56 protein-coding genes (2 of these 56 only partly in view) are annotated in these 55,183 nt (G+C 65.6%); 16 read left to right on the forward strand and 40 right to left on the reverse strand.

Annotated features, from left to right (window positions below; translation table 11 throughout):
* Positions 1 to 468: the start of a YecA family protein gene (locus WOB96_RS05420; RefSeq protein ID WP_341370266.1), read on the reverse strand. The gene continues 1,824 nt to the left of window position 1, outside the view; 468 of the gene's 2,292 nt are visible here — the first part of the coding sequence; its start codon is at positions 466 to 468; its stop codon lies beyond the left edge, outside the window.
* A 286-nt stretch (positions 469 to 754) separates the two neighbouring features.
* The gene (locus tag WOB96_RS05425) at positions 755 to 1,264 is read right to left on the reverse strand and encodes a hypothetical protein (protein WP_341370267.1); all 510 of its coding nucleotides are present in this window, start codon (positions 1,262 to 1,264) and stop codon (positions 755 to 757) included.
* A 214-nt stretch (positions 1,265 to 1,478) separates the two neighbouring features.
* Between WOB96_RS05425 and WOB96_RS05430 the strand changes: the two genes are divergently transcribed.
* Genes WOB96_RS05430 through brxL form a run of 12 tightly spaced genes read left to right on the forward strand, consistent with a single transcriptional unit; the run spans position 1,479 to position 21,114 of the window.
* Positions 1,479 to 2,402 (forward strand): WYL domain-containing protein, encoded by a 924-nt coding sequence (locus WOB96_RS05430; RefSeq protein WP_341370268.1) that lies wholly within the window; start codon positions 1,479 to 1,481, stop codon positions 2,400 to 2,402.
* A 21-nt stretch (positions 2,403 to 2,423) separates the two neighbouring features.
* Complete coding sequence (locus WOB96_RS05435) at positions 2,424 to 2,936, forward strand: BrxE family protein (protein WP_341370269.1); 513 nt, start codon at positions 2,424 to 2,426, stop codon at positions 2,934 to 2,936.
* 2 nt (positions 2,937 to 2,938) lie between these two features.
* The gene (locus WOB96_RS05440) at positions 2,939 to 3,727 is read left to right on the forward strand and encodes a DUF1819 family protein (protein ID WP_341370270.1); all 789 of its coding nucleotides are present in this window, start codon (positions 2,939 to 2,941) and stop codon (positions 3,725 to 3,727) included.
* A complete protein-coding gene (locus WOB96_RS05445; RefSeq protein WP_341370271.1) occupies positions 3,708 to 4,283 on the forward strand; it encodes a BREX protein BrxB domain-containing protein in 576 nt (191 codons plus the stop codon). Before WOB96_RS05440 ends, WOB96_RS05445 begins: the two co-directional genes overlap by 20 nt.
* A gap of 27 nt (positions 4,284 to 4,310) precedes the next feature.
* The gene (brxC, locus tag WOB96_RS05450; protein WP_341370272.1) at positions 4,311 to 7,952 is read left to right on the forward strand and encodes a BREX system P-loop protein BrxC; all 3,642 of its coding nucleotides are present in this window, start codon (positions 4,311 to 4,313) and stop codon (positions 7,950 to 7,952) included.
* Positions 7,953 to 7,954: 2 nt separating this feature from the next.
* The gene (locus tag WOB96_RS05455) at positions 7,955 to 10,660 is read left to right on the forward strand and encodes an ATP-binding domain-containing protein (RefSeq protein ID WP_341370273.1); all 2,706 of its coding nucleotides are present in this window, start codon (positions 7,955 to 7,957) and stop codon (positions 10,658 to 10,660) included.
* An 18-nt stretch (positions 10,661 to 10,678) separates the two neighbouring features.
* The gene (pglX, locus tag WOB96_RS05460) at positions 10,679 to 14,722 is read left to right on the forward strand and encodes a BREX-1 system adenine-specific DNA-methyltransferase PglX (RefSeq protein WP_341370274.1); all 4,044 of its coding nucleotides are present in this window, start codon (positions 10,679 to 10,681) and stop codon (positions 14,720 to 14,722) included.
* A gap of 1 nt (position 14,723) precedes the next feature.
* Positions 14,724 to 15,437 carry a dual OB domain-containing protein gene (locus tag WOB96_RS05465; protein ID WP_341370275.1) on the forward strand — a complete coding sequence of 238 codons (714 nt, stop codon included), beginning with the start codon at positions 14,724 to 14,726 and terminating at the stop codon, positions 15,435 to 15,437.
* Positions 15,434 to 16,051, forward strand: a complete 618-nt coding sequence (locus tag WOB96_RS05470) for a DUF488 domain-containing protein (protein ID WP_341370276.1) — start codon at positions 15,434 to 15,436, stop codon at positions 16,049 to 16,051. Before WOB96_RS05465 ends, WOB96_RS05470 begins: the two co-directional genes overlap by 4 nt.
* A complete protein-coding gene (locus tag WOB96_RS05475) occupies positions 16,048 to 16,482 on the forward strand; it encodes a DUF488 domain-containing protein (RefSeq protein WP_341370277.1) in 435 nt (144 codons plus the stop codon). Before WOB96_RS05470 ends, WOB96_RS05475 begins: the two co-directional genes overlap by 4 nt.
* A 25-nt stretch (positions 16,483 to 16,507) precedes the next feature.
* The gene (locus WOB96_RS05480) at positions 16,508 to 19,036 is read left to right on the forward strand and encodes a PglZ domain-containing protein (RefSeq protein ID WP_341370278.1); all 2,529 of its coding nucleotides are present in this window, start codon (positions 16,508 to 16,510) and stop codon (positions 19,034 to 19,036) included.
* A complete protein-coding gene (brxL, locus tag WOB96_RS05485) occupies positions 19,033 to 21,114 on the forward strand; it encodes a BREX system Lon protease-like protein BrxL (RefSeq protein ID WP_341370279.1) in 2,082 nt (693 codons plus the stop codon). Before WOB96_RS05480 ends, brxL begins: the two co-directional genes overlap by 4 nt.
* A gap of 14 nt (positions 21,115 to 21,128) precedes the next feature.
* Here the strand turns inward: brxL and WOB96_RS05490 are convergent, their stop codons facing one another.
* The 27 genes from WOB96_RS05490 to WOB96_RS05620 all read right to left on the reverse strand — a co-directional run bounded on the left by WOB96_RS05490 (position 21,129) and on the right by WOB96_RS05620 (position 43,360).
* Positions 21,129 to 21,587 (reverse strand): lysozyme, encoded by a 459-nt coding sequence (locus tag WOB96_RS05490; protein WP_341370280.1) that lies wholly within the window; start codon positions 21,585 to 21,587, stop codon positions 21,129 to 21,131.
* Entirely contained in the window at positions 21,584 to 22,060 is a 477-nt protein-coding gene (locus tag WOB96_RS05495) for a hypothetical protein (RefSeq protein WP_341370281.1), read from the reverse strand. The genes WOB96_RS05490 and WOB96_RS05495 overlap by 4 nt, the downstream gene beginning before the upstream one ends.
* A complete protein-coding gene (locus WOB96_RS05500) occupies positions 22,057 to 22,347 on the reverse strand; it encodes a DUF6127 family protein (RefSeq protein ID WP_024892233.1) in 291 nt (96 codons plus the stop codon). The genes WOB96_RS05495 and WOB96_RS05500 overlap by 4 nt, the downstream gene beginning before the upstream one ends.
* Before the next feature lie 66 nt (positions 22,348 to 22,413).
* Entirely contained in the window at positions 22,414 to 22,764 is a 351-nt protein-coding gene (locus WOB96_RS05505; protein WP_341370282.1) for a DUF2793 domain-containing protein, read from the reverse strand.
* Positions 22,764 to 24,965: a phage tail protein gene (locus WOB96_RS05510; RefSeq protein WP_341370283.1), complete on the reverse strand. Its 2,202-nt coding sequence runs from the start codon at positions 24,963 to 24,965 to the stop codon at positions 22,764 to 22,766. The genes WOB96_RS05505 and WOB96_RS05510 overlap by 1 nt, the downstream gene beginning before the upstream one ends.
* Positions 24,962 to 25,231 (reverse strand): hypothetical protein, encoded by a 270-nt coding sequence (locus WOB96_RS05515; protein WP_341370284.1) that lies wholly within the window; start codon positions 25,229 to 25,231, stop codon positions 24,962 to 24,964. Before WOB96_RS05515 ends, WOB96_RS05510 begins: the two co-directional genes overlap by 4 nt.
* Positions 25,228 to 25,467, reverse strand: a complete 240-nt coding sequence (locus WOB96_RS05520) for a hypothetical protein (protein WP_017365809.1) — start codon at positions 25,465 to 25,467, stop codon at positions 25,228 to 25,230. The genes WOB96_RS05515 and WOB96_RS05520 overlap by 4 nt, the downstream gene beginning before the upstream one ends.
* Positions 25,468 to 25,476: 9 nt before the next feature.
* Positions 25,477 to 26,274 carry a phage BR0599 family protein gene (locus tag WOB96_RS05525; RefSeq protein ID WP_341370285.1) on the reverse strand — a complete coding sequence of 266 codons (798 nt, stop codon included), beginning with the start codon at positions 26,272 to 26,274 and terminating at the stop codon, positions 25,477 to 25,479.
* Positions 26,275 to 26,283: 9 nt separating this feature from the next.
* Entirely contained in the window at positions 26,284 to 27,975 is a 1,692-nt protein-coding gene (locus tag WOB96_RS05530) for a hypothetical protein (RefSeq protein WP_341370286.1), read from the reverse strand.
* 14 nt (positions 27,976 to 27,989) lie between these two features.
* Entirely contained in the window at positions 27,990 to 28,982 is a 993-nt protein-coding gene (locus WOB96_RS05535) for a hypothetical protein (protein WP_341370287.1), read from the reverse strand.
* A 6-nt stretch (positions 28,983 to 28,988) separates the two neighbouring features.
* Positions 28,989 to 29,921, reverse strand: coding sequence for a hypothetical protein (locus tag WOB96_RS05540; RefSeq protein ID WP_341370288.1), 933 nt, complete (start codon positions 29,919 to 29,921; stop codon positions 28,989 to 28,991).
* Complete coding sequence (locus tag WOB96_RS05545) at positions 29,922 to 33,113, reverse strand: tape measure protein (RefSeq protein ID WP_341370398.1); 3,192 nt, start codon at positions 33,111 to 33,113, stop codon at positions 29,922 to 29,924.
* 2 nt (positions 33,114 to 33,115) lie between these two features.
* Positions 33,116 to 33,763, reverse strand: a complete 648-nt coding sequence (locus WOB96_RS05550) for a DUF6441 family protein (protein WP_341370289.1) — start codon at positions 33,761 to 33,763, stop codon at positions 33,116 to 33,118.
* Complete coding sequence (locus tag WOB96_RS05555; protein ID WP_341370290.1) at positions 33,741 to 33,911, reverse strand: hypothetical protein; 171 nt, start codon at positions 33,909 to 33,911, stop codon at positions 33,741 to 33,743. The genes WOB96_RS05550 and WOB96_RS05555 overlap by 23 nt, the downstream gene beginning before the upstream one ends.
* A 41-nt stretch (positions 33,912 to 33,952) precedes the next feature.
* Complete coding sequence (locus WOB96_RS05560; RefSeq protein ID WP_341370291.1) at positions 33,953 to 34,342, reverse strand: DUF6631 family protein; 390 nt, start codon at positions 34,340 to 34,342, stop codon at positions 33,953 to 33,955.
* A gap of 11 nt (positions 34,343 to 34,353) precedes the next feature.
* Positions 34,354 to 35,106 carry a phage tail tube protein gene (locus WOB96_RS05565; protein WP_341370292.1) on the reverse strand — a complete coding sequence of 251 codons (753 nt, stop codon included), beginning with the start codon at positions 35,104 to 35,106 and terminating at the stop codon, positions 34,354 to 34,356.
* 2 nt (positions 35,107 to 35,108) lie between these two features.
* The gene (locus tag WOB96_RS05570; RefSeq protein WP_341370293.1) at positions 35,109 to 35,276 is read right to left on the reverse strand and encodes a DUF7210 family protein; all 168 of its coding nucleotides are present in this window, start codon (positions 35,274 to 35,276) and stop codon (positions 35,109 to 35,111) included.
* A 6-nt stretch (positions 35,277 to 35,282) separates the two neighbouring features.
* Complete coding sequence (locus WOB96_RS05575; RefSeq protein WP_341370294.1) at positions 35,283 to 35,711, reverse strand: hypothetical protein; 429 nt, start codon at positions 35,709 to 35,711, stop codon at positions 35,283 to 35,285.
* On the reverse strand, positions 35,708 to 35,989 hold the full coding sequence (locus WOB96_RS05580) for a head-tail joining protein (protein ID WP_341370295.1): 282 nt from the start codon (positions 35,987 to 35,989) through the stop codon (positions 35,708 to 35,710). Before WOB96_RS05580 ends, WOB96_RS05575 begins: the two co-directional genes overlap by 4 nt.
* Positions 35,989 to 36,993 (reverse strand): major capsid protein, encoded by a 1,005-nt coding sequence (locus WOB96_RS05585; RefSeq protein WP_341370296.1) that lies wholly within the window; start codon positions 36,991 to 36,993, stop codon positions 35,989 to 35,991. Before WOB96_RS05585 ends, WOB96_RS05580 begins: the two co-directional genes overlap by 1 nt.
* Positions 36,994 to 36,995: 2 nt before the next feature.
* Complete coding sequence (locus WOB96_RS05590) at positions 36,996 to 37,370, reverse strand: head decoration protein (protein ID WP_341370297.1); 375 nt, start codon at positions 37,368 to 37,370, stop codon at positions 36,996 to 36,998.
* A 3-nt stretch (positions 37,371 to 37,373) separates the two neighbouring features.
* Positions 37,374 to 38,615 carry a S49 family peptidase gene (locus WOB96_RS05595; protein WP_341370298.1) on the reverse strand — a complete coding sequence of 414 codons (1,242 nt, stop codon included), beginning with the start codon at positions 38,613 to 38,615 and terminating at the stop codon, positions 37,374 to 37,376.
* Position 38,616: 1 nt separating this feature from the next.
* Positions 38,617 to 40,107 (reverse strand): phage portal protein, encoded by a 1,491-nt coding sequence (locus WOB96_RS05600; RefSeq protein WP_341370299.1) that lies wholly within the window; start codon positions 40,105 to 40,107, stop codon positions 38,617 to 38,619.
* A gap of 73 nt (positions 40,108 to 40,180) precedes the next feature.
* Positions 40,181 to 40,387 (reverse strand): phage head-tail joining protein, encoded by a 207-nt coding sequence (locus tag WOB96_RS05605; RefSeq protein ID WP_341370300.1) that lies wholly within the window; start codon positions 40,385 to 40,387, stop codon positions 40,181 to 40,183.
* 2 nt (positions 40,388 to 40,389) lie between these two features.
* Positions 40,390 to 40,863: a hypothetical protein gene (locus WOB96_RS05610; protein WP_341370301.1), complete on the reverse strand. Its 474-nt coding sequence runs from the start codon at positions 40,861 to 40,863 to the stop codon at positions 40,390 to 40,392.
* A 2-nt stretch (positions 40,864 to 40,865) separates the two neighbouring features.
* Positions 40,866 to 42,830 (reverse strand): phage terminase large subunit family protein, encoded by a 1,965-nt coding sequence (locus tag WOB96_RS05615; RefSeq protein WP_341370302.1) that lies wholly within the window; start codon positions 42,828 to 42,830, stop codon positions 40,866 to 40,868.
* Positions 42,830 to 43,360, reverse strand: a complete 531-nt coding sequence (locus tag WOB96_RS05620) for an elements of external origin (protein WP_341370303.1) — start codon at positions 43,358 to 43,360, stop codon at positions 42,830 to 42,832. The genes WOB96_RS05615 and WOB96_RS05620 overlap by 1 nt, the downstream gene beginning before the upstream one ends.
* Positions 43,361 to 43,465: 105 nt before the next feature.
* Between WOB96_RS05620 and WOB96_RS05625 the strand changes: the two genes are divergently transcribed.
* The 4 genes from WOB96_RS05625 (at position 43,466) to WOB96_RS05640 (ending at position 45,008) form a co-directional block, all read left to right on the forward strand.
* Positions 43,466 to 43,654, forward strand: coding sequence for a DUF6900 domain-containing protein (locus WOB96_RS05625; protein WP_017364484.1), 189 nt, complete (start codon positions 43,466 to 43,468; stop codon positions 43,652 to 43,654).
* Positions 43,655 to 43,720: 66 nt separating this feature from the next.
* Positions 43,721 to 44,257, forward strand: coding sequence for a DUF3489 domain-containing protein (locus tag WOB96_RS05630; RefSeq protein WP_341370304.1), 537 nt, complete (start codon positions 43,721 to 43,723; stop codon positions 44,255 to 44,257).
* 98 nt (positions 44,258 to 44,355) lie between these two features.
* Positions 44,356 to 44,568: a hypothetical protein gene (locus WOB96_RS05635; RefSeq protein ID WP_341370305.1), complete on the forward strand. Its 213-nt coding sequence runs from the start codon at positions 44,356 to 44,358 to the stop codon at positions 44,566 to 44,568.
* A gap of 71 nt (positions 44,569 to 44,639) precedes the next feature.
* Positions 44,640 to 45,008, forward strand: coding sequence for a hypothetical protein (locus WOB96_RS05640; protein WP_341370306.1), 369 nt, complete (start codon positions 44,640 to 44,642; stop codon positions 45,006 to 45,008).
* Here the strand turns inward: WOB96_RS05640 and WOB96_RS05645 are convergent.
* The 11 genes from WOB96_RS05645 to WOB96_RS05695 form a co-directional block, all read right to left on the reverse strand.
* Positions 44,972 to 46,237: a site-specific DNA-methyltransferase gene (locus WOB96_RS05645; RefSeq protein WP_341370307.1), complete on the reverse strand. Its 1,266-nt coding sequence runs from the start codon at positions 46,235 to 46,237 to the stop codon at positions 44,972 to 44,974. The two genes, WOB96_RS05640 and WOB96_RS05645, sit on opposite strands and share 37 nt — an antisense overlap.
* Entirely contained in the window at positions 46,234 to 47,868 is a 1,635-nt protein-coding gene (locus WOB96_RS05650) for a site-specific DNA-methyltransferase (RefSeq protein WP_341370308.1), read from the reverse strand. Before WOB96_RS05650 ends, WOB96_RS05645 begins: the two co-directional genes overlap by 4 nt.
* Before the next feature lie 161 nt (positions 47,869 to 48,029).
* Complete coding sequence (locus WOB96_RS05655) at positions 48,030 to 48,425, reverse strand: DUF6362 family protein (protein ID WP_341370309.1); 396 nt, start codon at positions 48,423 to 48,425, stop codon at positions 48,030 to 48,032.
* Positions 48,412 to 48,627 (reverse strand): hypothetical protein, encoded by a 216-nt coding sequence (locus WOB96_RS05660; protein ID WP_028989111.1) that lies wholly within the window; start codon positions 48,625 to 48,627, stop codon positions 48,412 to 48,414. Before WOB96_RS05660 ends, WOB96_RS05655 begins: the two co-directional genes overlap by 14 nt.
* Positions 48,624 to 49,403: a crossover junction endodeoxyribonuclease RuvC gene (locus WOB96_RS05665; protein WP_341370310.1), complete on the reverse strand. Its 780-nt coding sequence runs from the start codon at positions 49,401 to 49,403 to the stop codon at positions 48,624 to 48,626. The genes WOB96_RS05660 and WOB96_RS05665 overlap by 4 nt, the downstream gene beginning before the upstream one ends.
* Positions 49,400 to 51,583, reverse strand: coding sequence for an AAA family ATPase (locus WOB96_RS05670; RefSeq protein ID WP_341370311.1), 2,184 nt, complete (start codon positions 51,581 to 51,583; stop codon positions 49,400 to 49,402). The genes WOB96_RS05665 and WOB96_RS05670 overlap by 4 nt, the downstream gene beginning before the upstream one ends.
* Positions 51,583 to 52,350 (reverse strand): hypothetical protein, encoded by a 768-nt coding sequence (locus WOB96_RS05675; protein ID WP_341370312.1) that lies wholly within the window; start codon positions 52,348 to 52,350, stop codon positions 51,583 to 51,585. Before WOB96_RS05675 ends, WOB96_RS05670 begins: the two co-directional genes overlap by 1 nt.
* 11 nt (positions 52,351 to 52,361) lie before the next feature.
* Positions 52,362 to 52,718 (reverse strand): DUF6511 domain-containing protein, encoded by a 357-nt coding sequence (locus WOB96_RS05680; RefSeq protein ID WP_341370313.1) that lies wholly within the window; start codon positions 52,716 to 52,718, stop codon positions 52,362 to 52,364.
* Positions 52,715 to 54,391, reverse strand: coding sequence for a DEAD/DEAH box helicase (locus WOB96_RS05685; protein WP_341370314.1), 1,677 nt, complete (start codon positions 54,389 to 54,391; stop codon positions 52,715 to 52,717). Before WOB96_RS05685 ends, WOB96_RS05680 begins: the two co-directional genes overlap by 4 nt.
* A 14-nt stretch (positions 54,392 to 54,405) precedes the next feature.
* Complete coding sequence (locus tag WOB96_RS05690; protein WP_341370315.1) at positions 54,406 to 55,002, reverse strand: hypothetical protein; 597 nt, start codon at positions 55,000 to 55,002, stop codon at positions 54,406 to 54,408.
* 12 nt (positions 55,003 to 55,014) lie between these two features.
* Positions 55,015 to 55,183, reverse strand: the end of a protein-coding gene (locus WOB96_RS05695; protein ID WP_341370316.1) for an ATP-binding protein. 689 nt of this gene lie beyond the right edge of the window; the window shows 169 of its 858 coding nt (coding positions 690–858); its start codon lies beyond the right edge, outside the window; the stop codon is at positions 55,015 to 55,017.

Below are 55,183 nucleotides of genomic sequence, written 5' to 3' on the forward strand. Positions count from 1 at the left end.
GATGAGTGGATCTCCGGGATACGAACATTCAGGCGATGTCGGAGGCAGCGCAGCGTTGTAGACGGTCACGGGATGGTCAGTCACTATGAACTTGACGTCCGATTCTTCCGCGGAAACGATCTCCCGTACCCCTTCCGTCCACATCGTGCAGTGCATGAGGCGCAGGCCCTGCATCTCTCGCATGAGTTGCAGTTGGTTCAGCGCCGGGTAGCGCGACTTGATCCAGTCCAAGCCCTTGGGAGTTCGCAGCTTCTGAGCGTCCAGGTACTCGAAGAAGTCCTGGAACGAGTCGTGCATCGCGCACGGGTCTCCGTTAGCAAAGGCGCGAACTGCCTTGGCTCCCCTTACGTCAATGGAGCCAAAGAGGTACTTCTCGACCTCATCGTTCACGATCGTGCCGAAGTGCGTGGAGTAGAGGTCGTACTCGTAGAAGCAGTTCTTCGGCCCCCATTTGTGCAGGGCGTTCATGGTCACTGTTCGGCCATCCGCCAGCACCTTTTGCTCTGGCGAGGTATCTAGGTAGTGCAACTGTGACTGGCCGAGCCCAAGGAAGCCACGCTGGTACCACACGGGTACGTAGTGGTTATTCCTGGTAACTTGGTTAGGCATAGCCCGCTTCCTTTTCCATCGCCGACGTAGTCGTCGTGGTCAACCGGAGGAGGCTGGCGGCGCTTTGGCTGATGCCGCCGGACCTCCCACTCGGACTGTCGCCGGTTTTACGGATAACAGTGACGACACGGACCGACTCCCTGGCTCAATCGCTCGCCCATAACCTGTCGTCGTCCTGAGTGGCTGCCCAGAAATCGTCGAACAGTGCCAGTTTCGCCTCCTCTGCGGTCGGATAGGTCTTCGGCCCAAACCGGTCGCCAATCTTGTAGCCCCAACGGCGTGTTTTTGTCGGGTACACCACAAGGTTGTAACCTTCGAGATTGAGGAAGCTGTTGCCCTTCGCGGAGATCCGCCATTTACGGTGCAGCCACCGAGAGCGACGGGCCGCGCGGTTCCTGAGTCGGGCCTCACGCCGTCGGGGCCCTTCGTAATCGTCGCTCATTTTTTCGGCGCAGACACACCCGACCTCGAAGTGTTCGTCCAGGTCCGGGTGCTCCATGATGTGGACGTAGCGAATCTTCTCGTTGCCGCACATCTGGCAGGTCGCGTAATCGGCTTCGTCGGCAGGCTCCCCATCGGCCCGCAGGTCGACAACATCCACGCAGTGCCAGCCTTTATGAGGTATGCCCGGCTGGTCCCAGCGGCCACTACTCATAGTTGATCTCTCCCATATGGATCTGCCTTCAAGCAGGTTGTAGCCACCCTCCGGGCGTGCCGAACGGCCCTGAGCAGGTTCCGTTGGGTGCGGCAATAGTAATCAAAATGCAACGTACACAGTTAACACCACAATTCTATGGACACATTCTAGGGCAGACCATATACTTACCGCAATAATTCCCACAAGCCTTCGCCAACCCGAAGGAGCCAGGATGCCGAACGAACAGCTTGCCGATCTGACCCAGCCGCAGCGCGATCGCCTCGCGTTCGTTGAGCTGCGTGTGCTCTTCATCGGGGAGATCCGCCGCCAGGACCTGGTTTCGCGGTTCGGTATCCAGTCTGCCGCCGCCACAAGGGACTTAGCGCTTTACAAGGAGTTGGCTCCGGGGAACATCGACTACGACCCCAAGGGCAAGTCCTATGTCCTGGGTCCGGATTTCAAGCCGGTCTTCGATTTTCCGCCCGAGCGTGTGCTGTCGTGGCTGACGCAGGGGTTTGGGGATGGGGAACCCACGCGACTCAAGGCATGGGTAGCCAGCGAGATTCCATCACGGCTCACTTATCCGAATCTCGACATACTGGCCTGTGTTACGCGAGCCATTCACCAGGAATGCCTGCTCAGAATTGAGTACCACTCGATCTCCAGCGGCCGCACGGAGCGGGAAATCGCCCCCTTCGCGCTGATCGACAACGGTCTGCGCTGGCACGTCCGTGCTTTCGACCGCAAGACCCAGGATTTTCGCGACTTCGTCATCACGCGCATCAAGAGACCGAAGGTGCTCAAGGATGCGGGGGTCGAAGGACATGAACGGCCTGATCAGGACATCCAGTGGACCCGGATCGTCGAGCTGGAGCTCGTACCCCATCCGGACCAGCCGCGGCCGGAGATCACCGAGATGGACTACGGCATGCAGGGTGGCGCGTTACGCATGAAGCTGCGCGCGGCGACAGCCGGCTACATCCTCCGCAAGTGGAGCGTGGACTGCTCGCCCGATCACAGCCTGCGTGGGCACGAATATCGGTTGTGGCTCAAGGATCACTTGGCGCTTTATGGGGTGAAGAACGCCATCCTGGCTCCGGGATACCGCATCCCAGAGGCAGCGCCGAGCGGCCGCGCCGGAGCAGCGACCAATTAACAAGAAGAGTACGAACCGACCATGACTAATAAGACGAGCGAAGCATATCTCCCAACGATACTCAGTTTGAGATTGCTTATTGGGTTCCTGGGGGAGCGGTCTCAGTTCGCCTGGTGGAACACCTCATTCTTTGGCGACTACAGCCTGCGCTCGCTCGAATTCGTGGTGCCGAAAACAGCCCCACTTGCCCAGTACCACGGCGTGGTTGAGGCGGCGAGACGGCTTCACGACGAGCAGGTCAACGTAGGCAGTTTCCATCTGTTCAGGCTGCCTGAGGAGGTGGAGCAAGACCTGCACGCGCTGATGGGCACAGATGAGGGGATACGGATTCTTCAAAGCGCGGTGCAAGGCAAAGACGTAGCACTTGCGGCGCTCTCCCAGATGGCTGATAGCAAGGAGAGCGCGATGGAGGGCCCGGCCTCTGTTGGTGGAATCGATCAGTTTGGAACGCACGAAGTTTCGAGCGCAATCGCCGCAGGCTATTTCTTTGCCTTCGCCAACCAGACCCGCGCTTATCCGTATCTCATGGGGTGAACGTGGCAGAGACAAGACCCTACACCACCCAATTGCAAGCTGGTCTCGGCCTTGTAGACGAGACGAAAACGCTGCTCGACCTGTGGACGCCAGGAATGTCCACAACCGAGCTATTCCAAAAGGCGCTGGAATCGGGTCGATTCCCGACCATCACGGCGCGACGCCTTCGGAACATCATCGTCGAGAGCTTTGCCCCTAGGTACCTCGTGCGAGAAGGAGCACCGGCTCACCATCTGAAGAGGCTTCTGCAGCGCCTGTCGGCCAGTGAGATCAGCCAGCTCATGCTGTTGTTCACCTGCCGAGCCAACCCGATTCTTGGCGATTTTGTTCGGCAGGTGTACTGGAGTCGCTACGAAGGCGGATACACGGAAATTTCGAATGAAGATGCGCGTGCATTCGTAGAGCGCGGCATCGATGACGGCAAGACCGCGAGGCGCTGGTCCGAAACGACCATTCGCCGTGTCTCCGGCTACTTGACAGGCTGCTGCGCCGACTACGGTTTGCTCGAACGCGGAATACGAAAGAGCCGCCGCATTGTCCCGTTCCGGATTTCGCCGAGTGTCGCTGCCTACCTCGCTTACGAACTGCATTTCGCGGGCGTGGGAGACAACGCGCTGTTGTCGCATGAGGACTGGCAGGTGTTTGGTTTGGCGCGCGACGACGTATTGGAGGAGATCAAGCGACTATCACTGCAGGGGCTGCTGATCGTCCAAGCAGCATCCGATGTCGTGCGTATTAGTTGGAAACACCCTCACATGGAGGCGCTCTGCGATGTCCTCGCTCAAAGCTGACTTTGATGAACTGCGGGAGCGCATCCGGCATGGGCGCGAGCTCGGCCATGCGAGCTTCGAGCCGATCTACTACCTCGTGTTCGATCCGAAGTTGATTCTCGAGGTCAAGCGTCAAACGCCGGCCTGGATTGCCAAGCTTCATCAGGAAGGTTGGGAGGTACATATATTCTCAATCGCCGAGCAAATCTGGCAGCTGCTGAAAGACGACCCCTTCTGGTCGCTCTGCGTCATGGAGGACAAATCCGCACCTCTGGACTGGTCCCGGACCAACAAGGCACTTGCCGACATTCTGATGGCCGACAACGCGCTCCTCAAGCGCCTGGAGGCGACCCTGGAGCCACTGGAGGGAAAGCGAAACGCCCTGCTGCTGGTCACCGACCTGGAGGCACTTCATCCCTTCCTACGCATCGGTGCCATCGAAAGCCAGCTCCAGGGCAAGTTTCATGTGCCGACCGTGTTTCTGTACCCAGGCGTGCGCACTGGGACAACTCGCCTGAAGTTCCTGGGCTTCTACCCGGAGGACGGCAACTATCGGTCCGTCCACGTAGGCGGCTAACCGATTTGAGATTGCAAGGACAAGACCATGACGATCCGTTCTCTCTTCGATCCCAGTAAAGACATCTCCAGGACCATCGAGAAGGTCATCGCCTACGGCGTCTCGCAGGAGAACCGACTCAAGGCGGAAATCTCGGAGTATGTCGTCACCGAGCACATCGAGAAGCAGTTCTACGACCTGCTCTCCAAGATGCAGTTGGCGATGGAATCCGGGGGCGAGAACGAGGTCGGTGTCTGGGTCTCCGGCTTCTATGGCTCTGGTAAGAGCTCCTTCACCAAGTACCTCGGTCTGGCGTTCGACGATCGTAGTGTCATCGACGGGACGCCGTTCCTGAAACACCTCCAGAATCGCCTGCATCAGCCCCAGACAAAGGCGCTGCTTTCTACGGTGGCGCAGCGATTCCCGGCCGCGGTCGTCATGTTGGACCTCGCGAGTGAAATGCTCGCGGGCGCAACGATGGAAGACGTCTCCACGGTTCTGTACTTCAAAGTGCTCCAGTGGGCGGGATATTCACGAAACCTCAAGGTGGCTGCTTTCGAGCGGATGGTCGAAAAGGATGGCCGCACCGCGGAGCTGCACGACAAGATCGCCAAAGCGCTGCCCGGAGCCACCTGGGCGCGCGTTCAGAACAACCCGCTCGCCATCGACGGTCTGATCCCCAAGATCGCCCACGAGATGTACCCCGCGCTCTTCCCTGAGGCCAAGTCGTTTTCTTCCAGTACCGAGGGCTTCTTCCAGTTCGAGGACCAGCGCGTACAGGAAATGATCGACATCGTGCGCGAGAAGAGCGGCAAGCAGCACATCATCTTCGTCATCGACGAGGTCGGGCAGTACGTGGCATCGCGCGACAACCTCATTCTCAACCTGGATGGGCTCGCCAAGAACCTCAAGCGGCTCGGCGACGGCAAGGTCTGGATCATTTCCACCGCGCAGCAAACCCTGACCGAAGACGACCCGCGCGCCAGCATCAACTCGCCGCAGCTCTTTAAGCTCAAGGATCGCTTCCCAATCCAGATTGACCTCGAGTCCAGCGACATCAAGGAAATCTGCTACCGCCGTCTGTTGGGCAAGTCGCCTGCCGGCGAGGCTGAGCTTGGCAAGCTGTTTGATGCGCATGGCCAGGCTCTGCGGCACAACACCAAGCTGCAGGACGCCAAGTACTACGACGCGGATTTCAGCCGAGAGAGCTTCATCAATCTGTATCCCTTCCTGCCGGCGCACTTCGACATCCTGCTCCACCTCCTGGGCGCACTGGCGAAGTCGACCGGTGGCATCGGGCTGCGTTCGGCAATCAAGGTCATACAGGACGTTCTGCGTGGCGAAGGTGGCTCGAAAGCCATGGCTGACCAGCCGGTCGGCTGGCTTGCCACTACCGTCACGCTATACGACGAGCTTGAAAAGGACATCCGTCGCGCCTTTCCCTCGATTCATCAGGCAGTGGGCAAGGTCCAGATTCGGTATCCAGACTCTCCGCTCCATCAAGACATCGGCAAGACCATCGCCGTTCTGCAGGTCCTGGGTAACTTACCGGTCACGGTGCAGAACGTCGCAAACCTCATGCACCCGTCGATCACGGCGGCATCACAGGCAGATGCCGTCCGTAAGGCGGTGGACGAGATGTTGGGCGATGTACTCGTTCCTCTCGGGGAGAAGGATGGGAATCTGGTCTTCCTGAGCGAAAAGCTGCGGGACATCGAGCAGGAGCGCGGTGGCATTCCACTGCGCTCTGTCGACGTAAAGCGCATCTTCAACGACGCATTGCGCGAGGCATTCAATCCTCTCCCACGGGTCAGTCTGCACGGGACCATGGCAGTTGCCAGCGGCTTGAAGATCCAGGCGGGCAGCTCTCTTACGAGCCTTGCTGGCGAGCAGAACACGATCCAAACCGTGGCCGAGTTCGTGCCGGCCTCCGACTACGAGGCCGCCAAGAACCGAATGCTGGACGACTCCCGCAGTCGATCTGGCCGGAACCTGGTCGGGCTCTTGGCGAGGACGAATCCAGAGCTGGACGACCTGGCCGGGGAAATCTATCGCTGCCAGCGCATTGCGGAGCTTCATCGCAACGAACCCGACCAGGAGATCAAGGACTACTGTTCGGGTCAGTTGGATCGTGCCGCGAAACTCAGCACCCAGCTTCAGAGCAAGATCAAACAGACCCTGCAAGCCGGGTCGTTCGTGTTCCGCGGCCAGGTCACGGCCGTCACGGCACTGGATGCAGACCTGCTCGAGGCGGCCAAGAAACTGCTTGTCGACGTTGCCGAGCAAGTATTCGATCGCTATGCCGAAGCCCCGGTGCGTGCTGCAACCGACACGGCCGAAAAGTTCCTGAAGACGTCCAATCCCTCCGCCATTGGAAGCAGCCTCGACCCGTTGGGGTTCGTGCAGACCGTCGCCGGACGCGCGCAGTTCAAGACCGATCACAAGGCGATGATCAGCATCCGGGACTACATCGAACGCAGCGGCACCGTAGAGGGCAAACGGCTGCTCGATCACTTTTCCGACGCACCCTTCGGATGGTCGGCCGATACTACGCGCTATATTCTCGCCGCCATGGTGATGGCTGGCGAGATCAAGCTCAAGGTCTCGGGCCGCGAGGTGACGGCGGCAGGGCAGCAGGCGATCGACGCGCTCAAGACCAACAATGCGTTCAAGCAGATCGGCGTCTCCCTACGCGACGAACGCCCGTCCATTGATACGTTGGGTCGAGCCGCGGAACGGCTCACCGAGCTCGCAGGGGAAATGATCATTCCGCTCGAGCAGGAGATCAGCAAGGCGGCCGTGAAGCACTTCCCGCGCTTCCAGCACGAGTACGGCCCCCTGGCCGAGAAGCTGGATGGCTTGGGCATCCACGGCGGCGAACGTATGCGCCGGCTCACCCAGGATATCGCCGACGTACTCTTCACCGATGCGTCCGACGCCCCGCAGCGCCTGGGGGCGGAAAGCTCTGCCCTCTATGACGACCTCAAGTGGGCACAGGAGATTCGCCGCGCCTTCGACAACGGCCTCCAGGCAACCATCCGCGACTTGCAGAACCATCGCCGAGAAATCGAGGCCCTGCCAGACACGGGCGTGCCAGGCGATCTTCGCCGACAAGTGGCTGAAGAGCTCGGGCTGCTTGCAGAGCGCCTGGCGCAGGAGGAGTTCTACAAGCACGTTGCCGATTTCAACTCGCTGCTGACACACCTGCAGAGTCGGGTGCGGGAAGCGGTGATCACCCTGGTTGATCAGCAGAAGGCACGGATCAAAGAAGGTGCCGAAGACCTCCAGCGCATCGCGGAATGGGACGAGCTGACCCAAGAGGAACGCGGCAATGCGGTCAGTCGTCTCGATGGCTTGGCTCTGGAGGCCGATCAGGATCTGGCCGGTCTCAAGAAACTGCTGGCGCGCGACTACGACATCAACAGCACCCTTGAAGATCTCAAGCGATCCATCCAGCGCCAGGGCCAGGAACGCATACGCAAGCGCCTGGAGGATGAGCGCGCCAAGACAGGTGAGAAAGGCCCAAGCAAGCTCGCCAGGTCCATCACCGTGCCGGTGAGGATGACTTCCGCCGCCGATATCGAAGCGCTCATACAGCAACTGCACGAGATCAAGGCTCAGATTGGCCTTTATGCCGAGATTGAGGTGTCGTTTGTGGTCGGCGGCCAACCAGGAACGGGTGGAGAGTGACGATGGCGCTGACTGCGGATTCCAAGCAACACGTCGAGGACGTCGCCGAAGACGTCCTTGCCCAGTTCGAGCGCACTGCCTCGGCCGCCAAGGCAAAACTCGGCGAGGCGGCCAGTTTGACGACGGATGTGCTCGCCGGCGTCAACACGCTGACCTCGGGCTCAACGATTCAAAGGCTCAGGGAGATCGACAGCCAGAACCGCGCAAGCTACGAGCTGCTTTCAAGAGAGCCGGCAATTGCGCGCGTCGTGGTCGAGGACGAGGAAGGCGAGCGCCAGACCTACTATTTTTGCCGCGGCGACCAGGGGATGGCCAACCTCGGCGTGATCAGTTACCGGGCGCCGATCGGGCGCCTGGCGTCCCTGCCGATCGGGGAGGAGTTCCGGCGACCCGATGGCCGCGAACTCCACGTGCTTGAACGCACCCAACTGCGGCCCGCGGCGCTACCCGAGGGCTGGGATTCGCGGGACACGATCGTGGAGGCCGAGGCCTTCGGCCCCATCACGATCGAGTCGCTCAGGGCCTTGCTCACCAAGATCGCCGGCGAAGAGGTCACTGAAGACATCTTGGGGCAGCTCCTGGCCGAAGAGACGGTCAAGGCCAACGTCATCGAGGGGGTGCGCCGCAGCGTCATCACCAAGATGGGGCTCAGGGATCAGCCCGTGCTCGATCAATACCAGGATGAAATCTTTCGCCTGCCGCTCGACAAGCGACTGTTGATCCTTGGGCCGCCTGGCACGGGCAAGACCACCACGCTGATCCGCCGCTTGGGGCAAAAGCTCGACACCGCCTTTCTCGAAGAAGGTGAGCAGCGTCTGGTGGACAGCCTCGGCACAACCCAGGGCGTCGCGCACTCCGACAGCTGGTTGATGTTCACACCCACGGAGCTGTTGAAGCAGTACCTGAAAGAGGCCTTTGCCCGCGAAGGCGTACCGGCCTCCGATCTGCGTATTCGCACCTGGCACGACTACCGCAGGGAGCTTGCAAGGAATGCCTTTGGCGTACTGAGGACAGCCACCGGCGGGGGCACCTTCGTGCTGAAGGACGGAGTTCGGAATCTCAATGCGGAGGCATTGGCACGGCCCACTGAATGGTACAGCGACTTCGACGCCTGGCAGCGCAGCGTCTATGTCCAGGAATCGCGGGATGCCACAGTCCTACTCAGCCAGGCTGCGTCGACTGAGGTCCGGGATCTCGGAAGTCGTTTGGCGAGCATCCTGGAGCGCGCCAGCGATGGCGCATTGGCCTCTACCTTTGCGGCACTCGCTGCAGAGCTCCCCAAGGTGCAGGCCCTCGTCAGCAAGTTGAAGGAGGCCTCCGACGCGAAAATCAAAGGCGTATTGAATCTTCAGCTCAACCGGAACAGGGCGTTTCTGGATGAGCTGGCGCGCTTCCTCGACGGGCTGCAACAAACCCAGGTCACCGACACCGACGAGGCCGACGACCTCGATGCCGATGAGGAAGAGGAAGCCGCAGCACCGCGGACAGGCCGGGCCGCAGCGCTCAATGCCTATATGCAGGCCGTTCGCGCCCAGGCGCGATCGGCCGCCGCAAAGCGCACGCTCAGCAAGACCTCTCGAACCGGCAAGATCGTCGAATGGCTGGGGGACCGCACCCTGACCGAAGCCGACCGTGCAGAGGTGGGCGCCAGTCTGCTGGTGCAGACTAGTGCGCGCCGCTTTACGAATCCGGTCAAGCGCTATGTCGACGGCATCCCAAAACGGTACCGGACTTTCCGGCGGCAACGCCAGGAAGGCGGCGCCTGGTACCTGAAGGATGGCTTCGAGGCCCGCGACATCCATCCGCTCGAACTGGACCTGGTGCTACTGGCCATCCTGCGCGCCGCGGGCGATCTGATCAGCAGGCCGAATGTCCTGCGCGATATCGACAGCCCGGCCTGGTCCTCGCTTCAACCTTTCCTCGGGCATTTCCGCAACCAGATCCTGGTCGATGAAGCGACCGATTTCTCGCCCATTCAGCTCGCCTGCATGGGCGCATTGGCCCACCCACGCTTGCGCTCGATTTTCGCCTGCGGCGACTTCAACCAGCGGTTGACCACCTGGGGCGCGCGTTCCACCGACGACTTGAAGTGGGTGTTTCCCGACTTCGACATCAAGGAGATTGCAGTCTCCTACCGTCAGAGCAAGCAGCTCAACGAGCTTGCCCGCGCGATGATCCGCGCTGTCGGCGGGACGGAGCAGCACGTCAGTCTCCCCGCACACGTCGACAGCAATGGCGTTGCACCGGCCTTGCTGGAATACGCCGCCGGTGAAGATGTAGTGGCCTGGCTTGCCGACCGCATCCGTGAGATCGAGCGCTTTGTCGGCCAACTGCCGTCCACGGCCATCTTCGTCAATTCGGAGGCTGAAGTCGCCCCGGTTGCCGATGCGCTCAACACCGTCCTGGCCGAGCACAACATTCAAGTCATCGCCTGCCGTGAGGGCCAGGCCGTGGGACAGGAGAGCAACGTCCGAGTATTCGATGTCCAGCACATCAAGGGGCTGGAATTCGAGGCGGTGTTCTTCGTGGCCATTGACCGGCTCGCCGCCCTGCATCCCGAGCTGTTCGACAAATACCTCTACGTGGGCACCACCCGGGCAGCCACGTACCTGGGCCTGACCTGCGAGGGAGCGATGCCGGCGGCCATTGAGAGCTTGCGCACTCACTTTGGTCAGGATTGGCGGACACCGGTGGCGGGCACAGCTTAGAACAACAGGAACCGATTGATGGCCTTCGACCAAACAACAAGAAAGCGTCTTAGCGACTTCGTCAACGAGGCGCGCCGCACGCTTGAGGAAGAGTTCACCCGTCAGCTTCAGAACGATTACGGTCTCGATCCCGTTTTGGGCGCCGTCACTGCGATCGACAGCCTGCGCCACCTGAACGACGCGCAGCGGGAGACCGCGCGCATCCTGCGCGATACCCTGGCGCACTACTGCGCTGCAGAGCATGTCGAGACCCAAGCCGGCCTGGACCGCATCGTGCGCGAGCAAGCCTTTACCGTGCTCAACCGCCTGGCGGCCCTGCGCATGGCGGAGGCCCGTGGATTGCTGATCGAATCGGTGGGCAACGGATACCAGGCGAAAGGCTTCCAGCTCTATGCGCGGCTTGCCGGTACCGGCCTGGGCGAGACGGGCGACGCCTATCGGGTCTATCTCTTCAGCGTCTTCGACGAGCTGGCGCAGGACCTTCCCAGCCTGTTCGACCGCTACTCGCCCCAAGGCCGCCTGTTTCCGCGCGAGGCGGCCCTGCTCGGGGTGCTCGCCCTGATCAATGATCCGGAGATCGAGCCGCTATGGGCCGAGGACGAGACCATCGGCTGGATCTACCAGTACTTCAATTCCAAGGAAGAGCGCAAGGCGATGCGGGACGCCAGCCAGGCGCCGCGCAACAGCCGCGAGCTGGCCGTTCGCAACCAGTTCTTCACCCCGCGCTATGTGGTGGAGTTCCTGGTGGACAACACCCTGGGTAGGCTCTGGTTCAACGCCACCAGCGGCCAGACGGCGCTGCGCGAGCGGTGCCAGTACCTGCTGGTGAAGCCCGACGAGCAGCGCCAGGCAACCGCGCGCCTGCGCGACCCCAGGACGCTGAAACTGCTCGACCCCGCCTGCGGCTCGATGCACTTCGGCCTCTACGCCTTCGACCTGTTTCTGGAAATATATCGCGAGGCCTGGGCGTGGGAGCAGCAGCATGGCCCCGGTTCGCTTGATGTTTCGACCCAACCGGAGACAGACCTCAAACCGCTTTGCCAGACCTATCTGGACGAGGCTGCATTCCTGCGGGATGTGCCACGCCTGATCATCGAGAACAACATTTACGGTGTAGACATCGACCCCCGTGCTGCGCAGATTGCCACGTTGGCTCTCTGGTTGCGGGCGCAGCGGGCCTGGCATGAGGCACGCATCCCGGCCAAGGATCGTCCCGCCATAGGCCGCGGGCACGTACTCGCCGCCGTGGCACCTCCAGCGGAGCGGGAGCTGCACCAGCAGATCGCTGCTGTACTGGATCATCTCGATGCCGAGCTGTTCGATAAGACCCTACAACTGCTCAAGGGCCTGCCCGAGCTGGGCGTGCTGCTGCAAGTGGAACGTGAACTGCCCCATCTGATCCGGGAGGTCTATGGCGAGCACGGCCCCATGTTCAAGGAGGCGGACATGGAGCAGTGGCGCAAGGCGGAGGGGCGCTTGCGTAAGGCGCTAACCGAGTTCGCCCAAGCGGCGAAATCGACTTACCAGGGACGTCTGTTTGTTCAGGATGCGCTGCATGGCTTGAGGCTGGTTGACCTGGCCCGCGAAACGTTCGACGTGGTGGTAATGAATCCACCTTTCGGCGAGGCCGCCGAGCGGGCTCGTGATTACCAAAAGCAGACGTATCCGAACTCCCATCAGGACATTTTTCAGTGCTTCGTTGAGCGCGCTCTCGAGATCACCCGAACGAGCGGCATGGTGGGTGTCCTCAGCGCCCGTACCGGGTTCTTCATGGGAGACAGCGAGTCGTGGCGAACGGAGGTTGTCTGGAAGAATCAGTTGCTCCTTTTTGCCGATCTCGGTCTCGGTGTGCTTGATGACGCCCTTGTGGAGGCCGCTGCATATGTCATTCAGCACGGCGTTGGAGAGGATCACCGGATCGTCGCAAGCCGACACCTTGCCACGCGCGACAAGGAGACCAGCCTTCTCAAGGCCAATCAGGAAATCCAGAAGCCAGTCGCTGACCGGCGAGATGTGTTTGTTATCCCACAGGATGTCATTCAGAGAATTCCCGGGAACGTCTTTGCTTATTGGGCACCTGTTGTCTTCCTCGATCGCTTTCAAGTAGCCGAGTCGTTCCAAGAAAACGTTGCAACGGTGCGGCAGGGGCTTGCCACAGCTGACGATTTCCGGTTCGTCCGACTGGCCTGGGAGGTTCCTCCGGCGGCGATTGGTACAGAGCAGCGGTGGCGTCGATTCTCAAAAGGCGGTGAGTATTCGCCCCCTTATGACGACATCCATCTGCTAGTCGATTGGGGAGTCGACGGCGAGCAAATCAAGGCGTCCGTGTGCCAGAAGTATCCCTATTTGAATGGAAACTGGTCGTTCGTCGTCAAGAACAGCGATCTGTATTTCCAAGCGGGTGCCACTTATACAGTGCGAACCGCAAGTGCTTTTGCGGCCAAGGTACTTCCGGCAGGATGCATCTTCAGTCACAACGCGCAGAGCTGGTTCATTGACGACCGAAAGTTATTGCAGCGGTCGATCGTTTATTTCCTTAGTAGAGTTTCGCAGGCTTACCTTGAACTAGCTGTTGGTGGCGGTGATATCGCTACCTCCGGTAGCGCCGCGCGCCGATACACGACCAAAGTCGTGAATTCCATACCAGCGTCTGTCATAAGCAATCTAGCGTACGACGGATTCGACGAGGACTGTGACTCGCTCTTTAGGCTGGTCGCCTATGACCAATCGTTGGACGAGACGACCTGCTTCTTTGCTGGCTATTCACTCAGTAACGTCAAGAATCTTAGTGAAGCAGCTCATCGGATAACTGCCGTGAGGCAGCGCCTGGTGACCGAAGCTCTCCGCGCGAGTTTCCGTATCGACACCGCTGTTACGCAGGCATGGAACCTGTCGCAGGCGGAGATTGAATACGTTCGGGCCGAGGTTGGGCCACATCTCTGCGAGTATGGGGATGAAGCTTCGGTCGACGATGTTTCCTCGCTGTGGACTCTGCCCGTAGACCAGCTGATCAGACGAGGGGTCGAACAAGACGGCGCGTCCCGATGGCTCACGAAGAAGAGCTACTTTGTCGATCGTAAGACAGAGTTGATTTGCCACTTGCTTCGATGTTCCCCGGAGTCAGTCGAGCGGGCTGTTTCCACTCTTGCGATAGATAAGAGGCAGATGGCGGAAAGAGTCGTCTCCTATGCGGTCGGCATGGCTTTCGGTCGTTGGACTGAGGACGAGGTGGACAGGGGCCCCCTGGATCACTTTGTAAGCAACCCGTTCGATGAGCTTCCCAGGGTGCCCCCGGCCGCACAGCGAAGCAAGAGTGGGAAATCTATTCTTGTTAGCGATACAGGGCATTCAAGAGCAATTATTGCCGCTGTTCAGAATGCCCTTGCGAGCATGTGGCCTAGTAATGCGGGCGGCATCGAGGGTGAAATCCTTGAGGCATTGGGTTGCGATCTGGATCAGTATTTCGAGAGGGGGTTTTTCCCGGCACATATTGCTCAATACGGCAAGAGCCGACGCACCGCACCCATCTATTGGCCACTCTCCACTGCGTCTGGTAGCTACGTTCTATGGATTTATTACGCAGCGCTTTCCAGCCAGACGCTCTACACCGCCATCAACGACTTCGTCGAGCCCAAGCTCAAGCAGGTGAGCGAGGCCACCGTCCAGTTGCGCAACAAGGGCGCCGGCCGCAGCCGTGCGGAGGAAAAGCAGTTCGAGGAACTCCAGGCCTTCGAGCTGGAGCTGATCGAGCTGCGTGACACCCTGCTCAAGCTCGCGCCGACCTACAAGCCTAACCACGACGACGGCGTGCAGATTTCCGCCGCGCCGCTGTGGCCGCTCTTCCGCCACAAGCCCTGGCAGAAGGTGCTCAAGGACACGTGGGAGAAGCTCAAGAAAGGCGAGTACGACTGGGCGCACCTAGCCATGAACTACTGGCCTGAGCGGGTGCGCGAGAAATGCAAGACCGACAAGTCGCTGGCCATCGCCCATGGGCTCGAAGAGATCTACGAGGAGCCGGAAGCGAAGCCCAAGAAGACACGCGGCCGGAAGAAGGGAGGATGAGATGAGCGATGACGCGCCGAACTTTGTCGAACGGATTGTCTGCCTGGCTAATTCCAGGAAGATCGCGGGGCGCTGTGTCGCCGGCAAGCGCCTCGGCGACCGGTCGTGGTTTCGCCCAATCAGCGATCGGCCGGGGCACGAAATTTCCGAGTTCGACCGTCGCTATTCGGATGGCAAGACGGCGCAGTTGCTCGATGTCATCGAAATTCCATGCATCGAGGAACGGCCCCACGGGCACCAGAGAGAGAACGTGCTGATCGACGATCGGTTCTATTGGGAGAAGAAGGGGCGCGCGTCCTGGCAGGACGTTGGTGCCCTGGTCGACCCGGACGCGGACCTTTGGACGAACGGTTTCAGCGCGTACTACAACCGAAACAACCGCGTCCCGGAGGCGCTCATTGACGAAGACGGCGGGTCCCTGCGCTTGATCGAACTGGATGAGATCGTCCTCCATGCGGGCCCCAAGGCCCCGGATTTCGGCAACACGAAGCTGATCGTGCGGGCGAGTTTCGAGCATCGAGGTCAGAGATACAAGCTGGACCTGACCGATCCGGAATATGAGGCAGCCTGCCTCGAACAAGGGGCTGGCGAGTATCACCTCGAGTCGGTGATCGCGTGCGTGAGCCTGTCCGAGCTGCACACGAACCAGAACGGCGAAACCTTCGCTTACAAGCTGGTGGCTTCCATCATCACGCCAGAGAGGGTTGGTGCATGAGTGTGCTGTTCACCGTCGGGCACTCCACCCACCCGATCGAGGTGTTTGTCGGGCTGCTGAAGCAGCACGGCATCACGGCGCTGGCGGATGTGCGCTCGCATCCCTATAGCCGACACTTTCCGCAGTATTCCCAGGAGGCATTGAAGGCTGCGCTTGCCAGGGAGCAGATCGCCTACGTATTCCTCGGCAAGGAGCTGGGAGCCAGGAGCGAAAACCCGGCCTGCTACCGCCAGGGTAAGGTGCAGTACGAGCTCCTCGCCAAGGAGCCGCAATTTGCCGTTGGGCTGGAACGTCTGCGCGCGGGCATCGAGCGGTTCCGCATCACCTTGATGTGCGCCGAGAAGGATCCCTTGGATTGCCATCGAGCCGTGCTGGTCGCGCGTCGGGTTTTTGAGTCCGGTACCCCGGTTGAGCACATCCACGCGGATGGCCACCTGGAGAAGCATGCGGAAATGGAAGCCCGCATGCTCGACCTGCTGAAAATGTCCGATGCGGACATGTTCAGAAGCCGGGAAGAGATACTCGTCGATGCTTACCGCATTCGAGGCGAACAAATCGCTTATGAGGACGAGGCGATGTTGAAGGAAGAGAGCGGCGACAGGAGGCCGGGATGAAGGTATTTACCATCGGTTTCACCAAGAAGAACGCCGAGCAGTTCTTCACGCGCCTCAAGCAACCCGGCTTGGTCAGGCTGGTCGACGCACGGCTCAACAACGTGTCTCAGCTCGCGGGTTTCACGAAAAAGGATGATCTTCGGTTCTTCCTGCGCGAGATCAACGGCATCGACTACGTCCACCGTCCCGACCTGGCTCCGACCAAGGAGATTCTCGACGAGTACAAGAAAAACGGCGGGGACTGGTCCGCCTACGAGCGGAAGTTCATGGAATTGATGGCTCGTCGAAGAATCGAGGAAAAGGTTCCCAAGGAACTCATTGATGGCGGGTGCCTGCTTTGCAGCGAGCCGACCCCAGAGCATTGCCATCGTCGGCTGGTGGCCGAGCACTTGCGGTCACGCTGGGGTGACCTCGAAATCATTCATCTATGACAGCTCACCAGGGGGAATCTGGATAATGGCCATCGCCGATTTCATTCGTGAGGAGATCCTGCGGCCCCGTCTTGCCGCCGCGGGCTGCCTGGTCGTGTATGACGTCCAGGGGCGGTACAAGGACCTGTGCCTGGATCTGAAAGACGAGAAGACCCAGGTGGTCGACGCTTCCGAGAGCAGCATCGAAAGCCGGGAGGCGGCCCTTGCCGCATTGCGCACGGTGGGCCAGCCCAGCTCCAAGCTGCAGGGCGTGCTGATCTATGTGCCAAGCAAACGGCCTGAGACCGACGAGCAAAGGCAGATCGATCCGTTCTCCCCATTCGCCGCGTGCGGGTCGATCTTCCCGCAGGACGATGGCGACGAGTACTTGAGCCTTTGCCTGAAGGCGAAGCCGGATCACCACACGGAAATTCGCCGCGTCTTCTCGGCAAGTGAGGGCGCGCCCTCGTTTGCCGTGATCGACGCGATTGGCGGCGGGGTCAGTTGGCCGCAGTTGCGTGCCACGCTCAAGGCCGATTCGGCGCGCGAGATTCTGGCCGCCTTGCTTCTGCCTTCCGAATCCCAGCTTGATGCGTTGAAGGCACAGGAGGGTTGGGTGCAGGAGGCGCGCGACTTCTTGCGCGCTTCGCTTGGCCTATCGCTCAAGACGCGCGGCAAGACGTGGGCGTCAGTAGCCGACGAGCTTTGGCGCTACGTGCTGTTCAGCGAGTTCGTGTTCGACCTGCCTGAACCGCTTCCCGAATCGCTCCAGGATGTGCCGCATGCGCCGATCGAGGCGAAGCCAGTGGTCGAGGACGTGTGCGACCAGCTCCGCAACGGGCCCAAGACGCGCGCCGTGTACATCGAGCGGGCCGAGGCCATCGAGTCCGAGCTGAACCTGGCGCAGGCGTGCCAGGCTATCGACGACCTGGGCGAACGCGACACCTTCCCGTTCGAAGAGCGCACGTTTCTTCGTGCTGCCATCAAGGGCATCAGCACCGGCGAAACCGACACGACCCGTGAAATCCTCGCGAGGCACAAAGGGTCGGTGTGGCGCGGAAAGGGGGAGAGCCAGGCTCAGTGGGATCTGGTGCGCGCGGGCCTGGCATTGGTGGAGGCGTGCGAGGACTTCGAGCGGCAGTTGCCAGATTACTCACGCTCGCAGGCCGAGTTGCTGGACTTCTATCTAGGGAGCCTGCGCGAGGCCGACCGGTTGCAACGAGAGTTCGAGCAGGCGGTGGGAGACTTTCTCGATCCGCACGGCCTCATGAATGAGGTAGTCCAGCAGGCCCGCGCACGTTATCGAAGGCTTACAGAGCGGGTGCAGGGCCTGTTTGTGAAGCATCTCGAAACCTCCGGTTGGCCCCCCGCCGGCCGGCTGGCGAACGCCGATGTATTCGATCGCCTGGTCGCCGACCGCCTGAAGGAAAAAGGCCGGAAGGTCGCCTATCTGATGGTCGATGCGCTGCGCTACGAGCTGGGGGTGGCGCTGGAGAAGATGCTGTCGGAGGACGGGCCGGTGGAGCTTCAAGCGGCCTACGCCCAGTTACCCTCCATCACGATCGTGGGGATGGCAAGCCTCCTTCCGGGTGCACGCGCGGAGCTCAGTCTTGCCCTGGAGAAGGAAGCGCTGCTGCCCAAGCTGGCCGGTGTGCCAGTGGGCACAGTGGTCCAGCGCATGGATGCGTTTCGGAAGCGTTTCGGCGACCGATTCGCGGAGATGCAGCTCAACGACTTCGTGCGCGGCAAGCCGAAGGTCGCGGAGACGGTCGATTTGCTGGTGCTGCGCTCCACGGAGATCGACAGCCAGTTGGAAAACAACCCGGAATCCACGCTTGGCCTGATTCCTGGAATCCTGAAACTGATTCGCGTCGCACTGCATAAGCTGCGCGGGATGGGCTTCAAGGAGGCCGTGATCGCGACCGACCATGGCTTCTTCTTGAATGCCCAGGCCGAGGCCGGCGATGTCTGCAAGAAGCCAAGCGGTGCGTGGCCCTTCAATGCCCATGACCGCATGATGCTGGGCGACGGTGCGGGCGACGGCCATAGCCTGGTGGTGGCATCCGAAAAGCTCGGGATACGGGGTGATTTCGCGCAAGCCGCGCTGCCGCGGAGCATGGCGCCGTACCGCGCAGGACATCAGTATTTCCACGGCGGCGCATCACTGACTGAAGCTGTAGTGCCGGTACTGCTCGCCAGACTCGATGCCGCCGAGCAACCCAAGATGGCGAAGGTGGCGATCGAACTGTCCTACAAGAACGGGGCGAAACGAATTACTACGCGAGTCCCCGTCATCGAAGTGATACTGGTCTCTGACGATATGTTCTCGCAGGGGATGAGTGTGGAGATTCTTCTTGAGGCCCAGGACAGCAAGGGCAATGTCGTTGGTGAGCCAAGACCTGGCGGCGAGGTGAACCCGGCCACGCGCACCCTGAGCTTGATGCCCGGGCAGCGTAAGCAGATTGCGCTGCGCATGGACCCGGACTTCGAAGGCAAATTCAGCGTGAAGGCGCTCAATCCGACGACGCTGGCCAGCTACTGCGCGCTCAATCTGGAAACGGACTACACGGTATGAACGAGCTGGACGAACTTGACAAGAAACTGACGTCCACCTTCGACGGCAAGGTGGTCCGAAAGGACCTGCTGCACCGGATCAAGAAGGGAACCAACGTCCCGACTTTCGTCCTGGAATTTCTCCTGGCGCGGTTCTGCGCCAGTGATGACCAGGCGGAGATGGATGCGGGCATGGAAGCAGTGCTGGCCACACTGCAGGACAATTACGTTCGCCCCGACGAGGCCAATGCTGCGCAGTCACGGGTGGCGACCAAGGGCAAGCATCGCTTCATCGACAAGGTGCATGTCCGCTATGTCGAGAAAGAGAAGCGGCATTGGGCATCGCTGGAGAACTTCAACTCGCAACGCATCGCCATCAGCGAGAAGTTCTACCGCGATAACGACCGTCTGCTAGAAGGGGGGATTTGGGCCGAGGTCACCATCTCCCACAACGATATCGAAGAGGACGACTACGCGTTTTACATCGAGGACCTGCGGCCGATCCAGCTCTCCCGCTTCGACTTTGAGCGCTACGTCGAGGGGCGCAATGCATTTGGCCGGAACGAGTGGCTTGATGCTGTGCTGCGGTCGGTCGGGCTAGAACCGGCCAAACTCTCGCATCGGCTAAAGCTTCACTTCATTGCACGCCTGGCTGCACTGGTAGAGCCGAATTACAACTACATCGAACTTGGGCCGCGTGGAACCGGCAAATCCTATTTCTTCAGCGAGTTCTCGCCTTATGCCACGCTGATATCTGGCGGCCAAGCGACCAAGGCCACCCTCTTCTACAACAACGCCCGCCGCAAGGTCGGACTGGTGGGTTATTGGGATGTGGTGGCGTTCGACGAGGTGGGGGGAATCAAGGTTCGCGATCCGGACACCATCCAGATCATGAAGGACTTCATGGCCAACGGGCGTTTTTCACGCGGTGCCGAAGTGATCGCCGATGCCAGCCTGAGCTTTGTCGGCAACATAGATCTTTCCGTGCAACAGGTCGTGAACTCGGATCAGCATGACCTGTTCCAGCCGCTCCCGCCCGAACTCGACCTGGCGGTGATGGACCGCTTCGCGGCTTATATCCCAGGGTGGGAGATGCCGAAAAACAGCAGCGAGTTCTTGACGAGCCACTATGGCTTCATCACCGACTACCTTGCCGAGGCCTTCCACTATCAGTTCCAGCACACCAACCGGTACGAGGAGGTGAGCAAGCGGATCAAGCTGGGCAAGGCCATCGAGGGTCGTGACGAAAAAGGCATCAAGAAGACGGTTTGCGCCTTCCTGAAGATCCTGCACCCGAATGGCCAGCCATCTGACGACGAGTTTGAAGAGTACGTCGCCTACGCTGTGGAATGCCGTCGGCGCGTGAAAGAGCAGATGAACAAGCGCAAACCGGATGATGAGTTTGCGCTGATCAATCTTTCCTACTTCAAGGGCAGTGGAGACGAGGTGGTGGTGTTCTGTCCGGAGTCAAAGGACGCGACGGCAACGCAGCGGCCCGCACGGCGACAGCTTCATCAGGAGGACGTCTCACTTGATCGAGGGGCTCAGACGGCGCCGCTTCCAGTCACTCCAGCAGAACCGCCGGTTGTGCCTGCTGATACTACGATGAGCCCGCCCGAGACGGTGGAAGAACTCAAAGAGCAGCATTTCACGATACTGTATGGCGATACCGGATACAGCTACGAGTCGATCATGGGGCCGTACCTGCGTGGCGCAAAGACGGTGATCATCGAAGACCCGTACATTCGACTCCAGCACCAGATTCAGAATTTCGTCCGCTTTTGCGAAACAGTCGTGAAGGCGGGCACCGTCAGAAAAATCACCCTTTTCACCGGTTACGACGACAACACGCAGCTTGCCGACATTGCGGAAAAGCTGGACGAATTGAAGCAGAGCCTTCTGGAGCTGGACGTTGAGCTCGAAGTGAAGCTCAATCCCAACATGCATGACCGGGAAATCAGGCTGGACAACGGCTGGGTCATCAAGATTGGCCGCGGCCTGGATTTCTATCAGAAGCCCGGTAGCTGGTTCGAGGTCGGCGCCAACGATTTGAGCATGCGCAAGTGCCTCGAGACAAAGGTCGACATCTTCCGTGCCTGATGATCAGGACGTGGTTATCCGAGGAGAGCGCTTTCCGCCTCGCGTCGCGCTACCAGCCCTGGTAGGACTTTACCGCCGCCATACACCCACCGCCGCAGCTCGTTGACTGCGCTTGACCAGTCGCGCTGGTTGACGCGCCGCCGCAGCGTCGAGGTCTGCAGCCGCCCCGCGCCGAGGTTGAACGTGAAATCCACGATGGCTGCGAGCCGGCCCTCCGGCTCGGTCGCCAGTACCGGACAGTAGCGCAGTGTGGCGGCGAGCGCGGTTCGCAGATCCTGGGCCAGATAGATCTCGCCCTCGTCCTCCGTGATCGGCGGATGGTCGGGCTTGCAAAGGTGACCGTAGCCGATGGTCCAATACCCTGCCGGGCAGATGTAAGGGTGCGCGAGACGCTGCGGATCGTGCTTGGGAACACGATGGAAGCCCTCGAAGCGCTTGGCCAGGTCGATCGCGGCCGACGGGACTTCGATCACGGGCGCACCCGATCGAACACGCGGCCGAGGAACCAGAAGTTCAGCACGCCGGCCCACAGCGCCTGGTCCGCCTCGGTCCAGGCGGCCTGGATGGCCGGAATCCACTCCACACCCGCATCGACCGCGCCGACGAAGGCGGCGGTCTTGGCCGCGCAGTACAGCGTCATGAACCAGTAGGTGATGACCGGCCGCACGCTGGTGGAGAGGGCGTCGGCCCACCGCACACCGGACCGCTGGCCCTGGGCGGCGACGGCCTCGCGCAAGGCCTCGACCGCGCCGCTGTTCCAGGCGGCCTCGCCGGCGGCGCCGATCTCGGTCATGCGCTGGGCGCCGCGCAGCTTCTCGAACTCCAGGGCCTTGTCCTGCATCGCCAACTCGTGGCCGCGCTCGCCCTTGCGGTCGAGCCATTTGAGAATCTCGGGCGCCAGACGGAAGGCCCCGCCGAGGAGGCCGCCGAGCAGGGTCTCGATCATTGGCCACCTCCGAACACCTTGAGTTTGATGACGGCGCCCGCGACCAGAGCCAGGAGGAAGCCGGTGGTGACGAGCCGAATCACGGTCTGCCAGGCGGTGTGCTTGGCGGCGTTGAAGGCTTCGAGCAGGCCACGCAGCTCGCGGATATCGTGGGCGGCGTCCTCGCCGTCTAGGCCGACGTCGGCCAGGGCGCGCCTCGCGCCGCGTTCGGCGGCGCGTGCGAGCAGCTCTTCGAACTCATCGCGCGGCATGACGACCATGCCGTCTTGCAGGGTGGGTGGGCTCATTGCTGGTCTCCGAAAACGAAGAACCCGCCGGGCGGCGGGTTCGGTGGATGAAGGAAAGGGAAGCGATCAGACGGCGATACCGGGGCTCCAGCCGGTCGCCTTGTAGACGGAGAGCACGCCCTCGTCCTCGACGAAGCAGGTCCAGCCGATCTTGGGGACGTGGTACTCCCAGACACCCGCGATGCGCACCGCGATCTGGTCGGTGCGACCCGCCCAGGCGCCGGTGGCCGCTGCCGGGATGATGTAGCGATCGCCGTCCACGGGTGTCGCGGGCGGGGTGGCGAGGTCGCGGTCCTTGACCGACAGCCCCACCACTGCGCCGAGGCGCTTCAGGTTGGCGTCCATGCCGCCGTTCCAATTGTGTTCGCCCTGGGCCCAGCCGTAGGCGAGGCCGAGGTTCGGGTCATTCAAAGCCATCAGGCACCTCCGTAGTAGTCGCCGTAACGCAGGCCGTAGCCGGTACGGTCGAATTCGATGACGTGTTTCTGCCAGGACACGTGGCCGTCGCGGCTCGCCTCGATCTCCACCTTGACGAGCGCGTTGACGCGCCCGAGGCCGGAGTCGGCGAGCTCCTCGGCCTGCGGCCAGGTGGTAGCGTTGCCGGTGATGCCGCTCACCGTGCGCGCGAGCTGCCCGTTCTCGTTGTAGAAGCGCACGGTGACGGTCTGGCCCGCCTCCGGCGTGATTGCCCCCTCGGTCTGCAGGACGAGGTAGGCGGTCTGGGACTGGCGGTTGCGCGTGGCCCAGCTCACGTTGATCTCGCCGGCCACCGCGGTCGGATAGCGCTTGCCGTTGATCTGGGCGTTGCCGGGGCAGTACGGACGGATGAAGCGCTTGTCGAGCGGCAGGCTCATCTCCGTGGCCGCCGCCTCGGGCAGCGTGCCGCGTGTGGTGCGGGTGAGGAGCTTCACCGCTACCCGCTCGCCGGCGACGTACTCGGGCGTGAGGTAGTGTTGGTGCCCGTCGACGAACCAGATGCGGCTGCCTGCGGGGTGGCTCGCCGGCACCGTATCGAGCATCCCGCGCTCCAGGGTGACGGTCTGGGTCGCGAGGTTGAGCGACACCACCTTGAGCCATTCGCCGTCGATCACCGTGAGTCCTCCGGCAGACACCTCCTCGAGGCCGATGCCGGAGGTCAGTCCCACGCTCACCTGAACGGCCGACTGCGGCAGCATTGCCGTGAGGAGCGCGGTGGGCGTGAAGATGCCGAAGCCCTTGTCGGCGAAACTGCCGCTGACGCGGGCCAGCGCCTTGAAGCCGAAGGCGTCCGACGAGGGGCGCGAACCGCAGGCTGCCACCAGGCCGTCGAGATCGTCGATGTCGCCGAGCAGGCTCTGGGACTCGCCGGTGAAGTCCTTGACCACCGACCAGTACGGCACCTCGAACAGGGTCTGGTGGGGGCACGGCGCCGGCAGGCTGGTCGGCTCCGTCCAGCCCGAGGGGGGCGGCGCCGAATAGACCGACTGCGGCAGGCCGAAGATGTCCTGCACGCACTCCACCCGCACCGCGCCGTTCGCCAGCTCCCCGTAGGCGATGCGCGCGACACGCATCACCATCTGGTCGATGCCGTAGGGCGGCCAGGAGAGCTTCACCACGTCGCCGATGTTGAGGCCGGATGCCTGGCGGTTGGCGACGAAGGTGCATTTGGCGAGGCTGCTTGAGAGTTGCTTCAACTCGCGCATGGCCACCCGGTTGGCCAGCTCCGCTCGGCTGATGCCGGGGTAGTTGACCGTGGTCGCCACCACGCCGCCGTTGAGCTGCACGGCGGCGATGTCCTGCACCGTGACGCTGCCGTCCTTGTCCGTGGCGCCGTCGCGGTAGACGACGGTCAACTGGTTGGTGATCTCGCCCCAGGAGGGCCGCGTGAACTCCTCGATGCGCAGGATGTTGCCCGGATCGAAGGTCGGCAGGCTGGAGAGCGTGTAATCGGCGCGCGCGAGCTTGAGGGTGAAGAGCCCGGTGCGCGGATGGACGTAGAGCAGCCCGTCCACGTGCCTGAGCACCGACAGGATGAAGTCCTCGATGGTCTCTTCCTTGTTCCACAGCAGCGACAGCCCGAAGCCCTCGGCATGGAGCGCGTCGGCGGCCCCGGTGAAGCTGGCGTCGTCGATGTCGCTCGTCGGGTAACCCATGCCCCACTCGCCGTTGGTGAGGCACTCGCGCACGATGTGGGCCGGGTTGGCGTCGCCGGAGATCTCGGCCTTGGCCGCGTACCACTGCCTCGGCACCCGCTTGGCGCGCACCGACCATGGCTTGATGTAGGGGTTCATGGCCGCCACCCACACCCGGCGCAGGATCAGCGACACCACGCCGCGGAAGGCCGGAATGTCGGCGCCGAGGCGCTCCTGCAGGTAGGCGTTGCGTCCCTGGGTCGGCCCGCCCATCAGGATGTCCACCGGCCCCTGCACGCCGCCCTCGCGCTCCTCCCCGCCGAAGAGATTGGGGTTGTCGATGGTGATGGTGGTGTTGCCGGTGACGTTGCCCGACCAGGCGACGCGCTCGCCCACCCGGATCTCGTTGATGGCGTCCAGCGGGCCGTGGCACAGGGCGAGGTGGGCGCCGAGGCCGTACCAATATCCGACCGTGTACTCCTGACTGCCTTTGCCGCCGCCGCTCATCCTGCCTGCTCCTTCTGTGCGCTTCGCGCATCCCTCGCTGCGCTCGGGACCAGCACTTCGTGCTGTCCTGCGGCCCTTTGGGCCTTGTCGGCTTCCTCGGCGACGCGGATCGCCATCGCGTCACCCGTGGCGCGCAGCCAATCGACCGGAACACCTCGCTCCACGAACTCGGCCCAGGTGTGGCTGCGCCCCTCGAACCAGCGACGCATGCCGCGGGCGCAGTAGCCCAGGGCGCGGGCATGTTCCAGCCGCGCCAGCACGCTCACTTCTTGCCCCCGGAGGACTTGCGGATCGGCCGCACCTGCACGTCGCCGTACCAGACCACGTTGGGCCCGGAGATCACCCGCGTACCGAACAGCACCGGGATGGGGGCGTCCTGGGAGGCGATGGGCACGTCCTTGTCGCCGATCTGGCCGGGCTGGGCGTCCTGCACCTTGGGGCGCGGCGCGAGCAGCGCGGACAGTACCGTGGTGACGACCCAAATGATGATCTGTTGCCACATGGGAAAGCCTCACACGATGGCGTCGCCGGTGAAGGGGTTCTTCACCGGGATGAAGGGGAAGCCGCCGAAGTTGTCCAGGTTGCCGAACCTGTCCTTGCAATGCGCCATCGTGTGGTCGCAGCCGGCATAGAGCTGGACCGCATCGCCCGCCGTGAGGCCGACCATGGGAGCGACCAGGGTGAGGTCGATCCCGGCGTGACCGACGATCATGCGCGCGCCGGCGGTGGTGGCGAGCATGCCGCCCACGAAGTAGCCGTCCGGCCGGCTGGCGGCGACGGCGACCTGGACGGTCACGCCGCTCACCGCCGCTACGGTGCCGTCCACGCGGAAGCTGTCCTTCAGCGCGCCGCATCCGCTGGAGTACAGCACGTGGCGGCACAGCAGCTGGTAGCGGGCGCGCAAGCCCGGCCGCTTCAGGCTCGAGGCGATGGGCTCGCACTTGAGGGTGGCCTCGGCGCCGGACAGCCGCGCGCCGGTGATCCGCCCCTTCCAGTAGGTGATGAACTCGGCGTCGCCGACATGGCGCCGGTAGAGGGTAACGCTCACGACACCCTCGGGCGGGGCGGCGAGAAATAGACTCGCCACGGCCAGGTCGCGCGGCATGCGGATCTCCAGCCCCAGCCGCGCGAGCTCGTTGCTCTGCTCGAGGCCGCCGCGCGAGATCGTCGCCGGCTGATAGGTCTCGGATTGGTAGTCCACCGCCGTCTGCCCCGAGGTGTATAGCCAGCGCTGCGCGCCCTGGGAGAAGCGGTAGAGTTCCTGCGGTTGTCCGCCGTGGGCGGACTGTTCGATGCCCAGATAGCTCATGGTCCTAGCTCATGATCTCAACGTCCGGGTGGAGAGCTGCACGCGCGCCGTGGCGTCCGTCTCCCAATGCAGCTCGACCGCGTCCTGGTCGAGCCGGGCCAGCTCCAGGTACGAGACCTGCAGGAACTGCTGGGGCTCGAGGGTCACGCCCAGCGGCGCGTCTAGGGAGAGCAGCTCCTCGTCCTCGGAGATCTCGTTCGCCCCGGTGATACGGCGATGGAAGGTGCCGGCCGTGGTGAGGAGCCGCAGGTCGCGCCGCAGGGGATCGGCGGCGACGAAGCGGGCATAGCCGACGTTGCGGACGACGAGGCCGGCATCCGTGGCCGCCACCGTGCGGCTGACTTCGAGGTCGGACTCGAAGGTCGGCAACCAGCAGGGATTCGCCCGTCCCGCGCGCGCGGCGAGCCAGCCCCGGAAGGCGGTCGCCGCGCTCCGGTCGGTGAGCAGCCAGGTCAGCGTGCGGCCGATGAGCGGGGCGCCCGACTCGTCGTCGAAGGTCGGCAGTCCCGTTCCGTAGTCGATGAGTGAGAGCTTCCTCCGCCACCTGTCCTCGAGGTCGGTGCTCCGGTCCGGCCGCCAGTCGAACACCCGGTAGCCCTGATAGGCCGGACCCGCGTCGGCGACCGCGGGCGCCGTGATGTCCTCGACGCCGAAACGGCACCGGCCGACGGCGATGGTGTCGGTGGGACACGCCACGGCCGCCTCGCCCTCGAGGCGGGCGAGCCGCGCCGGAAACACCCGCGTACCGGCCGGCCAGCTCCCGGCCAAGGGGAGCTTGAGGGTCAGCGTGTTGCCGGCGATGGAGAGGATCTCCACCGCCTCGTGCCGTGTGTTGGAGCGCCACAGCACCGCCAGGCCGCCCGCGTGGTAGTCGCTGTTGGCGGCATCCTGCACGGTGAGCGCGGTGCTGCCGACGGCGGCCTCGCCCGCAAGGGTGGAGACGTCGGTCCACACCGGCAGGCAGTAGATGCGTGCGCCCCAGGCGAACAGCAGATGATCCAGCACCTGGGCGTCCCGGCCCTCGATTAGGAATCCATACTCGAAACCGCGTCGCGGCAGCTGCCGCAGGCGCACCCGCTGCTCGGTGCCGTCGTAGGACTCCAGCACCTCGGTGAGCCATTCCAGCCGCTCGGTGATCCCTTGCGACCAGTCCGGACGCATGCCGAAGACCACCACGCGGCGGCCGGTGACCACCAGCAGCGCGGTGAGCCCGCCGGCAAAGACGAAGCGGTAGGCGGCGTCGATCACCGGCGCCCCGCGCGTGCCCGCTGCGAAGGTGTAGAGGCGCGATTGCAGCGGCCCGAAGGCGAGCGGCGGCGCCGGCTGGCCCGAGAGCAGCAGCCCGTCCGTTCCGGTCTCGTCGATGGCATCGAGCGTCTGCGCGTCGAACCGGGCGTTCCACACCTCCAGCACCCGCTCGACCGGGCTCACCAGGTTGCCGAGATCGATGGTCGAAGGGATGACGTGGATGCGGTGGTACCAGTCGGCCCCGAAGGCGGGCAGCAGAGCGCCGTTGACGCCGAGCCGCAGCTCGTCGACGGGCTGGGTGTCGAGCCGCGTACCCGGACGCGCGATCGAGCTCGCACTCGGGTCGAAAGGAAAGGCGACCGGCACGCGCTCGGAGACCTCCGGCGAGCGCGACCAGGTCGGCGGCTCCTGGCGGGCGGCACCGGGCAGGATGGAACCGGGAAAGGTCGGCATGATCCGCTTAGGGCTTAGGGGATGAGTCTCACGGCATAGCCGTGCACGCCGCTTTTGCCGTTCTTGGAGTGGGCCGGGAAGGCCATCCACTGCTCGGCGCCCAACGCGAAGGCCTCCGCCGGCGCGTAGTGGGTGATGTTGAGGTAGCGCAGGTGAGCGGTGTGGCCGAAGGGCGAGAAGAAACCGGAAGGCCGCGCCACGAACAGGTAGAACGGCAGCATCGGCGTCACGCCGTTCAGGGTGTTGGGCACGTGGCCCCACCAGTAGCGCGCCAGACTGTCGCGCGGCGTGCCCGTGCCCCGTTCCCACAGCGCCTTGGCGAGCTTGCCGGTGAGCGCCCAGTCCTTGCAGACCGAGTGCCAGTCGGTGGCGCCGTCCACCTCAGCGAGGACGAAGTTCGCGCCGCCGTAGTACTTGTAATCGTTGAACGGCAGGCCGAAGTGCCGGTCGTGGTCGTAGCCGAAGACGTAGTCGTTGAAGCCGCTGTACGTATAGGTGTAGGCGTCCGGACCGAACGCGCCCGACACGAATGCCCCGCCGCCGTAGCTGCCGAACGTCGCGAGATCCCCGAAGGCGAGATGGTGATAGACGCCGGGCGAGACCTCGGCGACGAGCATGATCAGTTCGGGCGTGGCGGCCGAGAACAGGTGGTAGGTGTTGGCGGTGCCCACCTCGAACAGGCCGCAGGACTCGGCGCGGTAGCTCGTGGTGTTGCTCACGTAGCTGGCGTTGACGATCGATCCGGGCTGGTCCCACCAGGGCCTGCCGGCATCGAATCCCGTCGAGCCGATCAGCCAGATGCCGGTGATGGTGTTGTAGCGTGTAGAGAGGCGCTCGTTCACCGCGGAGCGCAGATGGACGTAGAGCCCGCCCTTGGCGAGCGACAGGGTCTGCCCGGTGCCGTCTGGGGCCCAGCGTAGCTGGGTCCAGCCGTTGGCCACCGCGAACACGCGCAGGGCGTCGAGCAGCTGATCGGGGTTGGCGGAGGTGCCGGTCTGGTAGGCCATGGTCGTTTACTCCAGGCGCAGCGCCCAGTAGTCGCGCACGCTGGTGCGATACACGTTCTGCACCACGAGGTGGTCCACGCCGCCCACCGTGATCAGGTTCTCGGCGGCGTTGTTGAATCCGGAGACGTGATAGACACCATCCAACTCTCCGAAGAGGTCGTGATCGGTGCCGGAGTTGTATTGCGTGAGCACCACGGGCGAGAGCACGTAGGTGCCGTCCGGCGCCTCGCGCAGGTTGCCGAGATAGGTGTAGTTCGTCGGCCAAACCGGGCGCGGTCCGTCATAGCGATACTCGGACGACGAGTAGGCGAGGTTCTGGAACGGCAGCCAGGCGCCCGAGGGGCCGCGCAGCATGCAGGCGGTGTTGGCGTTGTTCTGCCCATCCTCGCCCGGGTCGACGAAATGGCGGTGGTTGGGCGAGGTCACGCTGTAGTTGCGGCCCCGCTGGCCGGTCATCGAACCGCCGACGAGCAGCGGGTACGGGTACTGACCCGGCGTCGCGTAGGGCAGGACGAAGCCCAGGTGCGCCGCCTGGTAGACGGTCGAGATCTTCGCCACCACCACGGCACGTCGGCCGTTGGCCACGAACCAGTACGGGATCGCCGTGTTCCAGAGCGACATCATCGGCAGCCAGCCGCTGATCGCACCCGGTTGCGTGTAGAAGTCGTTGGCCGGGTTGAAGCCGATGAAGCCGTTCAGGTCCCACATGTAGTAGCCGGCCGTGGCGTTCTCGTAGGCCCGGATGCCGCAGTAGATCTCCTCGGCACCGGCCAGGCCGGGCGCCTTGAGGATGAGCTCTTTCGTGGCGGCGTCCGTCGTCCAGCGCAGCGCCTGCCAAGCCTGGCTCGCGGCGACGAGGTCCGGATGGCCGGTGAGAAAGGCGTGGAAGCGGTCCAGCAGATCGCGGTAATCGCTGGCCGTGCCGATTTCGAACGCCATTTACGCAAGCACCTGTCTGACGGCTCCCGCATTGCGTTGCAGGATGTTGAGGATGGTCTTCTCGCCCGCGGACGAGTTGAGGTAGTCGGCGGCCATCGCCGGGTCGATCACGTTGACGATGCGCACGCCCTGGCCCTGCGGTTGCGGGGGCGGCGTCTCGGGCACCAGCCCGCCGGCGGCGAAGGCGAGCCGGGGCCCCTGGATGCGCGGTCCGCCTGAGAGACCGTTGATCGCCTCGAGGAACGCCACGCCCACGCGCTTCACGGCGGCGGCGTTGAGCACGTACTCGCCGGCGGAGAGCCGTGCCGGGATCGAGTCGCTGGTGGAGGTGCCCGGGCCGGTGACGTAGCCGCCGCCGGCGAAGCCCTGGAACAACGACGAGACCAGCGATCCGAGGCTTCCACCGCCCGCGCCGCCGCCTCCGAACAGGCTGCCGAACAGCGCCTCAGCGAGCTTCTGCGAGGCGATGCGGTTGATGGCGGCCAGCACCGAGCGGGCGAAGTCGGCGAAGGCGTCCTTGGCCGATTTGGCGCCGCTGCCGATGGCCTCGAACATCTGCGCGAAGCCGTCCTGCACCGCCCCGTCGATGGCGACCGCCACGTCGTCCACCACGAGCTTCACCTGCGCGATCTCGTTTTTCCAGGTCTGTACCCGGGCGACGGCCTCCGGGCCAATGGCCGCGGCGGCGGCCTCCAACTGCGGCAGGAGCGCATCGAGCGATTCGCCAGTCTGCCGATGCAGCGCGAGGATCTGGCTTCGGGCCTGGGATTCCGAGAGCAGGCCCGACTGACGCTGCAGGTTGATCGACTCCTCGGATGCACGCATCCGGGCGAGCGCGTCGTTGAACTGGCGCTCGTAGTCGGCGAGATCGGCGGCCGCCGATTTGACGTCGATGAGGCGCCCGACCGTGGCCGCGCCTTCGGTGTCGCCCTCGGCACGCAGCCGCTCGATCAGGGTCTGGTACTGCCGCTCGACCGCCGCGCGTCGATCCTGACTGGTCGCGGCGCCGGTGAGGTCGAGCAGTTCGTCGCGCACCTTGGCAAGCTCCTCGCGCAGCTCGCGCTCGGCCTGGGCGGCCTTGCGGGCATTGGCGACTTCGACGTCCGCGCGCTTGTCGTTGAGGACGGTGAGCTCCGCTTCGAGCTTGGCGACCTCGGCTTTCGCCTTGAGGCGTGCCGGTTCGTCCTTGCCGGTCTTTTGCAGGCGCTGCTGCTCCGCGAGCGAGACCTGCACGCGCCGGATCTCCGCATCGATCTCCTGCTGCTCGATCCGGGTCTTGGCGGTGTAGTAGTCCTTGAGCGAGATCAGCCGGTCTTCTAGGGATGCGTCCAGTGCCCGCGCCTGACGGTCCAACCCGTCCTCGAGGAGCTTGAATTCGGCCTCGGCCTGGGCCTGCACGAGGGCGAGCTTCGCTGCTTCGCCTCCCTTGTCGGGGGCGGACAAGGACTGCGGCTGCGGACGGCCGAAGACGCCTGCCTGGGTTGATTCGGGGCGGATGCGCCGGGCGATGGCTTGCGCGGCGTCCCCGACGTAGTCGCGCGTGACGGCGTCGCGCACGGCTCCAGCCAGCTCCTTCCCGAAATCCCGCACCTCGCCGAGATGGCGGCCGAGTGCTGCGCGCAGCGCCTGCATCGAAAAGTCGCCGCTGAAGGCCGCTGCCACGTCCTGGCCCAAGGCCTTCGCCAGCTCTCCGATGTCGGAAAAGGCGCTACGAAAGCGCTCGACCAGGAAGGCGGCCGTGATGCCGACGGCGCTGCCGATGGCGTTGAACGCGCCGATGACGACGTTCGCCATCGCGCGGACGGCCGTGCCGATGGCGTTCAGCGCGCCGACCATCGCCTCGCGCACGCGGGCCCAGGAGAGATCGTTGGTGCCAACCAGCCTTCCTAAGGCGCTGACGACTTCGCCGACCTTCTCGACGACCAGGTCCCAGGCGGCGGCGACGATCTGCTTGATCGAGGCGGTCCTGCCGCCGAACTCGACCACGGCGTCGCGCGCCGAATAGAGTGCGCCCGCGAGCAGCCCCGCGGCGGTCACGATGACGCCGATGGGCCCGCCCAGGAGCGCGAGCACCCCGCGCAACAGACCCGCCGCGCGACCGAGCAGGGACGTGGACCCTACTGCCTGAGCCACGGCACCGGAAGCAGCGGTGGCTTGCAACCGGGCCTTGGCCGCCTCGGCGACCAGCGCGCTGGTGGCAAGCCCCTGTGCACGTGCCTGAGCCAAGGCAGCATCGGCGAGCCGCACCCGGGCGAGCGCCTCGGCTTCCAGCGTGCGCAGGTTGGCCAGGCGCGCAGCCGCTTCCGCCCGGGCGGCAGCAACACTGGTCGCGAAGGCGCCTGCCATCCGCCCGAAGGCGGCGACCAGCACGGCACCGGCCAAGTCGATCAACAGCTCGAGATGCCCGGCGACGAGTTGGATCGCCTGCGCCAGTCCCGCCGTCAGACCCGAGCTCGCGTCGCGTTCGCCGAAGGCTCGCTGGAAGGCGTTCCTGAGGCGGGTGAGCGCACCCGACACCGTATCGGGGAGGCTCGCGTACTCCTCGGCGAGGCGCGTCCGCTCCTTGAGCAGGGCGTCGAGCACGGCCTTCGAGGTGATCTTGCCTTCCTGCGCCAGGGCCCGCAGTGAGCCGAGCGGCGCGCCCATGCCGTCGGCGATGGCCTGCGCCAGGCGCGGCGTCTGCTCGATGACGGAATTGAACTCCTCACCGCGCAGCTGGCCCGAGGCGAAGGCCTGCCCCAGCTGCAGCAGGGCACCGGCCGCCGCGTCGCTGGATGCGCCGGAGAGCGACACGGCCTGTCCGATGGCATCGGTAGCCGCCAGCACGTCCGCCTGCGAACGCCCCAACGCCTGCACCGAGGGTGCGAGCCGCGCATAGAGCGTGACGGTCTCTGCCAGGGGCGCGCGGTTTTTCTGGGCGATCTCGAAGAGGGCCGCGTCGGCGCGGTTGAACTCCTCTTGCGAGGTGACCGCGAGCTTGAGGCGCGCCTGCAGGTTCTTGTACTGGTCGGCGACCTCGACCAGTTCGCGCACCCCCAGCCCAAGGCCGATCGCGCCGCCGATACGTGAGAGCACCTGGCCGACCTGGGCGGCTTCGCCGCGCAGGCGGGCGAGATTTCCCTGTACGGACTGGAAGGCCCGTCGCGTCTCATCGACGGCGGTGATGAGGATCTGGGCACGGTTACCGGCCACGTTCAAACCTTCGACATTGCTTTACGGATGGCCGCCGTCAGGCGGGGAAGATCGCCTCGCACCGAGCGGGCGAGGTCGAACCGTTTTCTCAAGCTCACGCGTCGCACGAGCACGGCGATGGGAATCTCCTGGCCGCGCCGCACGCGCCTGGCGCCGGTGCGCTCCCGCTCGGCACGGCGAAAGCGCGCGAGCGGCCGGGCGTTCTCGGCGATGTTCTCGGCCATCAGGATCTGCCGGCCGTTCTTCTCGATGAAGAAGGCGTTGCCGGAGCGCATCAGGGCATCGATCACCCGGGCGAACGCCTTGCGCCCGATGCGCCGGTGCTGCGGCAGCAGCGGGACGAGCATCCGCCCTCGGATCGTTCCGCCCTGTTCGTGGATACCCAGCCAGGGCACTTTCGAGCCGATGTAGAGGGCCGGGAATTCCTTGGCCTTGCGGTCGAACACCTTGGCGTGCATCGAGCGGAGGAACTTCGGCTTCACGACCTTGAAACCGGCGCGCATTTCGCCCCGCGCCCGCTCGGCCATCGCCTTGCCGGTGTCGCGCATCGCGCGGGCCACGGCGGTGTGGATCGCCTTGCGGGTGTCGCCCTGCCAGGCGCTGAAGCGCCGCCGATCCAGCAAACCGTCAGCGACCAGATCGATCTTCATCACGCATGCCCCGATGGAGTTCGGCCTGGAGCTCACGGATGCCGTCGCGACTGCCCTGGGCGGCAGCGGTCATGACGGCAAGCCGGGTGGCGAGCCGTTCGTGTTCGAGGCGGCGATCGGCGGCGAGGAAGGTGTTCAGCTGGCCCAACGTGTAGCCGAGGATGTCCGGGTAGCGGTGACCGCCCCGAATCAGGCGGGCGATGGCGTCAGCCCAGCCAGACGGCCGTTCAGACGCTGCGCCAGATCGCCGACTTTCGGCGCGATCCGGCGCACGAAAAAATCCGCGTTCACCTCGAACACGGTCGCCGCCAGGGTGATGGCATCGTCGAGGGCCAGCGCGTCCACCCACTCGCGCGGTTGGCGACTGGCGATCGCCAACGCGGTGAGCAAGGCATCGCCGTGGTCCGAGAGCAAGGCGAGCCAGTCCGGCTCGTCCGCCAGTCGTTGCGCGAAGGGCTGCACGGCCTTGAGCATTGCCGGCAGCTCGCCGAGCACCAGCGGGCTGATCGCGAGGCGTTGGCCGGCCAGATCCACAACTTGAGGCTGCGGCACGAGAACATCCAGATCGGAAGCACTCATCGTCATCCCCCTCACAGCAGCACGATGCGGCCGAACTGGCCGAGGTCGCCGGCGGCGGGCTTGAGCGTGTCGGCCAGCACTTGGCCCGAAAGCTCGAACTTCAGCAGCTCGTCGGTGATGACCGAGAGCTCCTTGGCCGGATTGATGGCCACGCGGTAGAGATCGATCACCACCTCGCGGTTGCCGTCGGCGGTATTGAGTCCCTCGAAGCGCACCCAGCGCTCGGGCAGCGGCTGGGTGAACATCGCGGTGACCGATGCCGTGCCGTAGGCGTAGTCGGCCTTGAAGGGCTCGACGTAGGGTCCGCCGGTGGCGGCGTCGAGGATCACCAGCGAGCCGTGTTTGGTGTTCACCGAGTACTGCGCGGCCGGCAGGGTCTTGGGGGTGGCGCTGGAGTCCTTCACCACCACCGAGGAGACGTCCTGCTTGGCGAGCAGGTAGAGGCTGCCGGGGGTGACCGGGTTCGGCAGCGCCTCCGCGGTGACCGTGCCCGGGGTCTGGGCGGTGGTGGCGCCGTAGAGGGCGAGCGCCAGGTTGGTCGCGATGAGCTCCTCCAGGGTGCAGGCGAACTCGCCCTTCTTGGTCTTGATGAGCTGCAGATCGGTGAGGCGCTGGCCGCTCACCGACTCCTGGTGCTCCAGGGTCTCCACAGAGAGGGACACCTTGAGCTCGGGCACGTTGCCCACGTAGGCCAGGCCCTGCGGGTTGCCGAGTGCGTCGCGGGCGCCGATGTAGACGCGCCCCTGTCCGGAAAAGTAAGGCATGGTCAGTCTCCTTTACGGGTCTTGATCGGGGTCTGGGGTTGAGGGTCGGCCGGCCGCGCGGCTCCGCGCTCGATCAGCCATTGGGCGGCTGCCTCGTCGAGATCGAGGATCTCGCCGGGGGAGTGGAGTCGGCCGGCGTGGGTGTGCGGTTCGATGAGTTCGATGTGCATGGTTCCTTATCCTTGTCGGGTGAGGTCGGAGGCTAGGGTGCGGTAGCGGATCTCGTAGCGCGCGGGCACGGCCAGGGCTTGGCTGTCGGCGTCCTCCGTGTCCCACTCGCAGTCGATCTCGCGGACGCCCAGAGCCAGCCCGCCGAGGCTCGGCTCGGCCATCAACGCGCCGTGCGCCGCGACGATGAGCGCGTCGGCCACGTCGAAGGCGTCGCCTTCGCGCGCGAGCGCGACCAGCCTCAGCGTCAGGGCGCGGTCGAGCCGGTCGTTCGCCTGCGCGAGGACCTGATCGCCTTCGATGAACAGCAGGAGCGCGGGGCTCGCCTCGCGCGAGAGCGGCACGGTGGGCTGGCGATGCAGCGGCGTCGGTGCGATCGCGGGACCGATACGCGCCACGACCGCCCGGACCAGGCGCTCGCGGACGGAGGACGTCATGGCCGGGTCAGCTTGGCCTGCATCTCGGAGCCGTCGCGCAGCTGGCGGACCTCGCGCACCCGATACGGGCTTCCCGCGATCTCCACCGTGTCGCCGGCGGCGAGGGTGAGCCAGGCGCTCGGGTACTCGAGGTGGTAGTCGCGGTTCAGTGCGAGCCCGTCGAGCGCCAGCTCATCCGGGGCGCTGAAGACGCACTGCACCGTGAGCGAGCCCACCACGACGTCGGTGAGCAGCCCGGCGCGGCCGGCGGCCTCGTAAAGATCCGTCACCTGCGTCATCACGCTGCCGTCAGCTTCACCAGCACACCGGGCCGGTGGCACATGGGCAGCGGGTTGCTCTGGGTGTGTAGGTCGGTGCCGCGGTCGAACTTGCGCGGCTCCTGCTTGGCGTAGAGCGGCAGGCCCAGGGTGTTGACCGTCTCGTTGAAGTCGGCGGGCGCGACGTAGGTGGCGAAGGTGTCGACGGTGCCGAGCGGGAAGCAGTGGGCCTCGCCCGCCGCGATGAAGCGCCGGGTGGTGCCGGAGGCGTCGCTCGCCTGGCCGCGGTACTCCTCGAAGGTGATGCCGCCGAAGGTGAAGCCGCGGCGCATGTCGTTGATCAGCACCGCGCCCTGCTGCCAGTTCTTGTAGGCCTCCTCGACCTTGGCGTGGCCGGTCAGCGCGTCGAAGAACTCGGGCGAGCACAGGCAGTGCACGCCGGTCGAGAACTCGCCCGAGAGGTTGTCCTCGATGTGGCGCAACACCTCGGCGCACTTGCCCTTGACGTTGGTGTTGGCGTTGCCGAGGACGAAGTTCACGCTCTTGGGCGTGATGCCGAACTCGGTGTAGAGATTGACCAGCGGCGTGGCATCGGCATCGAGGATCTCGCCCTTCAGCGCCCCCATGCGCAGGTGCTCCAGGGTGATGGCGTGCTTGTTGCGCATGGTCTCCAGGTGGCGGGCGAGCACGCCGGCCACGCTCTCGGTCTCGGTCTCCTGCCCGAAGCTGCGGATACCCTGGACCTCCTCGGGCAGCACCACGTCGTCGTGCGGGATGTGGGGCACGACGAAGGCGCGCATCGCCCGCTTGCCGCGCTTGCCCACGGTGCCGGGCGAGCCGGGCGGCAGGGTCGGCAGCAGGTTCAGCACGCCGTGCATCTCCTCCACCACCACCTGGCGGGTACGCACCGGCTTGATGGGGAACAGGTCCAGGGTCTCCAGCCGCCCGTAGCGGTTGGGGATCAGGTTGATGGCGGCGGTGAGGCTCGCCATCGAGAAGGCGGGATTGGAAAAGGGATTCTGCATGGTCAGGCTCCTTCACGAACGAGGATGCCGCGCGCTTCGAGGGCGGCGATGGCGGCGGACTGCTGCGCGGGCGTCAGCCCTGCGGGCCAGACCAGCGCATGGCGGGCGACGATGGCGTGGCGCGCGACGATGACCGCATCGAGGTCGGCGGCGGTGGCGTCGGCGTCGACGATCAGCACGCCGGCGGGCAGCTCGGTGCCGTCGGTGGCGGCCGGATCGAGCGCCTTCAGCTTGTTGGTGGCGGTCTCACGGCCGACGACGCTGCCCAGGACGAGGCTCTGGCCGGCGGCGACGGTGGCGAGGTCGCGCGAGTACAGGTTGGGCGCCTCGTACTTCAGCAGGTCGCCCAGGTTCATCGGTTCAACTAGGGTCGGCATGGTTCACTCCTTTCCGGTGAGGTGCTTGACCGCCTTGATCAGCGGGTTGTGTTCGGGGGATGCGCGGTGTGCGGCGTGCGCATCCGGATGGATCGCCGAGCCGATCTCGGGGCTTTGGGTGCGGGCGGCGAGCAGCGCGCGGCGGACATCGGTTTCCGAAAGACCTGCGGCCAGGAACTCGGCGGTGCGCTCCGGGCAGCCGCCGATCTGGCACAGCTCGGCGATGGCCACGGCCTCGCGCCGGTCCGCCACGGTGGTGGTGGGCGTCTCGGGCGCGGGCGCCGCGGAGGCAGCAGCGGCGACGAGCGTCGTCTCGGGGGTTTCGGGGGTCGGATCGGGGGATTGCATCGGGTCGTTCTCCTGTTTGGCGTACGCGGAACCGGGACGCGTGCGGGGGGCCGGGTTCCGCGAACGGCCCTGCGGGTTCAAGAAGGTCGCGAAGACGGCGAGCAGCTGGTCGCGGCTCGCCACGGCGTCGGCGAGCCTGCTGCCTATCGCCTGCTCGCCGAAGAAGAGCCCGGCCTCCGTGGCGCGCACGGCGTCGGGGTCCAGCCCGCGCATCGCGGCCACGTGCCCGACGAACAGGCCGTAGAGGCGGTCCACCTCCGCCTGGAGGCGCACCAAAGCCTCCTGGTCGAGCGGCTCGTGGGGCGAGAAGTCGTTCTTGTGCCGGCCGGCGGTGATCGCCGTGTAGCGATAGCCCTGCTGGGCGTCGCGGACCGACTGGTCGACGTGCATGGCGATGACCCCGACCGAGCCCACACCGCCGGTGCGCGTGACGGCGAGATGCGAGGCGGCGCAGGCGATGGCGTAGGCGGCCGAGAAGGCGGAGTCGGCGGCGATCGCCCAAACCGGTTTCACGGCATCAATCGCACGGATGCGCTCGGCGAGCTCGAACACGCCGCCCGCCTCGCCGCCGGGGGAGTCCACGTCGAGCAGAATGCCGGACACGGCAGGGTCGGCGAGCGCGGCATCCAGACGGGCGCCGATCTCGCCGTAGCTCATGAGTCCGGAGGCGGCCTCGAGGCCCAGGGTGCGGCGCACCAGCGTGCCGTGGATCGGAATCACGGCGATGCCGGGCGGTGCCGCCACCTCCGGGCTCGCGGGCATCACCGCCGGTACGGCGGCTTCCAGGTCGGGCAGACCGATGCGGGGACCGAGCACGGAGAGGATCACGTCCAGCTTCGAACGCGCGATGAGAAGCGGCGTCCCGTAGAGACGGGACGCCAGGTGTACGAACTGCATGTCAGGGTGCCTTTCGGTCTTGCGGCGGCGCCGGGTCGGAGGCCGCCGCAGGTGGGTTGCGGTCGTGGCGCGGGTCGGAATCGAAGACGAGGCCGAGTGCATCGGCGCGGGCGTTGTCGGCGGCGATCTCCCGATCCACGTCCTCGGCGTCGTAGCCGAAGGAGGACACCGCCTCCGAGCGGGACAACAGCCCCGCCCGGATCGCGGTGAGCATCGCGTTGAACTCCTTCTGCGGATCGACCCACTGCCAGCCCTGGGGAATCCACTTGCAGGCGAGCCAGGCGCGGCGCCGCGTGGCGTCCCGGGCGAAGCCGGGGAGCTCGAGTCGTCCCTCCAGCACCGCCTGCGCCATCCAGGCGCGCCACACCGGGCGGCAGAGCTGGTGGACGATGACGCCGTGCTGGATCGCCTCGCAGCGGCGGCGAAACTCCAGCAGCCCCGCGCGGATGGAGGAGTAGTTCACCTGGGTGAGGTCGCCCGTGAGCTGCTCGTAGGTGACACCCATCGCGGCGGCCACCGCGCGAAACTGCTGGCGCATGAACTCGGCGTAGGAGCCGCCCACGTCGGCCGGCTGCGAGAACTTCACGTCCTCGCCCGGTTCGAGAATCTGCAGGGTGCCCGGCTCCAGCCCCGCCAGCGCTACCCCCGAGGCATCGGCCGGCCCTTCGCCCATCAGGGCGTCCTCCGGCTGGTCACGGGTGACGAAGCCGGCGAACATGGCGGCGGTCTTCTTGCGCACCAGTTCCGCGTCGTCGTACTGATCGAGCTCGTTGAGCTTTACCAAGGCCCGCGCGAGCCAGGGCTCGCCGCGGATCTGGCCGGGACGCAAGGGCCGGAACAGATGCACGATCTCGGCGGCGGGCACGCGCACGGTCTCCATGCCGCTGCCACCGGACATGGGCGCGAGCAGTCCGTCCTCCGGGTGCGAGCGGTACAGGTGGTAGGCCACACGCCGCCCGAGCCGGTCGAACTCGATGCCGGCGCGGATCACGTTGCCGTTGTCGGCAAGGCGATTGAGCGTCACCGGCAGGTGCTCGGGCTCCAGTACCTGGACCTGGAGTGCCACCGCCAGCCCGTCCTCCGGCCGCCGGTAGCGCAGCCGAACCAGCGCCTCGCCGCCTTCGAGCATGGCGCGGCAGGCCAGGGCCTGCAGGCCGTAGAAGTCGGTGAGCCCCTGGGCATCGGCCTCCTCGGACCAGTCGCGCCAGAGGGCCTGGATCGTCTCGCGAAGGCTCGGGTCCTCGACCAGCGACTGCGGCTTGATGCCGGTGCCGATGGCGTTGGCCACGAAGGCCTCGATGCCGGCGGCCGCCCAGGCGTTCCGGCGCACCAGGTCGCGGCTCTTGGCGCGCAGCTCCGTCTGCGTCGTGAGCAGCGCGGCCACCGCGCCGGGGTTGCCCGGCATCCAGGCGAGCGCGCGTCGCCCGGAGCCCACGCCGTCGTAGGTGGGGGTCGCACCGAAGGCGAGCTTGAGGCGGCTCCAGAAGCCCATCACAAAACCTCCGGGAGAGGTTTTGGACGCGCGCCAGCGCGCCCGTCAGGGGGCAAAACAGGGATGTTTTGCATCACAGCCCCTTGCCCGTCGTGACCCGGATCTGGCGCAGCTTGGGTCGGCCCGCCTCGCGGGCGAGCGCCGCATCCACCTCGCGCAGCGCCCCGCGCAACTCGTCCACCGAGCGGTACTCCACCGTCTTGTCGCCGAAGGTGACGCGCCGCTCGCCGCGCGCCAATGCCCGCTCCAGCGCCTCGCGATCGGCCGCTGTGTAGGCCATGGTCAGACACCCGCCAATGCGGCCAGCTCGAGGACCAGCTCGGTCTGGGCCGTGTTGCCGTTCTTGAAGGCGATGCGCGCGAAGCGTCCGATGGGCCGGCCCTGGACGGTGAAGTAATCGCTGCCGCCGTTGGGTTCGTACCAGGCGACATTCGCGTCCGGATGGATGCCCGCCGCGGGCAACCAACGCACGCCGTCGATCGAGCTCTGGATCTCCATGGCTTCGTTGCGCGAGGCGGCCCCCGCCTTGCGGGCGACGACCAGCGTGTAGGGATGCCCGACGCCGAGGTCGACCGGGTCGGTGGTCACGGAGGCTGCACGCGCCAGCGCGCCGATCGTGAAGACCTCGACTCGGGAGGCGGCCACCGCGCCGGCTCCGTCGGCGGCGAGCAGTCGCCCGAACGCGTCGCAGGCGATCGGCCGTCGCTCGTCGAGACCGGTCTCCGGGTTGTGAAAAATGCCTTCGATCACGCTCATGTTCAGCTCATCCAACGACTCTTGACGACGGACCGGCGCCGGATGCGTCGGCCCGAAACGACGACGCCCCCGGAGTCGGGGGCGTCTTCTGCGGTTACGGTGTGTTCGTCCTGCTCGGGCGGTGCGGCGATGCCCAGTTGTCTTTCCATCTCGCGCCAGTGGCGCTCCTCGAAGCGGTCGAGACCGCTCGCTGCCGCGGCGGCGCGGGCGTACACGTAGCAGTCCAGCGCCTCGTTGCGCTCGCGTAGCTTCTGCCACTCGCGCACCGGAAAGCCGTTGCGGTCACGGCGGGTGATCAGCTGCTCGGCGCAGAGCTGCTGGATGTACTCGGCGTCGACCTTGGGCAAATGGACGAAGCCCGCCGGGTAGATCGGCGTGGTGCCGTCGTCGGCCACATCCGCGCTCTTGCGCAGGTTGTTGTAGAACTCGAGCTTGGCGAGCCCCACCGCCACCGAGTACACCTTGATGCCCCGGCGCAGCTTCTTGCCGCCCTGCGAGACATCGACGGCGGTGGGCGTGCCGATCAGGGCCGCGCCGCGCGGCACCCCCTTGATCGCCATCAGTCGACTGTCCCGGCAGGCGCGCACGAAGGCGTAGGCCTCCTGGGTGGCGAAGCCGGTGTCGAGCGCGAAGCGCGCCAGCGGAACCTGGTTGCCGGATTCGTGCGTCCAGGTCTCGTCGATCAGCTCGGACAGCCGCTTCCACACCGCATCCCGCGCGGTGTCGCCCATCAGCACGCGGTGCTCGACGAGCCAGGACGCCTTGCCGCGCCCGAAGGCCCAGATCGAGGTCTCGATGCGATCCTTCTGCACGTCGGCACCGCCCACCAGCAGCAGGCCGCCCATGGGGACGGTGCCGATGCGGTAGTCCTCCCGCCGCTCGATCAGGCGCTGCCAGTCGGGCGCTTCGCCTTCCTCGACCCAAGTCTCGCCGAGCTCGGTGTTCTTGAAGGTCTTGATCGCGGCGGCCGAGCCGGACTCCTTGCTGACCGCACTCTCCCACGCGCTCGCGATGTCGCGCCACGAACGCCAGCCCACCGGGCTGTAGAGCGACGAGAGATGGAAGCCCGCCGTCTTGACGCCGTTCTCCGGCGCCATCGCGCGCCACTCGCCGTGCTCCAGCATCCAGGTCTTGTGATGCTCGGCGATGGGCGTATCGCAGGACTCGCACACATAGGCCGCCGTCTCCGGCCGGCCCCTCTCCCAACGCAGCTGCTCGAAGCGCAGCCACTGGCGGTGGGAGCAGTGCGGGCACGGCACGAAGTAGCGGCGCTGGTCGGATGCCTCGTACTCGCGCTCGACGGCGCTCGCCCCGGCGATGGTCGGCGTCGAGACGATGAAGATCTTGCGCCGCGCGAAGGTGCGCGTGCGCGCCTCGGCGAGCGAGATCGCATCGCCTTCGCCCTCGACGTCGAGCGGGTAGCCGTCCACTTCGTCGAGGAAGAGATACCGCACCGGCATCGAGCGCAGGCCCACGGCGCTATTCGCGCCGGTCATCACCAGCACGCCGCCGCGGAACTCCTTGGCGAGGATGGTGTTGCCCGAGTCGCGCGAGCGTGCCGGGGCGATCAGCTCGGAGAGCACCGGCGACTCTTCGATCAGCGGGTCGATGCGCTGCTTGGAGTTGCGCTTGGCCATCTCCACGGTGGGCCAGACCGCCATCATCGGCCCAGGCGCGTGGTGGATGACGTAGCCGATCCAGTTCGAGCCGGTTTCCGTGGCTCCGACCTGTGCGCCCTTCATGAACACGACGCGCTCGACCGGCGAGGTCGGCGACAGGCAGTCCATGATCACCTTGAGATACGGCGTGCGGCTGGTGCGCCAGCGGCCCGGCTCGGCCGAGGCCTTGCTGGAGAGCATCCGGTGGCGGTCGGACCACTCGGACACGGAGAGCAGCGGATCGGGCGTCAGTCCTTCGCGCCAGGCGCGCTCGATGGCATCGAAGCCATCGTAGACGAAGTCGTCCATCAATCGACGCGGACCTTCAGTTCACCGAGCTCGGCGAGGTGCTCGCGCACCGCCGCCTCCAACGCGACGTGCAGCGCGTGTGCGTCCATGCCGAGCCTGGCCGCCATCTGCGCCGAGATGCGCGCCGGCCAGTTGAGCCAGGCGTCGCGCTCGGTGCGCGCGAGCTTGAACACGTGGGCGATGGCCTGGTTGCGATCGACCAGCTCGCCCTTGAGGCGGGCGAGGCGCACCTTGTTGGTCTGCGCCTTGACCACCTCGTTGACCGTGCGCGCCTGTAAGAGCGAGGTGCCGCCCGCGGGTAGCCCGGCGGCGAGGTTCGGGGCCGGATCGTCCGACACCCGCACCTTCGCGGCTTTGGCGCTCGTTCCTTCCTTGGGCGGCTCGGAGTTCCTTGCCCAGTCGCGGTCGGCCTTGTCCGGATCGATTGTGCCGTCCGCCTCGGGCGTGATGCGCCCGGCGCGGATGGCTTTGTGTACGGCGGTGTCCGACACCCCACGGTGGCGGGCGTAGGCGCGGATCGACAGTCCCATGGTCTCCATCAAGCATTGGCGCCGTCCCGCTCGGATTCCGCTTGGCTTCGCTCGGGAACAGCGCGTTCATGTCATCACCATCAACGACACCCCGAGGAGAAGCACATGACCGAGCAAGCCGAAAAGGACATCGACCGGCAACTGCAGCAGATCGCGCTGGATCACCTGTTCATCGACACCCTGGAAACGCGCAACAGCGACCGGCTGGACTTCCACGAGGTCAGCGTCTGGGCCGTCAAGAGCGCCTTGATGGCCGCCTACCAGGCAGGCCGGCAGGCCGCGCGACAGGGCTGAGAAAGCAGCGGAAAGCGCTTGGCTTCTCCAGAGAACAGCGCGTTCATGACCACACCATCAACCCCCATGAAGGAGCATCAGATGAGCACCATCCAACTCACCCCCGCCCAGCACGCCATCCTGGCCTACGCCGTCGAGCACACCGGTGGCAAGATCGAGTGGTTCCCCGACAACGTGAAAGGCGGCGCCCGCAAGAAGGTGCTGGACGGTCTCTGCAATCGGGCCCTGATCACCACCATTGGTCCCGACTGGTTCGTCGCCGCCGACGGTTACGAGGCGCTGGGGCGCCCGCGTCCCGCGCCGGCGCCGGCGCCGGTGGAGGCAGACGCGGATCTCGAGGCGGAGGTCGCAGCCGCCGAAGCCACTTGGGCACCGCAGCGCGCCGAGACCAAGCCCCGCACCCGCGAGAACAGCAAGCAGGCCCAAGTCATCGCGATGCTCCGGCGCCCGGAGGGCGCGACGGTGCGCCAGATCTGCGAACTCACCGGCTGGCAGGCGCACACGGTGCGCGGCACCTTCGCCAACGCCTTCAAGAAAATGCTGGGCCTCACCATCACCTCGGACAAGCCCGAGGGCGGCGAGCGCATCTACCGGATCGCGTGATTCGAGCGGAATGGGAAGCCAAGCAGAAAACGCTTGGCTTCCCGCGCCGGCAGCGCGTTCATGCGGGTGTCGCAACCATCCACGCCAAGGAGCACAGCATGAAACCCACCCGCGCCATCCTCACCCACAGCAACTACGACGCCGACGACTACGCCTACCTCACCGCCAAGGGCTGGAGCGATGACGAAATCCTGGCCCGCTGGAGCGAAGAGGCTGCGCACGGCAACGGACCCTGCCACTGGGAAAGCGCGTCGGCCCGCGCCAAGCTGGCCGTCGTAACCGGTCGCCAGCAGGCGATGCGAGAGGATTGAGATTGAGCTTGGCTTCCTGATCGAACAGCGCGTTCATACGGGTGTCGCAACGATCAACGAAGGAAACAACGATGACCACCGCCAAAACGATCCCCGCCACCCGCAACGAAGCCTGGGGCTTCTGGGGCACGATGGACGCGCACCCGCAAGCCGCCTGGCCCATCGCGATGAACGCCATCTCCGACGCCACGGGACAGCCCTTCGAAGCGGTGCGGGCCTTCCTCGACAGCCGCCATGGACGCCACTTCGCGGACGAAGTCCTCAACCGCATGCATGCGGGCCATGCCCTCCACGACGCGATCCGCGCCGCCACCCGGCAGTGGATGGAATGGACCATCGGACGCCGCACCAGTAAGGACTACGGCATCCCGCGCGGGCTGCCTTATCTGACCGGGTTCGTGATTCACTGCGAGATCGTCGAGGAGGAAGTCGCCGCCTGATCGAACGCCAGGCCATCCGATTCTCGGGTGGTCTGCTTGCCCGTCCAGTCCTGCCAGCGCCGCACGATCACGTCCGCATACTTCGGGTCGAGTTCGATCAGGCGCGCCACGCGCCCCGACTTCTCGGCGGCGATCAGGGTGGTGCCGGAACCGCCGAAGGGATCGAGCACCACGTCACCGGGACGGCTGGAGTTGCGGATGGCCCGCTCGACCAGCTCCACCGGCTTCATGGTCGGGTGCAGATCGTTCTTCGCGGGCTTCTTGATCTGCCAGACGTCGCCCTGGTCGCGGTCGCCGCACCAGTGGCGCTCCGCGCCCTCGGGCCAACCGTAGAGGATCGGCTCGTACTGGCGCTGGTAGTCGGCGCGGCCCAGCGTGAAGGTGTTCTTCGCCCAGATGATGAACGTGGACCAGTGGCCGCCGGCAGAGCGGAACGCCGCCTGCAGGGTATCGAGCTCGCTCGACGACATGGCGACGTAGATCGCGCCACGCGTGTGGGCAACGAGCAGCGACAGCGCGTCGTAGAGAAAGTCGTGAAAGCCTGCGCCGAGCGCGTCGTTGAGAATGGGACGGTGCTTGCCCCGCAGCTTGTCCTTGGCGCTGTTGGCGTAGTTCACGTTGTACGGCGGATCGGTGAAGACCATGTCCGCCCGCTCGCCGTGCGGGAACAGCTGCACGTAGGTCTCGGCCGTGGTCGCATCGCCGCAGACCAGGCGGTGCGGCCCCAGCCGCCAGACGTCGCCCGGCGTGGACACCAGCTCTTCCGGCATCTCCGGGACGGCGTCGTCCTCGGTCTGGCCCTCGTGCTCGGGCTCCTCACCGGCCAGTAGCTCGGCCAACGCATCGGCATCGAAACCGGTCAAATCGAGGTCGAAGCCTTCGTCCTGCAGTGCCTCAAGTTCGATGCGCAGTAGCGCATCGTCCCAAGTCGAGAGCTCCGCGAGGCGGTTGTCCGCGAGCACCAGTGCCCGTCGTTGGGTGGGCGTCAGGTGATCGAGCACCACCACCGGCACGGTGGGCAGGCCCAGCTTGCGCGCGGCGGCGAGCCGCCCATGGCCCGCGACCAGCACACCGTCGGCGCCGACCAGGCAGGGATTGACGAAGCCGAACTCCGCGATGGATGCCGCGATCTGGGCGATCTGCTCGTCCGAGTGCTGGCGGGCGTTCCGCGCGTAGGGCAGTAGCTTGTTCATCGGCCAGTGCTCGATGCGCTCGGCGAGCCAGTTCATGCGGCCGCCTCCGCCGTCTCGCCCAAGCGCTCGGCAGTAACCTCGGCGAAGGGCTGGCCGGTGGTCGCGAGCACCGGCTCCATGCCCGGGTGGTGCTGCAACCACCGGCGCAGCGCGACGTCGACGTACTCGGGCGCGAGCTCGATGGCGCGCACTTTGCGGTCGGTGAGTTGCCCGGCCAACAGCGTGGTGCCGCCGCCGGAGAACGGCTCGAAGACGATCTCGCCCGCGTCGGTGTAGGCCTCGATGAAGAACTTCGGTAGGCCCAGTGGAAACACCGCCGGATGGTCGATTCCCTCACCGATGCGGCCGCGCTGGCGCGTCACCTCGACGACGGAATCCGGGATGCGGAACTCCTGCATGGGCTGTCCGGCGTGGTTCCACTCGCCGACCTTGCCATCCTTGGCGCGCATCGCGGTGGATGACCCATCGGCGCGCAGATGCGTCTCGTGACCGGCCCACTTGCAGGGCACGATCTTGTTCGGCTTGCGCGCCTGGCGGTTGAAGTGGAACACGAACTCGTGGCGCGGCGCGAGGCGCCCGGCCCAGTCGCCGGGCACGGTCACCGACTGATCCCAGACGTACCAGCCGAAGCGGCGCCAGCCCTGAGTGCGCATCCATTCGATCCAGCCGTCCCAGTACGGCTGCCACTCGCCGTCGCGATGGACCAGGCCGAGGTTGACCAGGATTTGCGCGTCCTCGTGCAGCGCGCTGCGGGCGGCGCCGAACACGCCCTGCATGAGCGCGTTCCAGTCATCGATCCCGCCGGTGGTGTAGTCGCGCTGGTTCGCGTAGGGCGGGCTGGTGAACAGCACGTGAGCTCGCTCGCCATCGAGGAGGCGCGCGACGGCAGCAGCGTCGCTGCTGTCGGCGCAGAGCAGCCGGTGTTCGCCCAGTATCCACAAGTCGCCTGGCCGCGTGACCCCAACCGTGGGCGGCGTGACGTCGTCCTCGTCCGCGTCGGCTTCCGGCGCGCGCTCGTCCTCATCGGCGGACGGTTCCGTCTCCTCGATGTGGTCGAGCAGGCCTTCGATCTCGGAGGCAGAGAAGCCGGTCAGGTCCAGATCGAAGCCGGCGTCGGCCAGCTCCGCGAACTCCAGCGCCAACATGGCCTCGTCCCAGCTGGCATCGAGCGCGAGCCGGTTGTCGGCGATCACGTAGGCGCGTTTCTGCGCCGGGGTGAGGTGCGCGAGCTCGATCACCGGCACCTCGGTCAGCCCCAGCTTGCGTGCGGCCAGCAGCCGGCCGTGACCGGCGATCACGCCATGCTCGCCATCGACCAGGATCGGGTTGGTCCAGCCGAACTCGGCGATGCTGGCGGCGATGCGCGCGACCTGCTCGTCGCTGTGCGTGCGCGGATTGCGGGCGTAGGGGATCAGCGTCTCGACCTTGCGGTACTCGACGTTGAGTGTGTTCAGGATCGGAACCTCGAAATAAAAAGCCCGCCGACGGAGGACCGTGAGCGGGCTTGATGTGTATCGGGGAGTGCAAACCGCAAACCGTGCAAACCCCGGTTTGCACTCTGACGCTAGAAAAGCGTCGCGCTCCCGCCCCCCGCATGGTTTTTCGGCCAGGAAGGACCCATCGCGCTCGGCGGGTCGGATCGCGAAGGCAGAAACGACGAAGGCCACGGATCGCTCCGTGGCCTTCGCACATGCTTCTCTCGCGAGGTTAGCGAAATCCTAGCGCAAAAACGGGTGAAGTGTTGCACGTCCAAAATGGCTCGAAACCGGCATCGCTCCGCATCCGCCCGCATTGCTTGGACCGCGTTGGAAACGTCCCGCAACTTCACTCATGAATGGCTGACCACGGTCCGGCGGGTCTGCTCGTTCAGACGGCAGGCGACGATGTCGAGCGCCTTCTGCCACCGCCGCCAGGCCGTTGTGCGGTCACAGCCGAAGCGCCGGCAGATCTCCCGCCACCCGCGTTCCTCGGCGCGCATCCAGACGAGATGGCGCTGCTCCTCGGTGAGCCACAGCACCCAGCGCATCGTCTCCTCCATGCGGTCGATGGCGGCCGGGTCGGGCGGAAAGCGGTACAGCACGTCTTCGCCCGAGTAGGTCTCCCACGGCTGGCGCAGGATGGCCGGCCAGGTGTTGAAGTAGCCCTGGACGCGTACCGGCGGCAGACGCCGCGCGGTCTGGGCGGCCTCCCGGAAGCGCTCGGCGACGTCGTCAACGCTCCACATGGCCGTCTCCCTGGCGACCGTAGAGCCGCTCGCCGATGCGCTTCACCAGCTCCCGCTCGATCCAGTCGAGCCGCTCGTCGTCGAGCGAGACCACCAGGATGCCCTGGTCCCGCCAGCCGTCGCGTTTTATGGCATCGACGTCCGGGCGAGTCGGTTGCAGGCGCCCGAGGGGGCAACGATAGTGGGGGCTGGGCGCGTTCATGCCGGCACCTCCTGCGTCGCGATCGCCCACATCAGCAGTGCCAGCGCGTCGGCCTCGTTGTCGTCCGCGGGCCGGAAACCCAGGGCCTGCATGGCGGCCACCATCTCCTGCTTGCCGGCGTTGCCCTTGCCGGTGGCGTGCTTCTTGATCGTGCCCACCGGCACACCCTGGTACGGGATGCCGTGGTGCTCGCACCAGGCGGTCAGCTGGGCCATGAAGCCGCCGTAGGCGTGTGCGGCATCCACTCCGGCGTGGCGGCGCACCTCCTCGAAGTACACCGCATCCAGCCCGTCCGCCGATGGCTTGACCTCGGTGAGCCAGCGCTTGAAGCGCAGATAACGCATGCCGCCGCCCTCGAAGCGCCGGGGCTTGAAGGACTCCGAGCCGCTGGTGATGGAGCCGTCACGGCCGAGCAGCGCCCAGCCGGTCCGCGTGCCGAGGTCGAGGCTCAGGATGGCCGTGCCCGGTCCCCGATCCCGACCGTCGATGCCGGGCAGACCCCTTCGGGTCGGGGGAGAGGACACCGCGTGTTCCTCTCCCCCCGAAGGGGGGAGGAAGTTTTCGCCAACTTGGAAATCGCCGCAAACCCAGCAACCACGCGGGTTTGGGGAAGTTGGCAAGTTGGCGGCGTTGCCAACTTGCCAATCTGCCGACAACTCCGTAACGCGTTGATCAGTATGGGGTTCAAGTTGGCAGGCGTTTGCCAACTTGCCAACGTCTCTGAAAATCGGGGGGAAGTTGGCAGCGGTTTTGCCAACTTGGCTGTGCGTGTTCATGCGGGCTCCTCGGGGTCGTTCAGGTCGTCTTGGTAAACCCACACCTCGGGGTTCTCGACCGGCAATGCGGCCCCCGATTGCGGGCATTTGAAGTGGGTGGGCAGCACCGGCAGTTCGCGCAGCGATACTTCGCCCGTGTCTGGATCGGGCTCGCCTAGACCCAAGCGCAGCACCATTGCCTCGACGCACAGGTAGCCGAACTTGGTGCGGGCGGGCGGCAGGCTGTAGTCCTGCGCGTTGCGGAAGTACTTGATATAGCCCTGGGTCGAGAGCGCGGAGAGGCGCTCGCGGATGGTGCGCTCGCCGCCGAGCCCCGCCTTGCCCTCGAAGCTTTCCGCGAACTGGTTCGCGGTGTAGCAGCGCCCGTGGGCCGCCTCGTCGAACAGGATCTGCAGGATGGCGTCGCGCTTGCGCCGGCGCTCGGCATCGAGGCGCTCGCCGTAGTCCTTCATCACCAGCCGCTCGTTGGCATCGACCTCCCGCCACTCGCCGCGGATCTTGTCCACGTGCATCGAGGGGATGGCCGCGCCGTTGCGCAGCTCGAAGATCAGCTGGCGCGTGGTGCGCGTCTCGTCCGGGCGAAACAGCAACATGCCGGTGGTGTAGTAGCCGCGCAGACTCCCGGCCCCGGCCAGGGCCTGGAACGGGTCCTCCTCGAACTGCTTCTTGCCGAGCTTCTTTGTGTGGTGGGCCAGCACGACGCCGGCGTCCGGGTTCACCGCATCGCGCAGGCGCTCCACCCGCTGCGACAGGAAGAACAGCATCGCGGCGTTGTCGTTCTCGCCGCCGGACTCCCCGCCGTCGAAGACGTTGCGAATGGGGTCGATGGCGATGATGTCCGGCAGTTCGTCGCCAAATGCCTGCTTGATCGCGGGGATCACCTGGGCCAAGCCAGTGTCGTCCAGGATCAGCCGCAGCTGCGGCGTGGCGACGAAGTTGACGCGCGCCGCCCCGATACGGCTGGGTGGGAGGCGGATCTCCTTCACGCGCTCGCGCAGGTAGTGGTACTGCACCTCGGCCTGCAGGTAGAACACCCGCAGAGGGCGCGGCGGTGTCATGGCGAGGAAGGTGGCGCCCGCCGCCATGTGCGTGAGCCACGCGAGCAGAAAGTCGCTCTTGCCGACCTTGGGTGCTCCACCGAACACCAGCAGTCCGCCGGGCGTGAGCACGCGCGGTGCGACGAGGTCGGGTGGCAACGGCGAGTCGTCGTCGAGCAGCGTGCCCAGAGTGAAGGTCGGCAGTGCCGGCGCCGCCGCCTTGACGTTCCTGCGCTCGCCCTCACGAATGAAGGCGGCGCAGTCGAATCCCTCGGCCACGGCATCGGCCGCGTCCCATTTGTCCGGTTTGTCGGTCGGCGGAACGAGAATAACGACTGACGCCGCGCCCGCCGTCACGCAGGCGCGGGCAGCGTTCTCCGCGTAGTCCCAGCCGGGGGCGTCGCGATCCGGCCAGATCAGCACGTGCTTGCCCGCGAGCGGCGTCCAGTCGGTCTTGTCGATCGGCGCCCGCGCGCCGTTCATGGCCGTGGTCGCCGTGATGCCCGTCCCGATCAGGGCGCAAGCCGCCTTCTCGCCCTCGACCAGCACCACGTCGCGCGCCTCGGCCACGGCCGGCAGGTTGTAGAGCGGACGCGGGTCGGGGGCGCGCCACATGCGGGCGCGCACGTCCCAGGGGCGGTACTCCTTGCCGGTGGGCGGGTCGTAGCGGTAGACGCAGGCGATGAGCCGACCGTCCGCCGTGCGGTAATCCCACTTCGCGGTGTAGGGACCGAGCTCGTCGATCGGTGCGCTGCGGACATCCGATGGCTTCGCTCGGCCGATGGGCGGTGCGAGCCCGAGCCATCGGCGGATCTCGTCCGCGAGGCGGGGAAAGTCGTGCCGCGCGGAAAGGCCGCGCGAGCGCGCCCATAGATCGATGACGTCTCCGCCTTCGTCGGAGGCGAAGTCCTTCCACAAACCGCGCCGCTCGCCCTCGAGCTCGACCACCAGGCTCTTGCCCCGGTTGCCGTCGACGTCACCGACGTAGAACCTGCCGCCGCGGATGCGGCCCTGCGGGAACAGGTAGAGCAGCACGGCCTCCAGGCGGTCGAGCAGGCCCCGGCGCAACGCCTCGGTGTCGGAGGGCGTCTCGCCATGCTGTTCGGGGGCGTCGTTGTAATCGAGCCAAATGACGTCTGCCATCAAGCCGGTCTCCAGCAGCGGTCCTGCCAGGGACACGACTTGCACTCGAAGTGGGTCGGCGTGGTGGCGTGCCGGGGCAGCAGCTCGCCGGCCTCGGTGGCGGTGATGACCCGCACGGCCCGGTCCGACATGCGCTGCGCGAGCCCGCCGTCGAACGGCACGAGCTCGAACCAGATCTCCTCGCTGTCCTTGTTGATGGCGGTGAACAGCGCGGGATTGCTCGCGATGCCCGGCACGGTGCCTTCCATGTACGCTTGGTAGACGGCGAGCTGGGCGGCATAGATCGGCTTGGCGCGGGCCACGCCCTGCTTGACGGTCTCGCGCCAGGACTTGTCGTTCATCGTCTTGCACTCCCACAGCGCGGGCCAACGCATGGAGAAGTCGAGCTCGATGTCGGCGGGGCCGGCGGCGAGGATGCCGTCGACGTGCCCCTGGATACGCCCGCCGGCGACGGAAAAACCGAACTGCCCGCCGTCGGCCTTGCGCGTGTAGAGCTCGAAGCCGGCCAGGCGCAGCCAGCGGATCGCCAGATCCTCCAGGACATGGCCGACCTCGAACACCCGCAGCACCCGCCCGGGCAGATCGCGGCCGGGATCGACCGGCGCCTGGGCGTACTCGTACTGCAGGGCGCGCTCGCAGGCGACGCCGAGCCGCGAGGCACCGAGGTAGGTTCGGGATGCCTGTGCTGCCCGTTCACGCGCCAGCGCTTCGTCGATAACGGCGTTGACGCGCTCGTGGAGCTTGGTGCGGTGGTTGTAATCGAGCATGGCCACCCCCCTCAGAACGGCACGTCGTCGGGCGTGATCTCACGCAGGTTGTCGAAGTAGGCGGTGAGCACCACGTCGACCAGTTGCAGGACCTCCTTGCGGCTGTAGGCCGACAGCGGCCGGTCCATGCCGATGGACGCCACGTACTCGCCAAGGCTGGGCAGCACGGCCTCCATCGCGGCCTTCTCGTTATGGGTGGGATCGATCACGACGCCGCCTCCCGCCTTCAGTCGTTGCAGATGAATGTCCTGGCAGTGCATGGAGCAGAAGCGCTTGAACAGGGGCTTGCCGTCCGGCGCACGCGGGCCGTTCCTCGGCGACAGCCAGCAGAAGCCGCGTCCCTCTCGTCCGCAGATCGCGCATATCACGCCGCCCTCCGGTGTTCGTCGTTGGCCGCCAGCACGAGGCGCTGGATGGACGACTTGTTGAACTGGAAGGCGAGCAGCGCCGAGGCCTGATAGCGCGTGAGCCCGAAGTCGGAACGCATGGCCTGCGGCAGGTAGCGCAGCTGCTTCTCGGTGGGCGGCTCGTTGAGCCAGCGGCGCGTCTTGTGGGCAGTGTCGAGGGACTCGTTCTCGTTCAACCAGTCGTCCGCGCAGGCCATGCAGACCGTGCGATCGCCCACCGCCAGCAGACGAGGCTGCAGATCCTTGCCACCGCCGACCGCGTGCCAGCGGCCGTTCAGGAAGAAGACGCCACCCCAGGCGCCGAAGCCAGTAGCCATCAAGGCGTCGTCGCAGCCGAAGAGATCGCACCAGCGGAAGTTGGAGCGCTTGAGCAGGTCGATCTCCGTCATGACGAAGTCGTCCATGGCTTCCGCCTGCTCGGCCGGATCAATGGTCCACTCGAAGCCGCACAGCGGGCACTCGCGGCAGCCGAGCGGCACCGTCGCCTCGCAGGATGGACACTCCTTGGTGGGCGCCTCGCCCTGGTGCTGGTGGCCGTCCAGGTTGGCCTCCTGCTCCAGCGAGCCGTGCATGAGCGTCGCGGTGCCGAAGTCGAGCACGATGCAATCGGTCTTGACCACGCCGGGATGCTCGGCCGGATCGACGGTGCGAAGCCCCCGCCCGATCATCTGGGTGAGCGTCGACTTGTGGGAGCTGGGGCGCAGCAGCACCACGCAGGAGGTGGGCGTGTAGTCGTAACCCTCGGTCAGCACCGCCACGTTGACGACGACCTGTGCCTCGCCGGTCTCGTATTCGGCGAGCCGCACCTTGCGCTCGGCGTCCGACAACTCGCCGTGGATCAGCACGGCGCGGGTGCCGGCGGCGACGAAGGCGTCGGCCACGCACTGCGCGTGCGCCACGGTGGAGCAAAACACGATGGTCTTGCGGTCGCCGGCCTTCTCACGCCAGTGACGGATCACCGCGTCGGTGATCGGCGTCCTGTTGAGGATCGCCTCCACCTCGGTCATGTCGAAGTCGGTGGCGGTGCGGCGCACCTGGGCGAGCGCCGACTGCGCCCCGACGTCGATGACGAAGGTGCGCGGCGGAACCAGATGGCCGGCGGCGATGAGCTCGCCCAGGGTGATCTGGTCGGCCACGTTGCTGAACACCTCGCGCAGCCCCTTGCCGTCGCTGCGCGCGGGCGTGGCGGTGGCGCCGAAGATCAGCGCCCTGGGGTTGCGCGACAGCACGCGATCGATCACGCGCCGATAGGAGGGCGAGGCGGCGTGATGCGCCTCGTCGACCACCAACAGGTCGAGCGTGGGCATCGCATCGAGATGGCTGTCGCGCGAGAGCGTCTGCACCATCGCGAAGGTGGCGCGCCCGGCCCAGGACTTCTCTTTGGCATCGAACACCGAGGTGGTGAGGCCGGGATTGACCCAGCCGAACTTCTCCCGGTTCTGGGCGGTGAGCTCGTCGCGGTGCGCGAGGATGCAGGACTTGGCGTCGGGCTCCTCCAAAACGCCGCCGGCGACCGCCGACAGCATGATGGTCTTGCCCGAACCGGTCGGGCCGATGGCCAGGGTGTTGCCGTGCTGGTGCAGCGCCGCGAGCGAGCGCTCCACCAGCAGGGCCTGACGGGGACGAAGCATCATGCCGGCAGTCCCCCTTACTGCGCCCAGCTCGGACGGCCCGTGACCGGAGCGCGACCCGTGGCTTGGGCATAGGCGTTGGGCGTGGTGGCCGAAGGCGCCGGCGCACGCGGTGCCCCCATCAGCGCGGCGTATTCCTTGTGATCCGGCTGGATCGCCTGCTTGATGACAGCCTTGTCCTGGCCGTTCTGGTCCTTCTCCCAATCGACCTTGCCGAGGAACTCAATGCCGTCGAGGTCGGCGAACCCGGCGATGCGCCGCGCGTTCTGGGCCTGGGGGCTGGCGTCGCCCGGATGGACACCGCGCGCGGAGTTCAGGATCGCCTTGACGAAGGCGCGGCCCATGTTGGCCCACTCGGGACCCTTGGGGCTGTAGAGACCGATCAGCGACCACAGCTTGCGGCGGGCGTACTCACCCTCCATCACGACGAACTCGCAGTTCAGATACACCGAGCCGGTGTTGTCGTTGCGGGTCGCGTAGCCGCCGGTCCAACCTTGGCTCGCATCGTCGAAGCCGCCCGGGCGGATGGTCATGCGCACGCGCACCAGCGCGCCTTTGGGGATCAGGTCGAACGAGGACTGCTCGTTGGCATCGTTGAAATCGAAATAGCTCATGGTCGTAGCTCCTTATTGCTGTACGGGTTCGGAAGGCGCGGGGCGGACGAAGTCGAGGCGTTCGAGGGCGGGGCGGGCGGGGCCGGCGATCTTGGCCATCAGCCGGCCGAGGTGCGGCTCCTCGATCTGGTCGAGGCGGCCGGAGCGGTCCTTGGCGGGGTAGCCCCAGGGGTTGAGCGTG

The organism is Thermithiobacillus plumbiphilus (assembly GCF_038070005.1).
Classification (GTDB): Bacteria; Pseudomonadota; Gammaproteobacteria; order Acidithiobacillales; family Thermithiobacillaceae; genus JBBPCO01.

Excerpts from the sequence above, each read along its gene's own strand:
- pglX (WP_341370274.1), top strand. The coding sequence starts at position 10,679 with ATGGCCTTCGACCAAACAACAAGAAAGCGTCTTAGCGACTTCGTCAAC.
- WOB96_RS05535 (WP_341370287.1), bottom strand. The coding sequence starts at position 28,982 with ATGGCCTACCAGACCGGCACCTCCGCCAACCCCGATCAGCTGCTCGAC.
- WOB96_RS05690 (WP_341370315.1), bottom strand. The coding sequence starts at position 55,002 with ATGAGCTATTTCGATTTCAACGATGCCAACGAGCAGTCCTCGTTCGAC.
- WOB96_RS05495 (WP_341370281.1), bottom strand. The coding sequence starts at position 22,060 with ATGATCGAGACCCTGCTCGGCGGCCTCCTCGGCGGGGCCTTCCGTCTG.
- WOB96_RS05445 (WP_341370271.1), top strand. The coding sequence starts at position 3,708 with ATGTCCTCGCTCAAAGCTGACTTTGATGAACTGCGGGAGCGCATCCGG.
- WOB96_RS05615 (WP_341370302.1), bottom strand. The coding sequence starts at position 42,830 with ATGGACGACTTCGTCTACGATGGCTTCGATGCCATCGAGCGCGCCTGG.
- WOB96_RS05575 (WP_341370294.1), bottom strand. The coding sequence starts at position 35,711 with ATGACGTCCTCCGTCCGCGAGCGCCTGGTCCGGGCGGTCGTGGCGCGT.
- WOB96_RS05595 (WP_341370298.1), bottom strand. The coding sequence starts at position 38,615 with ATGCAGTTCGTACACCTGGCGTCCCGTCTCTACGGGACGCCGCTTCTC.
- WOB96_RS05520 (WP_017365809.1), bottom strand. The coding sequence starts at position 25,467 with ATGTGGCAACAGATCATCATTTGGGTCGTCACCACGGTACTGTCCGCG.
- WOB96_RS05620 (WP_341370303.1), bottom strand. The coding sequence starts at position 43,360 with ATGGGACTGTCGATCCGCGCCTACGCCCGCCACCGTGGGGTGTCGGAC.
- WOB96_RS05465 (WP_341370275.1), top strand. The coding sequence starts at position 14,724 with ATGAGCGATGACGCGCCGAACTTTGTCGAACGGATTGTCTGCCTGGCT.
- WOB96_RS05645 (WP_341370307.1), bottom strand. The coding sequence starts at position 46,237 with ATGAACTGGCTCGCCGAGCGCATCGAGCACTGGCCGATGAACAAGCTA.
- WOB96_RS05685 (WP_341370314.1), bottom strand. The coding sequence starts at position 54,391 with ATGATGCTTCGTCCCCGTCAGGCCCTGCTGGTGGAGCGCTCGCTCGCG.
- WOB96_RS05425 (WP_341370267.1), bottom strand. The coding sequence starts at position 1,264 with ATGAGTAGTGGCCGCTGGGACCAGCCGGGCATACCTCATAAAGGCTGG.
- WOB96_RS05430 (WP_341370268.1), top strand. The coding sequence starts at position 1,479 with ATGCCGAACGAACAGCTTGCCGATCTGACCCAGCCGCAGCGCGATCGC.
- WOB96_RS05670 (WP_341370311.1), bottom strand. The coding sequence starts at position 51,583 with ATGGCAGACGTCATTTGGCTCGATTACAACGACGCCCCCGAACAGCAT.
- WOB96_RS05560 (WP_341370291.1), bottom strand. The coding sequence starts at position 34,342 with ATGAGTGCTTCCGATCTGGATGTTCTCGTGCCGCAGCCTCAAGTTGTG.
- WOB96_RS05590 (WP_341370297.1), bottom strand. The coding sequence starts at position 37,370 with ATGCCGACCCTAGTTGAACCGATGAACCTGGGCGACCTGCTGAAGTAC.
- WOB96_RS05610 (WP_341370301.1), bottom strand. The coding sequence starts at position 40,863 with ATGAGCGTGATCGAAGGCATTTTTCACAACCCGGAGACCGGTCTCGAC.
- WOB96_RS05550 (WP_341370289.1), bottom strand. The coding sequence starts at position 33,763 with ATGAAGATCGATCTGGTCGCTGACGGTTTGCTGGATCGGCGGCGCTTC.
- WOB96_RS05480 (WP_341370278.1), top strand. The coding sequence starts at position 16,508 with ATGGCCATCGCCGATTTCATTCGTGAGGAGATCCTGCGGCCCCGTCTT.
- WOB96_RS05605 (WP_341370300.1), bottom strand. The coding sequence starts at position 40,387 with ATGGCCTACACAGCGGCCGATCGCGAGGCGCTGGAGCGGGCATTGGCG.
- WOB96_RS05505 (WP_341370282.1), bottom strand. The coding sequence starts at position 22,764 with ATGGCTTTGAATGACCCGAACCTCGGCCTCGCCTACGGCTGGGCCCAG.
- WOB96_RS05470 (WP_341370276.1), top strand. The coding sequence starts at position 15,434 with ATGAGTGTGCTGTTCACCGTCGGGCACTCCACCCACCCGATCGAGGTG.
- WOB96_RS05585 (WP_341370296.1), bottom strand. The coding sequence starts at position 36,993 with ATGCAGAATCCCTTTTCCAATCCCGCCTTCTCGATGGCGAGCCTCACC.
- brxC (WP_341370272.1), top strand. The coding sequence starts at position 4,311 with ATGACGATCCGTTCTCTCTTCGATCCCAGTAAAGACATCTCCAGGACC.
- WOB96_RS05475 (WP_341370277.1), top strand. The coding sequence starts at position 16,048 with ATGAAGGTATTTACCATCGGTTTCACCAAGAAGAACGCCGAGCAGTTC.
- WOB96_RS05655 (WP_341370309.1), bottom strand. The coding sequence starts at position 48,425 with ATGTGGAGCGTTGACGACGTCGCCGAGCGCTTCCGGGAGGCCGCCCAG.
- WOB96_RS05640 (WP_341370306.1), top strand. The coding sequence starts at position 44,640 with ATGACCACCGCCAAAACGATCCCCGCCACCCGCAACGAAGCCTGGGGC.
- WOB96_RS05540 (WP_341370288.1), bottom strand. The coding sequence starts at position 29,921 with ATGGCGTTCGAAATCGGCACGGCCAGCGATTACCGCGATCTGCTGGAC.
- WOB96_RS05665 (WP_341370310.1), bottom strand. The coding sequence starts at position 49,403 with ATGAACACGCACAGCCAAGTTGGCAAAACCGCTGCCAACTTCCCCCCG.
- WOB96_RS05580 (WP_341370295.1), bottom strand. The coding sequence starts at position 35,989 with ATGACGCAGGTGACGGATCTTTACGAGGCCGCCGGCCGCGCCGGGCTG.
- WOB96_RS05455 (WP_341370273.1), top strand. The coding sequence starts at position 7,955 with ATGGCGCTGACTGCGGATTCCAAGCAACACGTCGAGGACGTCGCCGAA.
- WOB96_RS05600 (WP_341370299.1), bottom strand. The coding sequence starts at position 40,107 with ATGGGCTTCTGGAGCCGCCTCAAGCTCGCCTTCGGTGCGACCCCCACC.
- WOB96_RS05630 (WP_341370304.1), top strand. The coding sequence starts at position 43,721 with ATGAAGGAGCATCAGATGAGCACCATCCAACTCACCCCCGCCCAGCAC.
- WOB96_RS05570 (WP_341370293.1), bottom strand. The coding sequence starts at position 35,276 with ATGCACATCGAACTCATCGAACCGCACACCCACGCCGGCCGACTCCAC.
- brxL (WP_341370279.1), top strand. The coding sequence starts at position 19,033 with ATGAACGAGCTGGACGAACTTGACAAGAAACTGACGTCCACCTTCGAC.
- WOB96_RS05565 (WP_341370292.1), bottom strand. The coding sequence starts at position 35,106 with ATGCCTTACTTTTCCGGACAGGGGCGCGTCTACATCGGCGCCCGCGAC.
- WOB96_RS05530 (WP_341370286.1), bottom strand. The coding sequence starts at position 27,975 with ATGCCGACCTTTCCCGGTTCCATCCTGCCCGGTGCCGCCCGCCAGGAG.
- WOB96_RS05435 (WP_341370269.1), top strand. The coding sequence starts at position 2,424 with ATGACTAATAAGACGAGCGAAGCATATCTCCCAACGATACTCAGTTTG.
- WOB96_RS05500 (WP_024892233.1), bottom strand. The coding sequence starts at position 22,347 with ATGAGCCCACCCACCCTGCAAGACGGCATGGTCGTCATGCCGCGCGAT.
- WOB96_RS05510 (WP_341370283.1), bottom strand. The coding sequence starts at position 24,965 with ATGAGCGGCGGCGGCAAAGGCAGTCAGGAGTACACGGTCGGATATTGG.
- WOB96_RS05625 (WP_017364484.1), top strand. The coding sequence starts at position 43,466 with ATGACCGAGCAAGCCGAAAAGGACATCGACCGGCAACTGCAGCAGATC.
- WOB96_RS05660 (WP_028989111.1), bottom strand. The coding sequence starts at position 48,627 with ATGAACGCGCCCAGCCCCCACTATCGTTGCCCCCTCGGGCGCCTGCAA.
- WOB96_RS05675 (WP_341370312.1), bottom strand. The coding sequence starts at position 52,350 with ATGCTCGATTACAACCACCGCACCAAGCTCCACGAGCGCGTCAACGCC.
- WOB96_RS05525 (WP_341370285.1), bottom strand. The coding sequence starts at position 26,274 with ATGAGCTATCTGGGCATCGAACAGTCCGCCCACGGCGGACAACCGCAG.
- WOB96_RS05635 (WP_341370305.1), top strand. The coding sequence starts at position 44,356 with ATGAAACCCACCCGCGCCATCCTCACCCACAGCAACTACGACGCCGAC.